Genomic DNA, 56,367 nt, shown 5'->3' on the forward strand with positions numbered 1-56,367 from the left:
GGCGTAATTAGTGAGTTGCTGCTCGTCATAGGTCAAGGCACCCGTGTTGTTGTCGAGGTTTGCCGTAGCTTCGCCATCGAACGCGACGTTCTCACGTAGCGGTATTGCGGCCGCATACCGAATCGTGATGACGCCATCGGTGGCGAGCACGCCAGGAATAGTCCACACAACCTTCGTGTAGACGGCCTCAACTAGAGGGCCAGCTCCGTCTGGGTCAACGACGACGGTGCTTGTGGTCGGAACGAGGCCAGCACAGTCCACGCCGCTCGGGAAACTTGCCGGAAGGATGCGACCGGAACCGTCATATTCTTCGGTGTCGACTGCGCTGTTGTCTGCTGCCGCGCATCCGAGGAATTCAAGGCCAGCGGGGAGGTAGTCGGTAACGGTGAAGTCAGAGCTTGAGTTGACGCCGTTGTTGGTGACGGTGAGCTCATAGACCGTCTGGTGATCGTGGACACCGCGAAGCAGCTCAGACTCGGGGCTCGATGTCTCTGCCTTGTCAAGAACGAAGGGAACGAGCGTGGTGCTCGATTCCGCGCTTCCACCCACGTCACGCGAGCTCTCGATGACCGCGCCAGTGAGCGCGTCGAACTTCACCAGAGTGCGCTCATTGGTGTTAGCGAACGCTTCAGCAACACCCGTGAATGTGTCGCCGACGTCGTAACGGGGCATGTCGTACGAGAAGGAGTAGGTCAATGAGACGACGGCGCCAGACGACAGGTCGGCAACGTTGTTCCAGATGAGCTTGGTGGAGCCTCCCGCGAGCGCAATCTTTTGCGGTTCGCCGTAGGCAGAGTTTGTTTCCAGCGTTGCCCCAGCGGGCAGAATGTCGGTGAAGGTCAGGTTGTAGGCGTTGGAACCCGATGTTTGCTGTGCCGTGAGCGTCACTGACACGTCACTGCCGTACAACGTAGTCGCACTCACCTGCCGGTTGAGGTCGACAGTGATGTCCGCGGGCGCGGCGGTAGCAGCCTGCGCCGGGACGGTGATGCCCGCAGCTAGGAGGGCAGCAATAAGTAGGGAGCGCAGCAAAAACTTCACGGGTAAGGCCTTAATTTTTCCGCGGTGGAAACAGAGAGAATCCACACTGTGTCGGGTTGATCGGTGCACACTGGCCAATGTCGGGGGCCAGATATAGAGATCTTTAGCAACGATAAGACGGCAAACGTCCCCCGAAAAGCCCACCTAGTGGGGTACACAGACTTGTCTACCGTCCCCCGAGCTGTCCTCACTAAGCGGGACCGGGACGAATGTGGCCAAAAATTGCCCAGTTAACGCAATTGTTTACCCCGCACCACTAGCCTGTTCGCATGACGGACAAGACTCCCGACAACGAGGTCCCCAGTGTTCCTGCAGTTCCTCGCGTCGCAAATACCCGGGCGATCGGCACAGTAGGGCAAGGTCTCATCGACGACTCGCCAATCCCCAAGAGCCGGGTTCGCGCCTGGGCACTGTGGGATTGGGGCTCCGCAGCGTTCAACGCTGTCGTCACAACCTTCGTCTTCAGCACCTACCTCGCAAGTGGATTGTTCATCGACCCGGAGGTTCTCGCCGCAGCCGGAGATGACACCAAGAACCCAGCCCTCGTGCTCGCGAAGGCAAACAACACGACCGTCATCTCGGGTGCGCTCACTATCGCCGGTGTGCTCGTCGCGATTCTCGCTCCCATACTCGGACAGCGCTCGGATGGCTCTGGTCGCCGCAAACTATGGCTAGCCATCAACACCGGCCTCGTCGTGCTCGCAATGGGAGCGATGTTCTTCGTCGCCCCCGTGCCCTCCTACATTTACCTCGGTGCCGCACTACTCGCCGCTGGGAACATCTTCTTCGAGTTTGCGAGCGTCAACTACAACGCAATGCTCGTGCAGGTCTCGACACCACAAACAGTTGGCCGCGTCTCGGGCTTTGGTTGGGGCATGGGCTACATCGGCGGGATCTTACTGCTGATCATCCTGCTCGTGTTGTTCATTCAAAACTTTGGAAGCGAGACCGGCAACGGACTGCTCAATGTGCCTTTTGGTGCGGATGGTGGAGCCCTCGATGTGCGCTACGCCGTGCTCGCCTCAGCCGCGTGGTTTGCCATCTTCGCGATCCCCGTACTGATCGCCGTGCCCGAGATCCCTGCGGGTGCACGCGAAAACCGAGTGAGTTTCTTCGCGAGCTACGCCAAGCTCTTTGGCACCATCAAGACTCTCGCCAAGAAGAGCCCCCAAGTGCTCATGTTCCTTCTCGCCAGCGCAGTCTTCCGTGATGGCCTTGCCGCCGTCTTCACCTTTGGCGCCATCATCGCAGCGCAAGTCTTCGGGTTCAGCCCAAGCGAAGTCATTTACTTCGCTGTCGCTGCCAACCTTGTCGCCGGAATTGGAACCTTCATTGGCGGATGGCTCGATGACAAACTCGGTGCCAAGAACGTGATCATTGGCTCACTTGCTGGACTCGTGATCGCCGGCCTTGCCGTGCTGTTTGTTGGAGACGCCAAGACCGGGTTCTGGATCGCCGGCCTCTTTCTTACTCTCTTCGTCGGGCCGGTGCAGGCAGCGAGCCGCAGCTTCCTCGCTCGCATCACCCCGGTGGGGCGCGAAGGTGAAATCTTCGGCCTCTATGCCACAACCGGTCGCGCCGTCAGCTTCTTGGCACCCGGCCTCTTCACCCTCTTTGTCACCATGACCGGCGACACACGCTTCGGAATCATCGGAATCGTGATCGTTCTCCTCGCCGGGCTCGGGCTCATGCTCCCCGTGAAGGCGAAGCAATCCGTCATCGACTAACTCGGGGCTGAGCGTTACGACAAAGTTTGCCGGTCGGGTCCGAAAATCGCTGGCGCACGACATCGCGTCGGGGATGCTTGGCTCATGACCGAAAATGCCACCACCCCCGCCGCCCGCGCAGAACTGTTGCGCTCCCTTCACGTGCCAGGGACTCCCCTCATCGTCTCCAACGTGTGGGACGCCATTACCGCCCGCATCGTCGCCGAAGCCCCAGGAGTGCGCGCCCTCGCGACTGCAAGTCATGCGGTGAGTTTCGCGCACGGTGTGCCAGACGGCGAAGGACTCACCATCGAACAAGCGCTGAATGCGGCATCCGTCATCTGCAACGCCGTCGAGATTCCCGTCTCCGTCGATTTTGAGAAAGGCTACGCCGCGGATGCCGCCGGCGTTCAAGCAAACGTCGAACGATTGATCGCCGCCGGAGCATCCGGGATCAACATCGAAGACAGCTCGGGCCCAGCCAAGGCTCCACTCTTCGACCTCCCCCATGCGACAGCTCGAGTTGCTGCCGCCCGAGCCGCCGGAAACGCAACGGGCGTACCGATCGCAATCAACGCCCGCGTAGACGTCTTGGCTGGAGGCGGCAAGTGGGAGGACATGGTCACCCGAGCAAACGCCTACCTGGCCGCCGGAGCTGACTGCATCTTCGTGCTCGGGCTCAGCGATGAAGAAAAACTTGAACGTGCACTGGCCGAGATCTCTGGCCCGATTTCCGTCATCGGAGGACCAGGCTATGTTTCGTTGAAACGCCTCGCCGAATTGGGAATCGCCCGCGTCAGCTTCGGTCCTCGCACCCTCGGCCTCACCCTGTCGCACGTGCAGGCGGCAGCAACTCAGTTGACGGCTCTCGGTGACTACCCTGACGAACTCGGCTTCTCGTACTAACAAATCGCACACGGACGACCCCAGTTGGTGGGGCGAAGCACGCTACTCGTGTTTTGCCTCGCCCGCCTCGGCGTCCTCAGGAGTAATGTCGGTTCATGGACACGCAACAACCCATCAGCTACTGGGTGAAGCACGTCGACCGGATCATCGACGAGCTATTTGCCCTCACCCTCGAAGAGCACGGCATCACTCGTCGGCAGTGGCAACTGCTCGTGGTGTTATCCAAGGGGCCTGCCGGAGTTGCCCTTCTCGACATCGAGATCGCTCCTTTTCTCAGCTCTCCTCGAGCGGCGGTTCCGCCGACCCAAGATGCACACACGAGCTCACTTGAGTCGCTGCAAGAACTTGTGGAAAGCGAATGGCTCACCACCGACGGCTCCCTCTACGAACTCACAGAACGGGGCCGCGGAGTTGTCGAACGGCTCGCCGCCGTGATTGCCAAAGAGCGCACAAAAGCGACCGAGGGGGTCACACCAGAGCAGTACGAAACAGCCGTTACGGTGCTCGAGACGATGGCAAAAAACCTGAGCACTCAACGCGACGGCGCTGCCCCGCCAGCCAGCTAGCGAGCCAGCGAAAGTAGTCAACAGAGACGTCCAACAGAGCGGGCTAGCGGATTAGGGCCCACCAGATCAGCAGCATCGTCACGAAGAACCCTGTGACGAAATTGAGGGCCAAGAAGTTTTTCCAGCCACGGTTTGCTGACTCGGCTGTGGCATCCGTGATGTTCCAGAATGGCGCGCACATTGCCGCATAGGGAAGCACGAGGATTGCCCCGAGCGGGCCGGGCCACGCAGCGAAGAGCAACAGGATGCCACCAGCAAGATAGGCGACAACCGCAAACCGGGTCGTAGCGCGCGCCCCAATCACCGTCGCGATCGACGAAATTTCGGCAGCGCGATCAGCGAGCACATCCTGCACAGCACCGAAAGCGTGTGAGGCGATTCCCCAGAGGAAGAACGCCCCCAGCACTGCCCACAGTTGGGGAGTGACGGCGGCACCGGTAAGCACGAGGGCGTAAATCGCTGGCGACACAAAATGAGTGCTCGACGTGAGCGAATCCAAGAAGGGCCTCTCCTTGAACCGCAGCCCCTTCGCCGAATACGCGACAACCGCGAACATGCTGATAAGCAACACCAACCACGACAGCGGGTTGCCGACAATGACGAGATAGGCGATAAACGGGAGCGTCGAGACGGCGGCAGCGATGAGCGTTGGCCGGTGCATCCGAGGGTCAAGCAATGCACCCTCTACGCCTCCCTTTCGCGGATTACGCAAGTCAGATTCGTAGTCGAACACATCGTTGATGCCATACATCGCCAGGTTGTAAGGCACGAGAAAGAAGATGGTGCCCAGCACGAAGGTGAGGTCGATCGCCCCGGTCGTGAGGTAGTAGGCAGCCGCGAACGGGAACGCCGTGTTGACCCAGCTGAGGGGACGTGATGAGAGGAACAGATCCTTAACCATTGTGGGCCTCCGGATTCGCGGGAGAGTCTACGGTTTTCGCGGGCGCTGTAGTTGTTGCACCGGAACCACGGCGCGACCCCAACAGCATCCACAGACACGGCAACCCCACGACGGCCGCGATTGTGTAGGCGAAATCTTCGAGCGGAGCAACACCGATGAATGCACCGCTGATGGCGTCAGGGCTATAGCCGACAAGGCCCACGGAGATCATGACGTTGTCGAAGATGGCGGTCATGATGAGCAGGATGCCCGCTGTGACCGCGATCGCGCGCCACCCCGGCGCACGTCGAGTGGCGACTGTGACGACGGCGAGCGCCGTGACGATCGCAAGAAATACTGCATTGAGCAGCCAATAAGTCACGCCGCACCCACTCTCGTGCGGGTGAGAGCGCCATAGACGTTCATAGTGAGATAGCAGAGCAGCGTGAGGAAGAAGATCTCCTCGAGAGGAACCTCCGGAGCCACCAGCAGTCCCGTCATGAAGTCGGTTTCACCACGGAAAAAGATGCCGAGGCTAACCCCCAGCAGGTCCCACACAAAGAAGAAGATCACGCCCACCACCAACACCACTGTTGCCCGACGTGCATCCCGCCAAAAGAACAGCGTGAAACGGCGATCAAGCACCACCATGCCGGTCAGCGAAATCAGCAGCGCAACAAGGTAGAGAACAATCACGGCTAATCCTGTGCGGAGAGGGGCTCAGGAAGTGGACCGGGTGAGGTGTCTCCCCGCAGTCGCTTGATAAGCACCTCGGCACTGATGAGACACATAGGCAGTCCGATGCCGGGGATGGTGGAGCCGCCAACGTAGTACAGGCCCGTGACCTTTTTGCTCACGTTGCCAGCGCGGAAGAATGCGCTCTGCTTGAGAGTGTGGGCGGGACCGAGTGCCGTACCTCGCCACGCATTGAGGTCGGCAGCAAAGTCGCCAGGACCTACAGTTCGGCGAACAGTGATGCGATCGGCGAAATCAGGGATGCCAGTCCAATCGCCGATTTGTGAAATCACTGTGTCGGCAAGCTTCTCAATGCGAGGGTCGCCATCGCCACCAATCTCGCCCCGACCGATCGACGGATCGGCGGGAATAGGCACAAGAACAAAGACATTCTCGAAGCCATCGGGGGCAACGTTGGGGTCAACACCGCTCGGCTTGCAAATGTAAAGCGAGGCCGGTTCCGGCACCTTCGGCTCAGTACCGAAAATCGCCTCAAACCCCTCTTGCCAGTCCTTCATGAACAACAGCGTGTGGTGTTCAAGCTCAGGCAGTTCGCCCTTCACTCCCAAGTACAACAGCAGGGCACTTGGCCCGGGCGTCTTCGATTGCCAGTACTCGGCCGGATAGGTCTGCTCGCTCGACTCCAGCAGAGTGGTTTCGGTGTGGTGGAGATCGGCGGCCGAGACGACAATATCGGCGGTTAGGGTGCGTGACGTTCCTGCAGCATCGACGTATTCGACACCGGTCGCGACTCCGTCAACCGTCGTAATGCGGGTGACCTTCGCATTGGTACGAATATCGACTCCGGCGGCGCGCGCAATGTCGGCGATGCTCTCGATGACGCGCGTGAATCCACCCATCGGGTAGAGAACTCCGTCAGCCAGATCGAGGTGACTCATGAGGTGATACATGCTGGGCGTCAGATACGGCGACGATCCCAAAAACACTGCTGGGTAGCCCAAGACTTTGCGCAGACGATCATCCTTCACCGTGCGCGCGACCAGTCGCGAAAGCGGTTCGATGAGCAGACGGATGAAGCGGGCCGCCTTTGCCAATACCTCTTTCGTTGCGCTCGTGCGCAGGTCAGCAAATGACGTATATAGGAAATATTGCTTAGCTAACTCATAGGTTTCTTCTGCGGACTTCAAGTACTTCTGCATGCGCACGCGCGATCCAGGCTCAATGCTCTCAAACAGCGCAAGGTTCTCGTCGAGGTCCGTTGAGATGTCGATGGGGTCTGCTTCACCCTCGAAATACACCCGGTAACCGGGGTCGAGGGTTACAAGTGACAGTTGCTCTTCTGCACTGGTTCCCATGAGTTTGTAGAAGTGGTCAAACACCTCAGGCATCAAGTACCACGAAGGGCCGGTGTCGAACCGGAAACCATCGTGTTCCCACGACCCCGCACGACCGCCAACAGCAGGCAAGCCCTCCAGAATCGTGACCGAGTGCCCCTCCTTGGCGAGAAGCGCAGCGCTCGAGAGCCCCGCAATACCGCCACCGATTACAACAACGTCACTCATACTCGAGGACTCACCCCCATCGCGGCAGCCGCAGCCAACCGCAGTTTCACAACATCAGGAACGCGCACACGGGTGCGCACTAACTCGCTGGCCGGAGTCGCCCGGATGCGTTTCGATAGCTGAGCGAAAAGGGAATGCGCGAGCGCAACAGCCTTCTTGCTGCTCGGCGGCAGTTCGGAACCGATCGCCGCATCCCGCAAATCGTTATCGAGGTCATCGAGAAGCCGAACTTTACCTTCTTCAGTGAAAGTCGCAACATCGATGCCAGGAAAGTAGCTTCTGCCGAGGGTCTCGAAATCGTCGGCAAGGTCACGCAAGAAGTTGACCTTCTGGAAGGCAGCGCCCAAAGCGCGTGCACCGTGTTCAAGCTTGGCCCGCTTGTCATCGGTGACATCGTGACCGTGCAAGAACGCACACAAGCACATGAGCCCAACGACCTCAGCTGAGCCGTAGACGTAACGCTCGAAACTTGCCTGGTCGTGCACTTTCTGACTCAGATCCATGCGCATCGACTCAAAGAATGGAGCGGTGAGCTCTGCACCAAACGACACTTCGCGTGCGGTGAGAGCAAAAGCATGCACGATGAGGTTTGAACTGAACCCCTGCTCCATCGCCAGTTCAGTTTCGCGCTCAAGTTCAGTGAGCTGACGCGAAGTAGAAATCAGGTCAAGGCCAGCTTCTTCTGCCCCGCCGTCAACGATCTCATCGGCAATGCGCACCAAGGCATAAATGTTCTCGACATGTTGGCGAACATCAACGCCCAAGAGCCGCGAAGCCGCAGAAAATGACGTGGAATAGCTGCGGATGACGATGCTCGCAGCATCTTCAGCGACGCGGTCATACAGTTTGAGTCTGGTGCTCACGCGCGCCGACTTTCCAGCGCCCTGCACACGACAGTTAGGCTGTATTCACTGCGGCACAGTGCGTGCGGCATTCCGAATCTATCCACCTAGGCAGACTATCGCGATCATGAGCCAATTCCCTGAGCAGGTCGTACTTCTCTCAAACACAGGTGAGCACATCGGTGTGGCAGATAAAGCTCTCGTGCACACGACAGATACCGCGTTGCACCTCGCGTTTTCGTGCCACGTCTACAACGCGACTGGTCAGGTTCTTGTGACGCGTCGCGCGCTGTCAAAGCTCACCTGGCCCGGAGTCTGGACCAATTCCTTTTGCGGACACCCCGCTCCCGGCGAAGACATAACTGACGCGATCATCCGACGCGCCCAGCACGAACTCGGAATCACCGTCAGTGATGTACAGCTCGTGCTGCCCGATTTTCGTTACCGCGCCGTTGACTCATCCGGCATCGTCGAGAACGAGATCTGCCCCGTCTACCGTGCAGTGACCACGGATGCCGCAGCCCCGAACCCCGAAGAGGTCGCCGAATTCGATTGGGTTGACCCCCAGTCGCTGCACACTGCTGTGGCAGCGACACCCTTCGCGTTCAGCCCTTGGCTTGGCTGGCAGTTGGAGCAGCTCGAGGTTCAGCGCTAGGCACCCGAGCCAAGAATCACCGTCGAGTCCTCGGCGGAAGCACTCCCCCGCGATTAATAGCCGCGCGTGGGGTTGAGCGTTCGCACTTCGTCGAGCATCGCGTTGATGACACGCAGGCTGTCTTCGGGCTCGATCAGTTCGGCGAAAAGCCACAGGCCATCGACCATGGCGATGATCGGGTAGTCGTAGCCGCCAGACGTCTCTTCTTGCAGCACGTAGGTTTCGACCGCGCCGTTCGACGTGCTCTCGTAACCAGCGGTCGCGATCTGATCCCGGAGTGCCGAACCATCGACGCTCGACACGTCGGCGACCATGATCGTAAAGAAGGCGTGGAAGTCATCGGTGTAGCCCCAGATGCACTGGTCGCGCTGCGAAACCGCGTCGAGGATGGGGTCGAAGCCTTGAGCGTGAAGAGCCCACGGCACTTCTTCTGGCCCTTGGTCGCCATCGGTGGGAAGAAGTTCGCCTCGCTCGCCCAGATACTCCAACGCGATGCTTTCGGGCAACATCTGCTCGCAGTTCGGAATCACCAACGGTCCCTCAACCGGTGCAGCAGTTGGCTCAACAGGGCTCAACGTTGGCTCGCTCGAAACCTCACTATTATCCGCGGGCACAGCGCAGCCGGCCATCGAGAGAGCAAGCAGAGCCGCGGATACTGCCACAAGAATGCCGCGAGCGGAATGTCGTGCTGAGAGTGCCGGTGCTCCCGCGAATGTGTCCATGCGAGCAACAGTAAGCGAAGATGAGGAATAAGAGAATATCCCTCACCAAACTGTAATAATCGGAACTAGCCCCCGACAGAACCCGCATCATTCGCCCGCACATCGGTGCGGTGGAAGTTCTGAAAACTGCGGCTTGCCGTCGGGCCACGCTGGCCCTGGTAGCGCGAACCGTACTGGCCAGAACCGTAAGGCGATTCAACGGGAGAGCTCGTCTTGATGAAGCACAACTGCCCGATTTTCATGCCCGGCCACAACTTGATCGGCAGCGTTGCCACATTGCTGAGCTCGAGGGTGACGTGACCCGAGAATCCGGGATCAACGAAACCCGCCGTGGAGTGGGTGAGCAAACCGAGTCGCCCAAGCGAGCTTTTGCCCTCAAGGCGAGCGGCGACGTCATCGGGCAGAGTCACGAGTTCAAAAGTGGAGCCAAGCACAAACTCGCCGGGGTGAAGAATGAACGGCTGGTCGGCATCCACTTCCATCAGGTGGGTGAGGTCTGGCTGGTCGACCGCCGGATCGATGAAGGGGTACTTATGGTTATCGAAGAGGCGGAAGAAGCGATCGAGCCGCACATCGACACTCGATGGTTGAACCATGTCAAGATCGAGAGGGTCGAGGCCAATACGGCCAGAGGCAAGTTCGGCCCGGATATCGCGATCACTGAGAAGCATGGCCTAAGACTAACGAAACCCGGCCCGATAATTGCTCAAACGAGCAAATGTTTACGGCCGAAAACTCGGGATCGCTCGCAAGCTGGCGCCGCGAAGGTCACTCGAGTCGTGCAGGTCGAGTGAGCGCGATGCGCGATGCCGCGACATCCGCCGCCGTCTTGTCAATCAGTTCTTGGAGAGTGTCGCAGCGAACCATGGCGCGAAGCCAGGCGTGCACAGTCAGCTCGATTTCGGATCCATAAAGGTCGGCTTCAAAATCGTGGATGAAGGCTTCGACTCGGCGATCAGTGACATCGTCGAAAGTGGGGTTGGCTCCAATACTGATGGTCGCACCGTGCCGCGTAGTTGTCGGCGGAAAACTGACCCAGCAGGAGTAGACACCATCCTCAGGAAGAGTTCCCAGACTGTTGACCTGCACATTGGCGGTGGGAAACCCCAGTTCGCGCCCCCGTTTGTCACCATGGACGACTGTGCCGCGAAAGGTTAGCGGCGGGGAATCTTCCATGGGGAACCCACAATCGGTGGTTGATCGCGCAAGCAGCGCTGACGCGGAAAACAAGAGGCCCTCAGAGTGCGCGGAACTGGCTGAGGTGAAAGACCAAAGGAGCGACTTCGGGGAACGCTTCAGAGTGGATGACTTCGAGCGTAACGATCTCGTGGTCTCCGCCATCGAAACTGTTGCGAATCTCACACTCGAGCCACAGTGCAGCTCCGTTCATGTGGATTGCTCCGCTCTCTGTTGCTTTCCAGTCCGTGCCCGTAAAACGGTCGCCGGTACGAGAAGCGAGGTTTCGAGCGGTCTGTTCTTGATCGGCACCAAGCACGCTGAGCCCAACTCTGGTGGCTCGCGCCAGCACCGGCCAGGTGGCAGAGGTGCGGGCGGGGCAGACGGCGACGAGCGGCGGTTCGAGCGAAACCGAGGTGAAGGAGTTGACGGCGATGCCGACGGGTTGGCCATCCACGACAGCGGCGAGGGCGATGACCCCTGTCGGGAAAAGGGAGAGTGCGCGGCGGAGCGCAACTTGGGGCGTGACTTCTTCCGCGGCGGTCTTTGTGGACATGAGCGGACTCCTTTGCTTGAGATGTTCACCCAACCGGCTAGTTAGTCAAGTTTGAACATAGGACTATATGTTATTCATTTTTGATCATATAAACAAGCGAGTTCCTTCCCGACAGCCGCAATCCGTGGCTTACGATTGGGGTCATGTCGACGACAACTCGCTTGGTCGTGCTCGGCGCTGTGCACCAGTTTCAGCCCGTTCACGGATACTTTCTGCGCCGTGAACTCATGACCTGGCACATCGACGAATGGGCCAACATCCAACCCGGCTCTATCTACAACGCACTGCGATCGCTCACAACTGACGGCTACCTTGCCGAGAACGGCACCGAAACCGCCGGCAATCGCCCCGAACGAACCACCTACCGGGTGACCGAAGAAGGTGAAGTCGAACTGTTGCGGATGCTGCGCGACACTCTGTGGACGGTAGAAGTCTTCGACACCAAACCCGTCATGGTGCTCACTTCCTTCATGTACGCCCTCCAGCGCGACGAAGTGCTTGACGGGCTCGAACACCGCGTGACCGAAATCGACGCCCGCATTGCCAGCAACGCGTACCACATTGGTGATGTTGCGACCTCGACGTCGACTCCCGCCTACGTGCGCGAAATCTTTGAACTCGCGACCGCGCGATTGCGCGGCGAACAGCAGTGGGCTCGAGACGTGATCGGTCGCATCCGTTCCGGCGACTACATTTTCGCCGGCGAAGATGGCGACCGTCCCACTCGAACCACTACCGACTAGCTCGTTACTTCAGCCACGGCCGTCGCGCGGTAGGCGGCGCCCGGGTGGTCATCGCGAAGCACCGAATCGTCGGTGCCCAAAAGTCGTTCCCGCAGAGTCGGCGCATCATATCCTTCGCCGGCGACTCCACGCTCCCGCAAAATCGGTAGCACCTGCTCAATGAAATCGATCGTCGATGTCGGCTGAATCATCGGAGTCAACAAGAACCCATCGAGGTCGGCGCCGTCAGCGAGAGCGATCATTTCGTCCGCAATCTGCTCCGCAGTACCAATGAAGGGTTTGCTGCGCACTCCGTTGCCGTGCCATTGCGCGAGAACATCGCCAACGGTCTGGTCTCCGAAGCGAGTAACTTGCGTCTGCGAAAGCTCAGTGTGGAGTTCTTTCATTGGCGTCGCCGGGTCGAACGACGAAAGGTCTAGGCCCGTAAACCAGGCATAGGAGGCCACGGCAACGTCCGGGCTTTCGGTATCCCGCACGGCGTCGTACTTTGCGCGCGCTTCATCGGCAGTCTCACCGATTGCGCAGGTGAACGCCGACATGACCTTGACCGAATCCGCAGCGCGACCGTTCTTCACTGCTTCTTCACGAATGGAGGCGACCTGCTCAGCTATCTTCTCGACCGACCCGCCTCCGAGGAACACCGCTTCGCCATGCTTGCCGCCAAACTCGCGGCCGCGCGGTGACGTGCCCGCCTGAAAGAGCACCGGAGTGCCCTGCGGCGAGTACGAAGAGTTTCCGTAGCCGTGCGACGTGAAGTACGGGCCATCGTGCTCAATGCGGTGCACCTTGGCGGGGTCGGCGAAGCGACCGTTCTTGTCGCGCTCGAGCGCATCGCGCTCCCAGGCTCCCTCCCACAGCTTGTAGACGACTTCCATGAAGTCATCGGCCATGTCGTAACGCTCGTCGTGCGCCACCATCGGAACACCAAACGCCTGCGACGCCGTCTCGGCGGTTCCCGTCGTCACGACGTTCCACCCGATGCGGCCACCCGAAAGGTGGTCGAGGCTCGCGATGCGGCGAGCAAAGGCGTAGGGCTGTTCAAGAAGAGTGGATCCCGTGAGCACGAGTCCGAGGTTCGTGGTCGTCGAGATCAGGGCAGCAGCCAGAATCGCAGGATCGAGTCGTGGCAGGTCGAGGCCCTCGACCGAACACACGTCTGGACGCTCACCGTTGACATCGGCCCAGCCCCAAGCATCCGCCAAGAACATGAAGTCGAAGCCAGCCTCTTCGCAGATGGTGGTGATTTCACGCCAGTAGTCAAGGCGGTCGAACATGTCGCGTTTGTTGTCGGGGTGACGCCAGGTGGACGTTCCCGAGTCGTTGGCCTGGGGGTTTTCGAATAGACCGAAGCGAAGCTTCTTCATGGTGAAACCTTTCGTGGTGGTGAAAAAGTCTGATTGTGGTGAAAAAGGTCAGAGTGGAGGCGGGAAAAGGTGGGTGGAGCCGAAAGCTAGCGGCCGACGGCGGCTCCGTCGCTCCACCAGAGCACTCGCTTGCGAACGAGCGCGAGGAGAGAAATCAGGATGACTCCCATGAGGCAGAGCAGCGCGATGCTGGCCCAGGTGACCGGCAGGTTGGCTTGCGCAGCAGCGATCGTGACGAGGGATCCGAGCCCCGCCTGTTGACCGGCGGCGACGAACTCTGCAACGGCTGCACCAACGATCGCGAGCGGAAGCGCAATGCGCAGTCCCGCGAACACGTAGGGCATTGAACCGGTGAAACGCAGGTCGCGGAAGATCTCCCAGCGGCTGGCATGCAGTGTCTTCATCACGTCGAGAGCGCGGTCATCCACATCTCGCAGCCCGGCAAGCGAATTAACGAGCATGGGGAAGAACACAACGAGCGCCGTAACGATGAATTTAGGGGTCATGCCGAAGCCGAACGCCACAACCAGAGCGGGAGCGATCGCCACGATCGGGGTCACCATGACAACGACCACGAGCGGCATGATTGCGCGCTCCATGATCTGAAACTCCGCCATGATGATCGCCAAAATGAACCCGGCGAGGATGCCTGAGCTTGCACCCACCAGAACCTCAAGGCCCGTCACGAGCATGTTGGCCCAGTAGGTGTCGGCGTCTTTAATCAGGCTGACCCAGACTTGGTCAATCGTCGGAATCACGTAAGGATTGGCGATCGCAGTGACCTGCCAGAGCGCTGCAGCAATAACAAAAGTGATCAGAGCAGGGGCCCAGTTGGCCCAGCTCAGATTTTGCTTGAGCTTTGCCGTGGCGAGCGGCGAGAAGCGGCGTCCGCTTGCACTGGACGCCGCTTGAACTGCGAGAGCTGACGTCTCTGTCGTTGACATGGTGTCCTCGTTTTTGCGTGACTTAGGCACTCTTTTGCCCCATCACTTCGCGGAGTGTTTGACGCACGTGACCTTCAAGATCGCGGAACTCGTCGGTCGCGTACACGTCGATCGTGCGGGGACGCGCCAGGGGAACATCGATGATTTCGGCAATGTGGCCTGGATGCGCCCCCATCACCACGATGCGGTCGGAGAGCATGATCGCCTCGGGCACGGAGTGGGTGACGAACATCACGGCCTTGCGGTTGGACTGCCAAAAGTCGAGCAACCCCAGCCGCTGCGAATCACGATTCATTTCATCGAGCGCCGAGAACGGTTCATCCATGAGCAGGACGCTCGGGTCAAATACGAACGCGCGAGCAATAGCAACGCGCTGCTGCATTCCGCCCGAGAGCTGGCCGGGATACTTGTCGAGCGCGGCGCCCAAGCCGAACGACTCCAAAATCTCGCGAGGGTCGCGCAGGTTGCGGTTCGCATTCGCTTTCGGATTCACCGTCATCGGCAGTCGCACATTGTCGAGCACAGTCCGCCAGGGGAGCAGCGCCGGCGACTGAGGAACAAGACCAATCATTTTGTTCTTCGTGGCCGCAGCGACTGTCATCCCGTCTACCATCACTGTGCCGCCGTCAACGGGCAAAAGACCCGCGACAGCTTTCAGCAGTGTGGACTTGCCACAGCCACTCGGGCCGATGACGGAAACGAATTCGCCCATCTTTATCGAGAGGCTCACGTTATTGAGCACGAGCGTTCGAGCCCCATCGGGCCCGAAGCTCTTAGAGACGTTCTCAATACGAACGCCGGCGTGTGGCTGTGCGGTTTCCACAGTTACTCCCTGAGTTGTGAAGCCGGATGCCGCACCGGGTGGGTTGGTGCGGCATCCGAGCGGGGTGGTCGGGTTAGTTGCCCGGCCAGATCAGTTCGCCGTCTGCATAGAGATCAGCGACGAGCGTTTCATCCATCATGTCGGTGATAGCGGGAAGATTGTCGACGTTGCCGAACTTCTTGACGAGTTCGTATTCGGCTTCCCAGTCATTAGCAGTCTGGGATCCAGGGAGACCGCTGTTGCTGTCCTTGACCCACTGAGATTCCACATTCCAGGTGCGTTCGAGTTGATCGCGGGGGAAGGCCGAACCTTGACCGTTGTCTTCGGCGAGCTGGGCGATCATGTCGATGCACTCGTCGGAGCTGTCGAGGCAGAACTGCAGGGCGTGCAGCGATGCGCGCATGAAGTCGGCGGCGACTTCGCGGTTCTCTGCGAGGAACTCAGAATTGACTTCCATAACGTTGTAGGTGCCTTCAACACCCACGTCCGACGGGAAGAACTCAGTGAACGGCAGGCCTTGAGCGCGAAGGTTCTCGGGCTGGTTCGAGGCGTAGCCGACGATCGCATCGACCTGTCCGCGAGTGACCACGGTGGGGTCGTAGTTGGTCATCTTGATCAGTTCGACCTTGCTGACATCGACGTCAGCGGCATCCAACATGGCGGATGCGATCGGAGTGAGGTTGATGAAGTACCCGAGCGAACCACCTTCGAGGTCCTTGAGGCTCGTGATTTTTTCGTTGGCGAAGATCGAAAACGGCGGGGTATTGCCGTAGGTCGCAACCGCGGTGAGGTTCTTGCTGTTTGCTGCGGCGAGCATGACATCGGATGCCGAACCGAGAGCGGTGAATTCGGCTTGTCCCGAGGAGACGAGCTGTTGTCCGTTCGCGCCGGAGGCGTTGATTTCTACGTCGAGGCACAGGTCCTTGAAGTAGCCGAGCTCTTCGGCGAGGAATACATCGAGCTGACCAGCGCTGGCCGAGTATCCGTATCCGGAGATGTAGGTGATGGTGCCCACCGCGGCATTGCGGTCGCAGGCTTCCTGAGATATCAGGAGATCGCCGGCGTCGGGCGTGGATTCTTCTGCAGGGGCTGTGCAGGCGGAGAGCGTGAGTGCTGTTACCAAGAGTCCTGCGATGCCGAAGCCTCGCAATTTCTTGGAATCAAGAGGTGTAGTCACTTGGATCCAGGTTCCTTCCTAGGCCGTATCCGTCATTGGATGGCTAGACAAAACGTACATGATCAAGATTGACTGTGCAAATTTTATCTAGCCAATTTTTGAGGCCGCGGAATGCAGGCGAGTTTCAACACGCGTGATGCGGAGGGGTAGACAGTTCGCGCGGCGACGGTCGCAACTAGTACGTGCGAGTGGGGTTCGCTGCGCGCACTTCGTTGAGTGCACCATCTGCGATGCTCGTCGTGAGTTCACTGCTTGATCCTGAGGAGTGAATCCACAGGTCGCCAACGAAGTAGTGAGTATCTACGTTGGTGCCCACGAGGTTTTCGCCGGAGAGTTCGAGTTTAGTGACACCGTCGACGGTGCTGCCAAGGAAGCCAGCAGCGAGGAGGGCGGTCGTGAGGTTCTCGGCATCAACTTCAGTGATGTCTGTGACGGTCAACCCGAAACCACCATCAGAGTTAGGAACGCCCCACACGCAGTGCTTGGCAATGGACGCATTCGACGAGGCCGCAGCGACCTCAGGCAATTCGTAGCCGTAGATCGGCACCGAGTCATCGTCGTTCAGCACTTCGGTGGAATCGGAGAAGATGCTCTTGGCTGTGCTCAGAGGCAACAAAGTTTCACAGCCAGGGATGATGAGGGGTTCCGGCGTGGGCAGCGGGGTCGAGCTAGGTGCACTCGTTGCTGGGGTCGGGCTTGGTGAGGTGGCGGTCGGCGCAGAAGGCGCACAGGCCGCTAGCGCGAGTGTGAGCAGAATTGCGGATGCCGCAGCGGTGGCCGCTTGCGTGCCTGAACGAGTCACTGCCGCGCCGACGCTCTTGCGTGTCTTCATGCCAGCAGGTTAGACCCACCGATATCTCTTGCACAGACTTGCGCTCGAATTGTGATGAATGTTTACCATCACGTTCAGATGCTTTCTGGCGCGACCTGCGTAGCGGTTGGGGCCCCAGCGGTCTCATGCTCGGGAGTTGGCTTGCCGGTGCGCATTCGATACGCGGCAACAATCCCGCCGATGGTGAGTACAACGAGGGCACCAATCGCAATAAAGAATCCGTCGTCAAACTGGGCACCGTAGGCGCCGACAGCGACGTAGGCGACTGTTCCTGGGATGATCCCGATGACCGTGCCCAGAGCGTAGTCCCGCACCCGCACCGCGGTGAGCCCAGCAGCGTAGTTGATAAGCGTGAACGGCAGGATAGGGATGAGGCGAAGCACGATTACCGACACCAAGCCACGGCGCTGCAACATTTCATCGAGGGCGTGCACCCGACCGCCCGTATATTGTTCGATCGCATCTCGACCCAGGATGCGCCCCAACCAGAAAGAGAGAGCCGCACCCAACAGGGCGCCGATCAAGACAATAAGTGCGCCGATCCAGAGCCCCCAAGCGACCCCGCCCGCGATGCTGAGGATGCCTTTTGGCACCGGAGTCAGGGTGAGAAGCGCATAGCCCGAAACGAAGAGGGCTATTCCGAAGATTCCTGCTTCACCGGTCCACTCGTGGATTTCATCCACCGATGGGAGTTGCACCGTCAACGCGACCGTGACGGCTGCCACGAGAAGAAAAATCAGCACGCCGCCGCGCCACAGCGTTGACGTGCGGGTCTTTGTCATTAGACCAATGCTACGGCGTGCGACACAGCTCAGTAATCAGGAAAGCTATGGCAACATAACCAGATGGTCTATGTCGCTGATGAATCCCGTTACGAACCAATGCCCTACCGCCGAGTTGGGCGCAGTGGACTGAAACTGCCCGCTGTTTCGCTGGGGTTGTGGCAGAACTTTGGGGATGACAAGCCGATCGCGACACAGCGCACCATCATCCGCCGGGCTTTCGATCTTGGGGTTACGCACTTCGACCTCGCCAATAACTACGGCCCTCCCGCCGGTTCTGCCGAGTCGAACTTCGGCCAGATTCTGCGCGAAGACTTCCGCCCGTACCGCGACGAGATGATTATCTCCAGCAAAGCCGGTTACGACATGTGGCCAGGCCCGTACGGCGTAATGGGGTCGCGCAAGTACTTGCTCGCGAGCCTCGACCAATCGCTCAATCGGCTTGGCCTCGACTACGTCGACATCTTCTACTCGCACCGTGCTGACCCCGAGACTCCGCTCGAAGAAACCATGGGCGCCCTGCACACGGCGGTGACCTCGGGGCGGGCACTGTATGCGGGCATCTCCAGCTATTCGCCGGAGCTCACGCGCAAAGCCGTTCGAATCATGAATGACCTCGGAACGCCTCTGGTCATCCACCAGCCCTCGTACTCCATGTTCAACCGTTGGGTCGAAGACGGACTTCTCGACACCGTGGACGAGCTCGGCTTGGGCGTTATCGCCTTCTCTCCTCTGGCCCAAGGGCTGCTCACGGATCGCTACCTCGGTGAAATTCCTGCAGACTCTCGCGCAGCCAAAGGTGGCTCGCTGAAGTCAGGAATGATCAACGACGAAACGCTCGGTCGCGTAAAAGCGCTCAACGACATCGCTGCCGGACGCGGACAGTCGCTCGCCCAGCTCGCCATCTCGTGGGCGCTGCGCAACGACCGGGTTACCTCGGCACTCATCGGCGCCTCAAGCGTCGCTCAGCTCGAGCAGAACTTGGCCGCCGTGCAGAACCTCGAGTTCGAGCCTGCCGAGTTGGCCGCGATCGACGAGCACGCCAAGGATGCCGGAATCAACCTGTGGGCAGCATCGAGCGCGGTTTCCTAGATTTTTCGGTGCACTCCCGAGCCGGCATCTGTGCCGTCCCCGGACTCCGGGGCGGCAGCAGACTCTGAGCCGCGCTTGCGCGCCGCAGTCTCGTCGAAAGCCTGGGGATCGCCGTTGCCTCCGCCATAGGTTTGCAGGAATGTCTGCGCGACATTCGCCGCAAACGCACCAAGGCGATGGAGGTACAGGGTGAACTTTGCCATGGCCTCACCCTACGGGCTCTAGCTGAGAAAAAATCCGCTCAACTCGAGGGGCCCTTTTGCCGCACAACAAGTGCCGCGCCGAGTTCACCCGAGATTTCGCGGGCGACAGCGTTCAGCAGCGGAAGTTGAACCTTGAGAGCCTTCAGGTCAGCCGCCATGCGGATTGCCGTGATCGATAGCGCACCCACGACGCCGGCCGGGCCGTGGATCGGCACAGCGATGCAGTTCACGAAGTCTTCGAATTCACCGTCGTCGACCGCCCAGCCTTGCGCGGCGACGGTGGAGAGTTCGGCATCCAGCTCAGAACGAGAGGTCACCGTCTTTTCGGTGAACTTTTCCCACACCACACCAGCGAGGACAGCATCCCGCTCGGCGGCAGGCATGTCGGCCAGGATCACTTTGCCGATACCGCTGCAGTAGGGGCGAACCGGGCTACCGATGCGCGAATACATCCGCACTCCGCTGGTGTCTTCGACCTTGTCGACATACACAATGCTGTGGTCAACCACGGCAGCCAAATGGATAGTGTTGCCGACAGTACGGTGCAGCTTCACCAGTCGATCGTGGGCAATTTCAGCAAGATCGAGACTGTCGGATGCCTGGTGAGCGAGCGCAATAAGGTGCAAGCCGAGCACATACTCGCCACTCTTTCGCTTGCGCAGGTAGCCGACCTCTTCGAGGGATTGCACCTCACGGAACATCGTGGAGCGATGCACCCCGAACTCTTCCGCGAGCTCACTGACGCTTGCCGGGCGAAGGGCAACCGAATCGATGATGCGTGCTGCACGGCGAACGCTTTGCGACATCCGGGGCCCTTCTGATTGCCGCGCAGGTCGGCCGAATCACCAATTGCGCGTGTTGCACTATTTGCAACAGTGTTGCACACAATGCGCATATGGTCGATAGTGGAGGCGTGGAGCCCAACAAACAGCCTGACGTCATCGCGATCGGCGAGACGATGGTTCTCATCACGCCCACCGTCGCCGAGCCCCTCGAAACCGCCGAGCTGTTTCGGCTCGAAACCGGCGGCGCCGAATCAAATGTGGCCGTGCACCTCTCCGCACTCGGCCATCATGCTGCGTGGGCAAGCCACCTCGGTTCCGATCCTTTTGGCCGCCGAGTAGAGCGCCAACTCCGCGAGCGCGGTGTCGACACGAGCCTCGTGAAATTCAGTACGGATGCTCCAACAGGTTTCTATTTCAAAGACCCCGGAAACGGTGTCATCTACCACCGCGCCGGTTCGGCCGCTTCGACCATGACGCCCGACGATCTCTCGGATGTTCCCTTCGAGCAGGCCGCCATCACCCACATTTCGGGAATCACCCCTTCACTCTCGACAAGCTGCTCGGCGCTGATCGACTCCGTTCTCGACCGTGCGCAGCGGAGCGACACCGTCGTCAGCTTCGACGTCAACTACCGTGCCGCCCTCTGGCCCATCGAGGAAGCTGCACCCACCCTTCTCGCTCTCGCCCGCCGCGCCGACATCGTGCTCGTCGGTCTCGACGAGGCAGAAGTGCTGTGGGGCACGACCACGCCGGAGGAAGTGCGGGCACTGCTCGACGCCCCCGGCATTCTCGTCATCAAGGATGGCGACGTCGGCGCAACAGAGTTCAGCGCCGAGGGCACCGTCTTCGTGCCCGCCCACAAGGTTGACGTCGTTGAGGCAGTCGGTGCCGGCGACGCATTCGCTGCTGGCTACCTCAGCGGTTACCTCACCAGGCTCACTCCGGAACAGCGCTTGGGCCTTGGTCACGACCGCGCTGCCCTCGTTCTGCAGTCCACAACCGATCTCCCGACTCTCTAAGTTTTCTCCCCCACACCGCTGAAAGGCTCACTCCCATGGCTCAGATCTCGAACGCATCGCTCGACCAGCTCTTCGAGGGTCAGCCGCTCATGGCAATCCTTCGCGGCTTCGGTGTCGAGCGCAGTGTTGCTCTCGCGCGCACTGCCTGGGAGCTCGGCATCGACTCGGTTGAGGTGCCGATCCAGTCCGCTGAGGATGTCGAAGCCCTGCGCGCCGTCGTCGCCGCAGCCAAAGACCTCGGCAAGTCCGTCGGCGCGGGAACCGTTGTCACTCTCGAGCACGTGCGTCAAGCAGCGGATGCCGGAGCAGCATTCACCGTCAGCCCGGGCTTCGACCTCGACGTAGTTCGCGCCTCGTTCGACGCGGGCATGCCGCCGCTTCCCGGCGTTGCGAGCGCGACCGAAGTGCAGACGGCACAGACCGCTGGCCTCACCTGGGTGAAGGCTTTTCCGGCATCCCTCTTGGGCACCGGCTGGTTCGGCGCCATGCGCGGACCGTTCCCCGCAATGCGTTTCGTCGCCACTGGCGGAATGGATGCGGGCAACGCCGGCGAATACCTCAGCGCGGGCGCCAAGGTTGTTGCGGTCGGTTCGGCCCTCGCCGACGCGACCCAGTTGCCGCGCCTCGCAGAGCTGCTCGCCGCGCGCAGTTAACGACTTGCGAAACTGCCTAGCGCCCCGCGATCTCCACGGGCTGCAGGGTCGCGCTCTTAGGCTCGCGGTTGTCGCCCGAGGAACGACCTGTGAGACGGCGGCCGACCCACGGGAGCACGTATTCACGCCAGTAGGCCGCGGTGCGGGGGCGAGCGTCATCCGCCGGCCCCTCATCAGCGCCAAAGTCGGGCACCGCAATCTCGAGCGCCGACAACACGTTGCTCGCAACCCGAGCGTGCCCGCGCGCGTTGAGGTGCAGTTTGTCGACCGACCAGTACTGCAGCTTGGTGAGTTCTTCGTCGGCCCAATTGTTCACAAACGTCACGTTGTCTTTCGAGGCCCGCGCCATGACTTGCTGCGCCAAACGCTCACCACGCGTTGCCATCACCGAACCAAACGGCAAATGTTTACTCGGGTTGCCACCACTCAGCAGCAGAACATGGATGCCGCTGGCCGTCGCCGTGTCCACTGCGGCCAGCAGCTGGTCGGTGATCGATTCCAGCGAAACCTTGGGGCGCATAATGTCGTTTCCGCCACCATTGAGGCTCATCAGCTGAGGTCGGAGGGCAACCGCAGCCTGCAACTGGCCTCCCGCGATGGGCGCGAGGAGGCGTCCACGGATGGCGAGGTTCGCATAGGTAACCGGCTCAGGCGATGCGAGCGCAAGCCCAAGGGCAACCTGATCTGCCCAACCTCGAATTCGACCATCCGGCAGTTCATCTCCGACACCCTCGGTAAAGCTGTCCCCGATGGCGACATAGCTGGAGAACTGGTGAGTCATGCGGTGTCTACCTTCCGAAGGGGGAATCGGGGCGGCGCCAGATCACAACGAGCGAAGTCGCGATTGGCCCGAGAATGAGGGCGAGAACAAACCAGACCCAGCGCCGACGGTGCTTCATTTCAGCGAGACCGGCCGTGACAATGGCGAGAGAAAACCAAGCCCAACTGCCGTCCAGAAGTGTTTGAGTTTCAATCATCCCGCCAGCCTACGCCTGAGCCGGAGGGCGGCAGGCACGTGGCAGCATCGCTCCAGCCACGCGCCAAGAATCAGCGCGTGGCCGGGAGCTTAACGAGCCTTCAGCGCCTCAACAACATCCGCGGGCTCGGCGCGCAACTTGTAGTCAGCGTTCACAAACGCGAACGTGATGGTGCCATCCTGCTTGATCACGTAGGTGGCGGGAAGCGGCAGCTGCCATCCGGTCGCACCGTTGGACTTCACGAGGTCGAAGCCGGCCTTTTCGTAGTAAACCTTGGTGCGGTCATCCACGGGGTGAAGGAGTCCGAAGCCGTTGATCGCTTCAAGCTCGCCGTCGGACAACACCGGAAATTCGAGGTTGTGCTTCTCTTCGGTGGAGAGTGATTCCTCGGGGGTTTGCGGCGAGATCGCGACCAGGGTTGCCCCGGCAGCGCGGAACTCGGGCAACATTTCCTGCAGCGCCTTCAGCTCGAGGTTGCAGTAGGGGCACCAAGATCCGCGGTAGAACGCGATAGCAACCGGGCCCTTTTCGAGCAGTTTGCTGAGGCGCACCGTAGTGCCTTCGGCATCCGGCAGTTCGAAGTCAGGGGCGGTGTCGCCGACCTTGAGCGCGTTGTTGACGATGCCAGCCTTCTCGACTTCGGTCACCGAATTGGTGAGGGTCGCGCTGTCTTCGGCAGACTTTGTTGCTGCGCTGCTATCGGCACGTTCTTTGAGCTGCTGGGTAAGAGTCATGTCACTCCTGAATCGTCGCGGGACGCGGGCAAACATCATGCCGTGCAGGGAGTTTCTCTGCCGCGTCGTCACTGGGGCGAACCACTGACCGAGCCACACTATTCCGGGCTGCTAAGCGTCTGGGGTGTGCCCGCTCGCGTTCGCCGACACCCCCGCGCTTGCCGACATCCCCGAGATGATCTCAAGCGCATGCCGCAGCAGCGTGCTCGAAGTGTTGGTCGTGTACGGAAAGTAGACAACTTCTACACCGACAGCAGCGAATTCGCGTTCGAGGCGTTCCCCCTTCTCGGTGCCGCGCCAATCATCACCCTTGAAGAACGTGGTGAAGCCGACTTTGCGCCACGTTTCCAACTTGTCAGGAACAGTCTCGGCCACCGCCTCATCCACAAAGCGGATGCTCTGAACAATTTCTAATCGCTCGGCAAACGGAATCGTGGGGCGAAGGTTCTTGGTCAATTCGAGCATCTCGTCCGAGACAACTCCGGCGATGAGGTAGTCGCACTGTTCTTTGGCTCGTCTGAGAATGTTGAGGTGCCCAACGTGGAAGAGATCGTAGGCGCCTGCGGCATATCCAATTCGTTGTGTCATGAGTTTTCACCGTGTCGGGGTCAGGGTGGGCGGTGCGATTTCGCCGTCGCCAGCGAAAGGTGCCTCGGTGGGAGGCGAAGGCGCAGCGGGCGCCGCCGTGGAAGATGAGTGCGAAAGCGGCGCTCGAACAAGCGCATTGCGCGGTGGCCTCGCGTGCTCAAACGGAAACCGGTATCCGCGTTCCAGCACGAGCGAAGTGAGAAAGAAAAGAGTGAAGATCACGCTGGATTCGATCAACCCGTTTTCGAGGGCGCTGCGCAACAGCAAAAGCACCAACAATGGGAAGGTGAGCACTCGCAAATCATGAGACAACAGGCTGTCTCTGACAGTGAGAAGCACCCACACGCTCACGGCGATCAGGCCAACAATGCCTGCCTGAGACAGGATCGAAATCCAACTGCTATCGAGAACCTGAACGTCCCACCAGCGTTGGTCCACTTCCACAGTTTTCACCGCCAACCCGGCGCCAATCCATTTATGCCAGGTGTCGATTGGGATGCTGAAAACCGCATCCCAAGCAATCGTTCGAGAACTCAGGGTTGCCAACTGTTCGACATCTTGACCGCGGATCGCAACCTCGGAGACGATATTGGTGAACGCGACAACGGCATAAGAAACGGGTGCAAGCAAGATGAGTGCGATCCCGGTGGAATGGGGCACGGGCCATGCCAAAAGAATTCCGACAACCATCGCAATCACCACGACGATAAGAGTGGTTCGGGAGCCCGTGGCCAACAGAATCGACGAAAAGGTCACGAGCAGCGTTGCCCGGCGTGTGGTCAACCCTGAGCGGGCAATAGTGACCGCAAGGCCCAAAAGTGGAGGGGCAGCAAGACCCGCGAGCTCGTTTGGCCTCATTGCGGGGATGCCGGTAGCGAGTCTGCCCTCAGCAAGAAAACCCGGAATACCTGTTACTGCCCCGATCAGAGTCAGGATGCCCATGGCAATTAGCAGTGCCGTGAGCACGTCCATCGGTGCCCCACAACTGGCCAGCGCAAAGACTGTAGCCCCGAGTAACAGGATGCGCACGGCCAGCACGAGCGACGGCATGACATCGCCGCTTGCCAGAGCCCCCAGACAGGAGAGTCCCACAACAATCACCAGCAGAATCGTTGATCGTACTCCCACGCGTGCACGGTTTGGCGAACGCCGGTAGATCAGGGCGGCGCAGCCGAGGGCGGTGAGAGCAAGGAGTGCTTTCGCCACAACAACAACGTCGAGCCCTCCATCGAAGAGTGCATCCGGACGCCAAGAGACCACACTCAAGACAACGAGAAACCACGTTCCGATGATGGAGCGTGAGATGACGCTGCTGCCCTGAGCTTCCCGGGAAGACATCAGTCCGCCGGCGGCTCTGTCGTTGTGGGTGCGATCGGTGCAGTCTTCGGCGGTTCAGCTTTCGTGGCCGCAGCCTTCGACGTTCGGCGCCGCGGCGTGATGAGTGCCTTCGCTGGTTTTGCCGCAAAATCTTCTGGGGTCCATGTCGCCATCAGATCAAGACGGTGAGTGTGCGGCACATCCACGAGCACCACACCTATGGGACGCACCCCGGTGATGCGCAATTGGCTCACCGCCTGGGTCAATTCGCCCTCGGTTGTGTGGTCATAGCGAGCGATGATGACGGCCACATCGGCGTAGGGCGCCACGAGCGAAATACCCACCGGACTTGCGGCTGGCGCAATCTGGGTAATGACAACATCGGCATCCGCAAAAAGTTGGGTCGCTACCGCACGAATCGTTGCTTCGGCGTGAACTTCTGTCGGCAAAGTGTTGCCGGCGGGAACAACAAAACTTCCCGCTGATTCGATGATGCGGATGACGTCGGTAACGGTTGCCGTTTCGCTCAGCAATTCAGCGAGCCCTGGCTCGCCCGCGAACTCGACGAGCGGGCTTGATTCGTCTGTCGTCGGCTCGGATTCCACAAGAAGGGTTTGACGCCCTGTCGCTGCTAGGGCGCCAGTGAGCGCCAGTCGCACGTGGGGAGCGTCTGCTTTTTTCCCGGAAGGAACGAGAAGCAGCATGCGCGGAGTTCCTCCACCATTCGCCTGAGTAATTCTGGCGATCGTTTCAGCCGCAGCTTCCGCGAAGCGCGTTTGTTCATGGCCCACATCGGTCTTTCGCCGATTGCGTGGAATCGCGCCGAGTACTGCGAGCCCTGTCGTGCGGCGCACATCGCCGACAGAGCGAATGCGACGATCGAAGCGTGCGAGGAGCAACGCAATGATCGCACCACCGGCCAGCCCCGAAAGGAGCCCGAGCCCCAGGATCACCGTCTTCTGTGGTGCGCTCGGCGAGAGCGGAGCGAGAGCAGGAATCAGTCGATCAAGTGAGACCGAGAACGTACCAAAATTTTCGACCTTCGCGACGAGCCGTGAAAGACTATCGGCGACAGCGTTGGCGATAGTCGCAGCATCCTCCGCAGAACTCGCGCGCGCCGTGATGTTGATGTTGACGGTGCTGTTCGGGTTGGTCGCTGTCACCATCCGCGAGAGTTCTTGCACGCTGATATCGAGTTCGAGGTCGTTGATGACCGGGCGCAATACGTCTGAACTGCGCACAAGATCCGTATAGGAATTGACGCGTGCCAGGGAGAACTGGGAACGCTCTGCGAGAGTCGCATTCTCGTCGTTGACAACAAGAAAGAGCGTTGCTGTAGAGGTGTAGGTCGGCGGGATACTGAACGCTATGAGCGCAGCGGAAACCACTCCAACCGCGACAGCAATAAATATAGCCAGCCATCGCTGCCGGAAAATTTCGAGATAACTCAAATCTTCCACGAGTTGAACCACCAGTCGGGAGGGGAAACAACTAGTCGGCGTCAGGGTAGAGAACCGACCAAGCACATCAGGGTTTTCCTTACCCTAGTAGGTATCGCACGATTCTGGGAGGATAGATTTAGGTTCCGCAGCACGGCGAGCGCCAAAGCGCCGCAATGCCCAGCGAACTGTGAGGAGTACCCGTGCCCACTGCGAAAGAGACCACCACGCGGTCTTCGCAGCGCCGTCGCGTCATTACTGCGACCATCCTCGTTGGGGTCACCACCGCGATCATCGCGGGTTCGCTTGCGGCAACACAGTTTGCTCCGCAGGGCGAGAGTCCCCTGCCGCCGATCCCGTTCGTTGCAGGAGTTGGCGCGCACCCAGATGCTGGGTCGAACGCAACAGACGCTGGAGCTGCCGCCATCGGCACCACTTCGTATAGCCCTCCGGCCGATGCACTCTATGTGTCTCCCACCGGCGACAACGACGGTGACGGCAGCCTAGAATCTCCGCTACGCACAATTAAGGCGGCGATCTCGCGAGCCGCCGCTGGCTCGACAATTGTTTTACGTGAAGGCCAGTACAACGAGACCGTCACTATCCCTGATGGCACACCACTCACCGTGCAGTCCTACCCCGAAGAAGCCGTCTGGTTAGACGGGAGCCAAGTGACCGAAGGCTGGATGCTGGATGGCGCACACTGGTCGACCCCGTGGAATGTCGTCTTCGACTCAAGCCCCACCTATACCCGCGGGGCCGAAGACAATACTGAACAGCACTGGAACTTTGTCACCGAGAAGCACCCACTCGCCGCCCATCCTGACCAAATGTGGTGGGATGACAAACCGCTCACGCAGGTCGGCACCCTCGACGAGCTATCGTCGACCTCCTTTTTTCATGACGAGGATGGCGGGATGCTTTTCGTTGGTGCTGATCCCACCGGTCACGTAGTGCATGCGAGCCAACTGCAGCGCGCCGTCAGCATTCGCGCTGAGGGAACCGTAATCCGAGGCATCGGCATCCGTCGCTATTCTCCTTCGGTCCCCGACTACGGAGCCGTGACGATCGAACGCCCCAACGTGACGCTCGAGAATGTTGTGGTCTCGGAGTCCGCAACCACTGGGATCTTTATCACCGCGGCACAGGTGACATTGAACGCTGTGACGTCAACCAGAAATGGGATGCTCGGGGTGGCAGCCAACTACGCCGACGGCCTTGTCGTGAATGGCCTCAACGCATCCGACAACAACACCGAGTGGTTCAACCGGGCGCCAGTAGCGGGAGGGATGAAGCTCACTCGCACACGCACGGTGGTTGTCAGCAATTCTGAATTCTCGAACAATAACGCGACCGGTCTCTGGTTCGATCAATCCTGCCGTGACATTGCAGTCACGGGGAGCAAACTCGTCGGCAACCGCGGTCACGGTGCGTTCCTTGAGCTGTCAGCGAGAGCTGTGATCGCCGACAACTACATCGCCGACAATGGCATTCTCGGCCTGAAGATCAACGACACGAGCAGTGTTGAAATCAGAAACAATCTGGTCGTCGGTAATACGAATGCAATCGCGGTGCTTCAAGACCACCGCGTGAAGAGTGACGAGAGCGTTCCCGGCCACGATGAACGCTATATGGATGATCCCGAGATGACGTGGCTGGGAACTGACGTCACAATCGTCGGGAACACTCTGCTTGGGGGCGGGGATCGCGCCCTGATCTGGATCGAAGACTACTCACGCACTCGAAGCGCCGACGACTTCGGCATCACGGTCGAAAATAATCTGTTTGCCCGCAACAATGACGGGGATCCTCAAACGATCATTGCGTGGCCAATGGCACCCGGTGATGTGACTCTGCTCAGTTCACTCGACGATGTCACGCGCAGCACGGGCCAAGAGAACAGCGGTGTCGAGTTTCGCGGAACCGAAGAAGTCGACCGTGACGACGGTACGCCCACATCGCAACCAGAGATCCCCTCCTGGGTCGCCACAACCTTTGCCGCGTTCCCTGCTGTAGCCGCTGCGTTGGATTAGCGGCGAACCAACGGCACCAAGATCAACCACCTGATGGCAAGCCCGCCCAGAATGGATGCCACAGCGAGCGCCGCGGGAACCCACTGCACTCCGACGCCAGCGGCAAGAACAATCCACACGAATCCAATCGCAACGATCGTGTCGATCGCGCGCACCGCGAACACTGCGGCTTGCCGCCCACCGACGGCGGCAAGAGCGCCGTAGGGAGTTACCGCAGCAATAGATGCCGTGTAGGCAATCCAACCAACCACGGCCAATAGATCGGGTGCTGTCCCGAAGAGCACTGCACCTATCCAGGGCAGCGCGGCAACCAAGACTGCTCCGACCAACACCGTGAATCCGACGAGAGCAAGAACAGAGCGATCGGCCCGGCGTAGTTTTTCTCCGAGCGGTTTCTTCTTATCGTTCGCGAATGAGATGAAGAGGTACGAGCTGAGCCCGCTCACGGCGAGAGTCGCCGGTGCTACGTAGACGCGGCCGGCCTCGAGAAGTCCTGTCGCTGCCAGACTGGCGAGCAGGGTGATGAGCGTGCGCACAGCAGTGAGCATGGCCGGGCGCAAAAACTGTTGCCCCGAGCGCCAGATGCCGTAGCGGAATACGGCGGCGATGCCCCCACGAGTGAAGCCAACGACGAAGCGTTCCTCGGTCGGCAGAAGGATGACACCACAGGCGATGGCGGCGAACTGGCCGATCGCAATAGCTCCGAGAAAGATGAACAGGCTGAGTGGCCCCGTCAGGGCGGCGACGCCAATCACGGCGAGAGCGACCGCGAACGATACGAAGTCGATCAGCATCACCCGCCAGAAGCCGAAGCCGGCCATGAGAAGTCGGCGCATGATTTCTTCGAGAGCGAAGAGCGCGACGGCCGCTCCAAATACCAGTGCGGTTCGAGCATCCAGAAGTCCAGAGGCCCACGCGACTGCTGACGAAGCCAGAGCCGCCAGTATCGCAATGCCGACCGCATACTGTTCGAGAGCGGAGCGGATGCTGCGTTCGCGACGCTCCACAACCACCAGAGAGTCGCCGACCATTCCACTCGCGACTCCGGCCACGAGCACCATCACGCCGTAGGCAATCGCAAACGCCCCGAGACCATCGAAGCCGAGAGTGCGCGCAACGATGACCTGGATCGTGAAACTTGACAGGGCTTGCATGCCCTGCGATCCGATTGCCCCCAGGGCGGTGCGTTTGCCAGTCACACTGCCAGACTACTGAGGGAGTCGAACGAGGAAGTTGTCGTAGCGGATAGTGACGGGTGCGTTGGGGGCTGAACTCGACAGGTAGCTTTCAAATCCGATCGAGCCTGCCGCCTGCAGCGCGGCAGTCGAATCGGTTGTACTCAGTTGCCAGCCTGCCGGTTCCGTTTCGCCGACTTTCCATAGCTTCGCAGTCATCGTTGTGGGGCTAGTTCCGCTCACGCTCGTCTTAAGAACTAGAGTGTCGCCGGCAACGTAGGTGAGGCCGGGTACCGTCATGTTGGCAAGGACAGATGAGGATCCAGACATTATCTGGAGCCCAACGACTCCGCCGGGTTGCAGCCGGGCCCGCGCCTGGTAGAAGGCCGAGCCAACCTGGCGTCCAATGATTCCCACCACGATGTGTCCGGATTCGGCGACCTTGTCTGCCGAGAGTTCGACCTGAGCTTCGGTGGCGGTTTGACTCACATCGGAAAGCATGGCGCGACGTGTCGATCCCGGGGTGGTGTGTCGAGCGAAGCCCGCCCCACTCGACACGCTGAAGCTGGAGTTCACGTTCGTCGACCAGGCACCACCGGTGTTGGCGGTTCCCCAGCCGGCAGCTACTGTGCGCCCAAAGTCATCCTGTGCGATCGGGCCTCCGGGGGCAGTGACTGTGATTTGTTGAGTCGTCGTTCCGGTTGCACCCTGATTGTCGGTGACCGTGAGTCTGACGGTGTAGTTGCCGGCGGTCGCGTAGCTGTGCGCTGCGGTGACCCCAGTGCCGGTTTGCCCGTCGCCGAAGTTCCACGCGTACGAACTGATCGTTCCGTCGGGGTCGCTCGATGTCGATCCGTTGAAGGTTGCGGTGAGATCGCTGGCCGCAGAGGTGAACGCAGCGTTGGGTGTCTGATTCGCTCCAAGCCAAATGTTGGTGATGGGCGCTGCTGCCGCGCTGAGATCGTTAGATGGTATCGAGTACGTATCTTGGATTGTGCGGAGTACGTCGTAGTGATCGATGGTTTGCGAGAACTGACCGGTCTTGATCTTTTCGCCGACAAAGATCGTCGGGATCTTGTTCGGTCCGCCACCTTCGTCTTCATCCCAGGTGAGGATCAGCACACTGTTGTTTGCTTTGGCCCAGTTGACGTAGCCACCGATGGCGGACTGCAGCCACATATCTGCTTCAGCGATCGTGCCATCGTGCATGTCGTGCTGAAGGTTTGGTACCACGTATGACACATCGGGCAGAGTCGAATAGTCGGTGGGGAACGCCGTAAATGGTTGGTTCACGGCGGCGGGAATCGACGGCCAGTTCACCCAAGGGTTATGTTTGCGCGCGTAGGCTCCACTCTCACAGCCGGTGAATCCGACACTCGGAAGGCTCTCCGAGTACCCTACGAAACTCTTGCCGTTGGCCGTCAACTGGTTGTACAGGTTCGCTGTCGTGAACGTGTTTGGGCAGTCGTTGGTGGTGACTCCGTTGAGTGAGCCACTAAACAGTGCAAGGTAGTTCGGCTGACTCGGGCGGATCACGGCGAACGACTCGGTCATCAACGCGCCTTCAGCCGCGAGTGCGTTGATATACGGCGCCGCTGCACTACCAATGACCTGGGTGTCGGACTTGTTTTCCATAATCACCACGACGGTTTTTGCGGTCGCCGGGATGCCCGCCACAATGTTGGGGGCGACTTGATGGGTGACAGCTGTGGTCGCGCCCTGATTGTCCGTGACAGTGAGTGTCGCCGTGTACGAGCCTGCAGTCGCGTAGCTGTGCGACGCTGTTGCTCCGGTACCGGTCTGGCCGTCACCGAAGTTCCAGGCATAACTGGCAATGGTGCCGTCGGGATCGCTGGAGCCGCTCGCGTTGAAGGATGCAGCAAGTCCAGCCAGATCGAGCGTGAACGCTGCCACTGGTGGCTGGTTCGCAGGGTTGGTAGTGACCGTTACCGGCTTCGTCACCGTTCCCGTCGTTCCCTGATTGTCCGTGACGGTGAGGACCACTTGATACGTGCCCGCTGTCGCGTAGGTATGGACCGGACTGGTTGCAGTGCTGCTCTGCCCATCGCCGAAGTTCCATGACCGCGAGGCGATAGTGCCATCCGGGTCAGTAGAGGCAGTCGAGTCGAAGCTTGCAGTCAGAGTGCTTACCGAACTGGTAAAGGATGCGGTCGGAGCCTGGTTGGCCGGAGTGCCACCACCGCCATCAGCGTGTCCAGCAATAGCGAGGAAGCTGTCGTAGCTGACATGCACCGGTGCATTGGTCGCGGAGCCGGAAACGTAGCTGTACTGTCCGACCGCGCCCGGGTTCTGCAGAGCTGCGACTGACGATGTGGCTTCGAGCGTCCAGTCCGTTGGCTCTGCGGTGCCTTGCTTCCAGACCTTGCCACGGATGGTGGTCGGCGAAGTTCCGAATGCTTGCGCCTTCACCAGGAGCACATCGCCCGCGGTGAAGGTCAGACCGGGGACATCCGTGTAGGCAATGCTTGTCGATCCACCGTTCAGGAGCTGGAACGCGAGGGTGCCATTCGAAAAGTACCGCACGCGTGCTTGATAGAAGCTGTTTCCGACCTCGCGAACGATCACTCCGGTATATGCTCCACCACCGGTGATTGCCTTGTCGATCGAGATGCTGGTGCTCACCGTGACATCGTCGGTCGAGACCGAGGGAAGCCACGCGTGCCTGGTTGTTCCTGAGGAACTGTGGTTCACGACGCCGACATCGGATGCGACGGAGAAGCTACTGTCGGTGTTGGTCGACCAGTCCCCGCCTACAGCCGCGGTGCCCCAACCAGAGGCTTGCGTGCGCGAGAACTCATCCCGAGCAAGCACGGTCACTGCTGGCGGTGCGAGCGCCGTCACTTGCTGCGACAGCGTGCCGGTCGCGCCCTGATTGTCGGTGACCGTGAGCACCACCGTGTAGTTGCCAGCGCCCGCATACACGTGGCTCGTGCTGACACCGTTCGCGGTCGCTCCGTCGCCGAAGTCCCAACTGTAGGAGCCGATGGTGCCGTCAGGATCTGACGAGCCGGCCCCATCGAAACTCACAACGTTGTCGGTGACACCGAAGGTGAATGCCGCGGTGGGGGCAACATTGGCCGCCAGAACCGTCACTGATTCGGATCTGGTTGCCGAGGCACCCTTGTTGTCAGTAACGGTCACCGTGACGGTGTAGGTTCCGGCCGTGGCGTAGGTGTGGTCGATAAGCGCCCCACTGCCTGTACCGCCGTCGCCGAAGTTCCACTCGTACGATGCGATTGTGCCGTCTGGATCTGACGAACCTGTGGCGTCGAAACTAGCGACAAGATCGGCTTCGGAGTGAGTGAACTGTGCCACTGGTGCTTGATTGGCGGTGCCAAGAAGGTAGTGCTGGCTTACTTCGCTCGCGGTCAATACGGTCTGGTAAACCGCAAACTCATCGAGGTCGCCGCTGAAGTAGTTCGACGATGCAACACCAACGGTGTTTCCTCGTCCGAGCCTCCAGTATCCCGAGAACGTCTGACTCGGTGTCGCAGCACTCGTGCCCGCAAGCGCGCCGTCGACATAGAGTCGCAATCCTGCTGATCCCTGCGTCGACACCGCCTGATGCCACTGGCCGTCGTTATACGAGCCGACAGTCGAAACGGTGCTACTTCCGGTGCCAAAGACGAGAGTTCCGTCGTTGCGCATCATCAGGTGATCGCCATAGCTGCTGGCGGTACCTGTAGCGGATGACCCGAACTCGACGAGCTTGCCACCGCTCGTGCTGCTGGTTCTGAACCAGACTTCACTCGAGAACGTTGACGGGTTGGGCAATGAAATCGCCGTCGCGGCGAGACCCTGGGTGAATTGAGTCGCACTGTTCGTGGTGCCGCCGAGAGCTCCAGGAACATTGCGGGTATAGGTTCCGCTCAGGTTTCCGTTGATGCCCTGCAATCCAGCGTCATTTACCGCTGACCCGGAGGCTTCAGCCAGACGCCAGTACAGTTGCGGACTTGCCTCGTAGACTGCCGCACCGTAGCTGTCGGTTGGTGCCGGAGGCCCGGAGAGTGAGCGGCCCGAGAGCAGGAAGTGGTTTTGCACCTGTGTTGCCGTGAGGGGCTTCGGGTACACGGCTACTTCGTCGATGGCACCGTTGAAGTAGTCAGAGCCACTCCAGCTGCGGTCGCCACCGATACGCCAGTAGCCCCAGTAGTTTTGGCCCCAGATGACGCTGGGTTCCACTCCGATGCGCACGCCGTCAACGAAGAATTCCATTCCGCTGGCGCTCATACTGCCGACTACCTGATGCCACTGGCCGTCGTTGTATGACTTAGCACTCTGCACAATCCGAGTGCTGCCGGTGTAAACACCGAAGTTCACTTTTCCGGATGAATCCATGTAGATATGGCGGTCGTAGTTGGTGGAATTGCCGGACTGACGATTGCCGAATCCGACAATCTTGCCGCCAGAGTTCGTCGTGGTCTTGAACCAGGCTTCAACCGAGAAGGTATTGTCGCGCCAGACGAGCGCCTGCGATCCCGTGTAACTGTTCGAGCTACCCGTGAAGTTGGCCGCCGTGTTGCTATCGCCAATGATTGCTCCGGATGCCCCGAAGCCGACGCCGCTGTTGGCTGTCGAGTTGTCGCGGCCAAGGCTGTCCACCGCAGTGTTGCCTCCCGATTCGCCGAGACGCCAGTAGCTCGTGGGTTGGTCGTTCATGACAGCGCTCGCATAGTCGCTGAGTTGACCCGTGGTTCCCGCGGTATACGAGACCGTTGTTCCCCAGCCATTGTTGCCGTAGGGGTCGATGGCGCGCAGTCGATACGTGTAGGTCTGGCCGGGGGTGAGACCGGTGTCGATGTACGTCATGGTTGGCCGGTCGTAGAAACGAGCATCCTGAGTTGTCACGTAGATCGGCGAAGCACTCTTGCCATCACGGATGAGGTGGTACGTCAGGTTCTCGTTGTCACGATCCCAGTCAGCGGTCCAGCTGAGCGCGATTGTTCCTGGCGCTGGTGATGTCATCTTCGGCACGAGGTCGTTGCCGGTTAGGCGTGGGCCATCAAGGTTGGGGGCAATCGACGGCACAGCGAAGCGGAGAAGTCCTTGCTGAGATTGGCCGTTCACTCTCGTGAACTCGCCGCCGTAGACCGTGTATTCAGCGTTTGAGCTGACATCCCACGGGCCCTGGTACTGACCAGTGAAGGTTCCTAGGTTGATGTCGGGGAAGAAGTTCAGAAGTGAGGGACTGGAGTTGCCTGCCCAGTTGGGGTAGCCGTAGGGGTCGTTAGAGATTGATCCGGTTGCATCTTTGCTAAACGCGATACCGCGGCTGAATGACCAGGGATCGGTCTGCGGGAAGCCTTCAATGTTGCCGCAGTAGTGCGAGTGGCCTGCCGCATAGATAGCGCCGTTGGGCGCCGGCGAAACGGAATAGGTGTCACCGTGGCAGTCGTTAATCCACACGATTGCTCCGTCGGACCAGTTGGCACGGAACATGCCCTCAAGGTTTCCGCCAGAACCATAGACATAGCCCGAACCATAGAAGCTGTCAGAGTCGGAAGCGAGCGAGAAGATCGCAGCGTCGAGCCCTGCATTGCGGACAGAGTTGTTCGCGGCGAACGGGGTGATGAGCGCTCCAACGCTGGCATCAACCATCGCCAGCCCGTAGCCGGGATTGCCGGAACCGTTGACAGTGGTGAAGTCTCCACCAATCACGACTTTCGTTTCGTCGGGCGAAATTACGATGCCGAATGCCCGGCCGCCAGCGAGTTCAGGAGCCCACGGCGTCACAGCACCATTCGAGGCTAAAGCTGCTGCACCACCGAGGCGGGTGCTTCCGCTAACCGAAGTGAATGGTCCCGAGAAGTAGACGGCAGTATTCGTTGCGACGACCGCGTACACACGATAGTTCGCTCGGGCATCAAAGGCAGTGTTGATCGCGCCCGTTGCGGTGTTGAACGCCACGATGCGGGCCTTGGATGTGCCGTTGACCGTCGTGAAGTCACCGACGGCGTACAGTCGGGTTCCGTCCGGCGATGCGGAGATTGCTCGAACCTGGGCGTCGAACGTTGGCGCCCACGGGAGCAGTGCTCCCGTGGTGAGGTTGTACGAGAGCATGTACGGGCGGTTGACCTCGTTGACTCCCGCCGCAGAACCGAACGGGCGCGCTTTTGTGAAGTTGCCGGCGACGTAGACGGTATTGCCGACGATGACCTGATCCCAGACCACACCATTGATCTGGGGCGTTGGCAGTGGATCCGACGAAACCGTCGATGGCAGAGGTGGGCTCGCTGCGGTGTCGGCTACAGCCACAATGGGCTGCATCACGGTAAGCAGGGCTGCGATTAATGTCATCGTTGCTGCGGCTGAAATCAGTCTCAGTGGGTTCGGTGGCATATGGCGAGTTGCGCGCATGGGGTGCCTTTTCGGGGTTTGTGGGTATTTCGGGTTCCACTTGGAGGCACACCATACTCCCTTTACCCCTCTTCGGGTGCCCCCCGAAAGGGGGTCACGTTTTCACGCCTGCCGACGGGCGCGCAGAAACTCCGTCGCTAACGGCGGAGCTTGCGGGCAACCTAGCGGGCGATCAATTCCGCGGCATCGCCCTGAAATACTAGCGGAGACACATCAACGGAGTAGTCAATCAAGATTGTGATGTTGTCGCGCTCTTCGGGTGGGACAGTGAAGACATAGACACCATCCACCGCAGAATTTGCGGAGACCGATTCCGGAAGTGGTACACCTCCTGGTTCGCGAAGCTCCTGCGCGGGGGTGCGGTCGGCGCCGAAATAGCAGCTCACAACCGCGGTGCGCAGTGTCGCGGCATCCGACGATGTATTCGTGATCGTGATAGTCACCCGCAGCGATGGCCCCGCAACTTCGCCGGGACCCCGCGCTGTTCCGTCGACCTCTTCGACCTTGCTGATCTGAGCGGCAAGACCAGTCGTGATCACTCCGGGTTTGTCGATAGCGATCGGAGCAACGTCAGGCACTACCGGGCCGTCAGTGGGCGCCGGCGACGACGAAGCGGCCGGCGATTCAACCCCGGCCCCCGAGGTTGGCGACGAAGTGGGCAATGTTCCCACTACAGACTTCGGTGCGAACTGAAGAAACAACACCACGCCAAGCCCCACCACAATGGCGACCACTATCGACGCCGCAAGAATTTTCGCAGAACGTGTGCCAAGCCACGCCGGAGCGGCCTCAGCTTCGTAGGGCTCGACCTCGCCACGGGGATGCTTCGACTGTGTCATGGCAGCTCCGTGACTTCGGGAATGTACGGGGTTGGAACATACACCCGCAGCACCATTGACATAACCCCCAGTTCTGGGGAGGAATGCCCATTGACGTGCGGCGTACACTTTCGAGTCCAGACAGTGGGGGGTCTGTTCGAAATTCTTGAGGCACTGCCAGGAGGATGGACAGTTGAAAAACCACATTTCCGCCAACGCCCGCCTTCCGAACGCCCGCCAGCCCACTGTGCGTATCTTGGGAACCCACGGAATCCCCGCCGCCTACGGTGGTTTCGAAACTGCCGCAGAGAACGTTGCCCTCTTTCTTCGTGACCGCGGGTGGCGCGCTATCGTCTACTGCCAAGTGCCGGGCACCGGTCCAACAACGTACGACAAATGGAATGGCATCGAGCGGGTGATGATCCCCCAGCATCGAGAAGGTTGGCTGGGAACCGCCAGTTTCGACCTCGCCTCCATCCGCCATGCATCACGGTTTCGGGATGTCTGCCTGACGTTCGGCTACAACACCGCCGTCTTCAACATCATCCAACGCATCAAACGCATCCCGAACGTCATCAACATGGATGGCATCGAGTGGTCGAGGTCCCGCTGGGGCAAAGGCCGCCAAGCCATTCTGTGGATCAACGAGCGGATCGCCTGCTGGGTGGGCAATCGACTCATTGCCGATCATCCGGTGATCGAAACCTATCTCGCTACCCGTGCGCGCCGCTCCAAGTTGGTCACGATCACGTATGGCGCTCATGCGGTTGAGCAGGCAGATACGCTCCCCGTGACGACTCGCGGCCTCACTCCGGGGAACTATCTCACGCTCATCTGTCGCCCGATTCCAGAGAATTCGATTCTCGAACTGGTGACCGCATTCTCCCGCGAAAAGCGGGGTCATCAACTCGCGGTCTTCGGAACCTACGACGACAGTGACCCCTACACCCGCGCCGTTCGAGAGGCAGCGAGTGACGAGGTGCTGTTCGTCGGCCCCATCTACGAACCGGATGAGGTAGCGGCTCTACGATTCCACTCCCTCGGATACCTGCATGGGCATACCGTTGGCGGCACCAATCCTTCCCTCGTCGAAGCAATGGCGGCAGGTAATGCGGTCATTGCCCACGACAATCCCTACAACCGCTGGGTGGCGGGTGATGGAGCGTTCTACTTCACCGGGGTGGATGACGCTGCCGATCACATGTCGACTCTGCTCGGTTCACCCGACCAGCGTCGCGCTCTCGCGGCGGCAAGCCGCAGCCGACATCTGACGGAGTTCACCTGGGAGCACGTCGCCGGGCAGTACGAAGATTTGTTGGCACTCTACGTCGACGTGCACGAACCCCAGCAAGCTCAGGAGGAGTCCGCATGATTCGTGTTGGCGTGGTCGGTTTAGGAAAAATGGGGCTCTCCCATCTCTCAATGATTCGAGCCCATCCCGAAGTCTCTGTTGATGCCGTTGTCGATTCGGCTGGCTACATTCTTGGCGTGCTCTCGAAGTACACGGGACTGAATACGTTCACTGACTTCGACAAAATGCTCGACAGCGTTCAGTTGGATGCGGTGCTCATAGCGACTCCCACCCGTTTTCACGCCGCGATGGTTCGCACCGCGCTCGAACACGGACTTCACGTCTTTTGCGAGAAGCCACTCACCCTCACTTCGGCCGAGTCTTCAGAGTTGGCCGAGCTGGCGGCATCCCGTGGTCTCGTCACTCAGGTGGGATATCACAATCGATTCGTCGCAACCTTTCGTGAGGCGAAGCGCCTGATCGACGCTGGAGCCATCGGCCGCATTACCCATGTTCAAGCCGAATCGTATGGCCCTGTCGTATTGAAGGCGAAGGGATCAACGTGGCGGAGCAAGCGCACAGAGGGAGGTGGGTGCCTGTATGACTACGCCGCGCATCCACTCGACCTCGCCACGTGGTTTGTCGGCGACGCAACCGGAGTGGGCGGCACAATTTTGGGCAGCATCTTCTCGGAGAATACTGAAGACGAGGTATACAGCACGATTTACTTTGCGGACGGCGTGAGCGGCCAACTGTCCGTCAACTGGTCCGACGAGTCGTACCGCAAGATGACAACCCGCATGAGCATCTCCGGCACCCAGGGCAAGATCATTGCCGACCGCCAAGAGATTCAGGTGTACTTGCGCAGCACCGCCCCCGAAACAGCGGGCTACCAACAGGGCTGGAACATCAAGTCCACGACCGAACTCACCGACGAAGTGTGGTTCTACTTGCGCGGCGAAGAATACAGCGCCCAACTCGATCACTTTGTGCAGCGAACTCACGACCCCGACCTCCCCTCAACGAACGATTTCACGAGTGCTGCGGTCACTGACCGAATCATCGAACTACTCACTCAGGATGCCGCAGCCGGTCCAGCTGCAACCTCCGTGCCGAGTGCGTCACCGTCTGTGGCGTCGGTCCCGACCCGACGTCGCAGCTTCCTGGGGAGACGATCATGACCACAACAACAGACCGGGCCTCGGCATTCGCATCGCCACCGGCGAAACTCGACCGCGTGCTTTTTGGTGACAATCAGTTCTTTGGCATCAACCATCGGTCAGAAGAAAAAGCACGTGAGCAGGCGATGCGGTTCCACAGCATTGACGCAATCATGGATGTTGTCGACAATGCCTACGACAGCGGCATCCGCACCCTCATGTGCACCACTCACGACCGCATCTCCGAAGTTGTCGACCGCGTTCGATCGCAGCCCGAAAAATATGACGGCTTTTCGTTCTTCCCCTGCATGCCCTACGCCCACAAGTACGCCGACGCCGTCACCGAGAACGGCATCCTCGGAGCCCTCGGCAAATTCTTGCCAGACGAAGGATTGCTGAATGCCATGATGCGCGGCGGGCGCTCGCTCGCGAAGAAAGACATTGAGGGCATCATCACACTGTTGGTCGATGCTGAGATGGCCGGCTTCGCTGGTGCCAATACTCCCGTGATCTGGCTGCAGAATGTGGTCGTCGATCTACTCCTCGGCCTTGGCTTCACCGATGCTTTTGCGATCTTCGCCAACCATGTGCGCTCACGCTACGGAGCCGAACCCGGGTTCATCACGATGAACCTGCCCATGCTCCTCGACCACCTCGATAGCGCCGGGATCGACAACCCGTTGGTGTGCTCGAACATCAACAAGATCGGCTTCCGCATGTCTGGCGGAACCGAGGCCTATCAGGATGCGTTGGCCAAGCGCCCATTCAGAGCGGTCGCGATGTCAGTATTTGCGTCTGGCGCGATTGCCCCCCGCGAAGCCCTCGAGTGGGTTTTTGCCCAGCCCGGGATTGAATCGATCGTTTTTGGAGCCTCCAGCCGCGGACACATCGAGAGCACTATGGCGCTCGTTCACGAGTTCGAGCAACGCCCCAGCTAGGAAGCGTCAATTGTGCGCAGTTCGCGCCACCAGCGCGCGAGTACCGCGATGAGAATCACAGCGTTGGCGGCGAACAGCAGCCCGTACACGACAACAAAACCGCTCAGCCACCCGAACACCACAAACGACAGGCAGAGCACCGCATAGTCCGTCGGAATCGCAACGATGGTCTGCAACCAGCCTCCGCCGCCACTCGGCTTCGCATACGCCTCCCCGCGCTCGGACGACGCAATCCGGCGTAATTGGTCAGTGAGAATCATCGCGAAAAAGAACACCGACGACACCACAATGAAACCGAGGGGGATCAGCAGCACGGCATCCGGCAGCTCGTCACCGAAGCGATAAAACGAAATGAGGATGACGCCGTGAAAAATCACAATCTTGAACGCATCAACAACGTGATCAAGCCATTCACCAGATTTGGTTCCGCCCCCACGCAGCCTGGCAAGCTGTCCATCGGCCGAGTCGAGGGCGTACCCGAGCAGCAGAAGGACGGCAACGAGAATACCGAGCCACCACGCCGGCTGAACGGTGGAAACAAGAACCAGCGCCACAAGCGTCGACGTCGCACTCGCCATGGTGACCTGATTGGGGGTTCTGCCCATCAGGAATGCTCCGGCAGCGAGCAAACGGCCAAGGCGGCGATTTATCCAGCGCGAGTACGGCGGCGCTCCCCGCCCTGATTTTTGGGCGGACGCAAGCTGCCGGACAATGGCACGGTATCCCAGTGGTGCTGCTGGGCTTTCCCCTGTAGCGGTCATGTTTCACCATAGCGCGACGCCCCTCGACTGGTCGAGAGTTATGCCCCGGTGGGCATGACACCCGCGGGGCTAGCATGGGGGCATGCGCGTTCTCTTCGACGGCTTCTGGTGGGCGCGAGGCCCTGCCTCGAATCGCCAGGTTCTGCGCGAATTCATCTGGGCCTGGGAACGCGAATTTCCTGAAGACGAGATCACCGTCGCCGTTCGCCGGGCATCCATTCAGGTCGCCACCTCAGAGCTGCCTAGTCGGGTCGCCGTAGTCGGCACGCGAGTGAAACCACAGGGCGTGAGCGCGATTCTTGAATTGCCATTTGTCGCGAAACGGCTGCACGCCGATGTGACCATCACGCACAACTTCACGCCAGCGTTTGGGCCTACAGCGGTGTTCATCCACGACTACATGTTTCTGACCTCGCCGGAGTGGTTCACTCTCACCGAGCGCCTCTACTTCAGCCTGATGCCGCTGACGGCGCACCGGGCCACGTGGCTCTTCACGTCATCACGAAACGAAGCCGAGCGCATTGGTCGACTGAGCCGTGGCCGCACTGTCGTTCCGGTGGGTCTTGCTGTGGGGCGAGGCTTAGCGGATGCTGTTCCCCGCAAGCCTCAAGGCCTCGACGGATTCACCGGAGATTTTTTGCTCTGCGTAGGCAGACTCAACGCTCGCAAGAATCTCGCCAACACCATCCAAGCGGCGCTTTCGTCAGGGCGGGCAACTCCAGATTCGCCTCTCGTGATCGTTGGCGAGCCTCAAGGGCGCACTGCTGAGCTTCCTGGCGATATTACTGAGGCCGTCGAACGTGGGGCGGTTCGATTTCTTGGTTTCATCGACGATGACGAACTCGCGTGGCTGTATGGCAACACGGCGCTGCTCCTGTTTGTGACCCGAGACGAAGGGTTCGGCCTTCCCTCCCTCGAAGCGCGCCACTTTGGCGCACCGGTAGTGGTGAGCGATATCCCTGTGTTCCGCGAAATTTTGGGAGCGAATGCTAGCTATGTGGATCCGGATAATGTTCCCGCTATTGCTGAGGCGATCCGCTCTGCCCCCGCTCGAGCTGCAGTCACGGCGCCAGGCGATCTCGGTTACTCGTGGGAGGCCTCCGTTCACTCACTGCGCGCAACAATTCTGGCCGGCACCACCGGTAACTGACTCCGGAGGTTAGCCCGCCGCTGATGGCGCAGCTCGCTTCGCAATGCTGGCGAACTTGGCGCCCGATACCAGCGAGCAGGATCGCAGGGCACCGCGGCCTCCCGAGATGGCCGCCGGTTCCATTACGACCCTTCTGCTCAACGTGGCAGCGTTCGCGTGCACGAAAGTCCCACCTCTCGTGGCACACATCAGCGACGGGTGTTTACCCTCACATACCTCCCGACGGCAACTGTGAGGGCGCTTGGGGCGCAGAGGAGGTGCACTGGTGGTAGTTGTCTGGGCCGTTCATCGCGGTCGCGCGAACGTCCCCTGGCGCGCGCATCATTAGTACGCACCGACAGGATGGATGAGTACCTTGAACGTGCGCCACATTATGACGAGGTCACCGACGACCGACCAGTTCTCGACGTAGTAGAGGTCGAGGCGCATGCTGTCTTCCCAATTCAGATCCGACCGTCCATTGATTTGCCACATGCCGGTAAGCCCAGGCTTGATGTACATGCGCCGGTTTACCTTCCCTTTATACGCACGCACTTCGTTGGGCAGCGGCGGACGTGGCCCGACGAGGCTCATGTCGCCTTTCAGCACGTTCCAGATTTGTGGCAGTTCATCAAGCGAATACTTTCGGATGAATCGACCTATTTTGGTGACTCGCGGATCGTTCTTCATTTTGAAGAGCACCCCCGAACCCTCGTTCTTCTGAGTGAGTTCAGCCAACTTTTCGGAGGCATCCGTGACCATCGAACGAAACTTGAACATTCGGAACGTTTCAAGGTTGCGCCCCACCCGCACTTGGCTGAAGAGAGCGCCCCCTGGACTGTCCAAACGGATCAGCACAGTTAAGAGGAGAAAGAGCGGCGAAAGAAAGGCAAGCGCGAGGGCAGAGACAACGATGTCGAGGCCACGCTTGACGACGTGCTTTCCCCCTTCGAACTGGGGAATTTCAACGTGGATAAGAGGAAGGCCTTCAACGGGCCGAAAGTGGATGCGCGGCCCTGCCACATTCGCTAGCCGCGAAGCCAGTATCAGCTCGGCGGCCGTGCCCTCGAGTTGCCACGCAAGGTTGCGGATGAAGTCATTTCCGCAGCCATGATCACCAGCAACGATCACAGCGTCAGCGCCAAGCTCGGCAGCGGTCGCAGCGACCCGTTCTGGACCGAATTCATACCTCGTGGAGGAATCAGATTTCGGCGAGTGTTGAGAATCCGGTTCCGTCAACACTCCGACAACGGCGAATGCCGCACTCAGGTTGCCTTTGATTCGCGATACGACGTAGTCGACTTCGCTGCTCGTACCGACAATGACGGCCCGTGAAAGTGCGCGGCCGAGTCGTCGTTGCCGAGTGAGCCAGCGTCGCCACGACCACCGACTGGCGAGAAGTACGATGACTCCGATCGCCATCGCCAGCACTGCGCCTTTGCCGGGGAAGCCGGCTTCGACGATCAGAAGCGTGATGGATAGCAGCCCAAACATGGTCATGCTGGCGGTGATGAGGCTCTTGTACTCGTTGGCGCCGGCACCGATTACTCGCCGATCTCGAGTGTGGAAAATCTGGAGCAACGCGAGCCAAATCATCGCGACACCAGCTAGGCCAAGCCACATGAGGGGGTTCACGCTGACGAGAAAGACGGGGATGCTGGTCAATTCTGCTCTGGTCGAGAGCGCGGCGATCATCGTGAAACAAATGATTACGGCATCCGTAATGAGTAGTTTCGTCTCATACGTGCGAGCCCAGGCCAAGCCTGACTCTGGATGCCGCGTGGTTGCTGATAGCGGATGAAAGTCGGTTGAATCCACCAACCGCAGGTGGCCGCGCTCTCGCTCGGGAGCGGGCTGGGCGGGTAATTTTCTGAGTTCACTCATTTCTCAGCTCTCGGGGAGAAATGAGTGCTCAGGCAGCGGGTAAGGCTCGGGTGCTGGTTGGGGGCGGGTGATTTTGGGGATGGGTAAAACGGCTCTTGCATCGGGATCACGACATTTCGGGTGTCGGTTTTTTGCGCACTAGAACTTGCGCCCGACGGGGGACGGGCGCTGGGGGAGGCGCGCTGGTTGGCACGCGCTGCGGGGCGGGTAGGTGGTGCCTGCTCTTGCGGGTACTGACCCCCAATAAGGGGGTAGTGAGTGAAACTACTCCCGTTGCCCCGATGGGGCATACCCCCCTTTAGGGGGTCATCCGGCGTGTCGAATGGATGTCGATGACATATGTGGGCATTCGAATGCAAACGTCCTCTGCCACGATGGGCATGCCCGACCTCAAGAATGAGCGGGTGAGTAACTGCCAATTCTTCACAGTTCTGGGTCGAGCATTGGTCCCGCGACGGAGATCTTTAGCGTCGATATTTCGCGCAAGTCCGCGGATATTGAGTGCTTCGCGGTCAACTGCACGGTCATTACGCCTACTACTGCCGCACCGCCGCTTGCACCGGATACCCGACACTCGGCGCATGCTCCTTAGCGCGGGCCAGCCGAGCCAGCAGCAACCCCAGGATGAGTTCGCCCCCATGCTTCACGGATCACGAATCCGACTGGACCTCGTCCAAGTGGTCTACGAATTCACCAGCGGTAACGTAACCGCACGACGGCGCCCTTCCGTCCACACGGGCACCGGGACGGTCGTGGTCACGGTCGTGGTGTAGTTTTCGAAGAGAACTCAGCTATCACCCCACGAAAGGTTTCCGGTCCACTATGAGTGATGTCAACATCCGACCGTTCCGGATTGTTGCGTGGTGGGCAAAGTTGGCGTTCTACTGCACCTATCTCATTAGCGGGAGACTTCTGTTCTTCGTTCTCGATTCCGCGGGGGCACCACCTGCTGCTTCCCTCGTGTGTGGGGTGGCATTCAGCTCGTTGGCATTTGTCGTGGGGGTGCGAACTTTTCGCGGCGCAGCCGAGCCACTTGCGGCGCCTCGCCCCTGGTGGCGAGCGACCGCCCGCCCTCCAGCCGGGTTCATTCTCGGCATGCTGACGACAATCCTCGCCCTGAACGAAGTATGGCTTCTCGTCGTCGAGACCCCTCACGGACCGTTCGCGCTAGCAGCGAGCATCATTTCCCTACTTCAAACGCTTCTCGTGACTGGCTACTTCTTCAACTCATCAGTGCGACTGCTCGCCCTGCCGCTCGAGCCCAAGCCTGCGCCCTCGGGTCTTGTGCAGCCGTCACTCACCCTCCGCGACCGACGCTCTCCACCCAGATAGAGGTACAAGCGCCCACTAAAACTCATTTTCTCTAGCAGGTTGCCTCCCCCAACCGATAGCGTCGATTTATCCTGTGCTGCGCAGGAATCACGAGGGGGCTGAAGGGTACGTGAAGGATCTGCAGCCGCGTGAGCAGTGGTTCAAAGACCAGCGACTCTCAGTGGAGTTGGTTTGCTCAAGCACCCCGCTTCCGGAATCACTACTGCCAGTAAGCCTGCTCACAGAAGAGGTGTTGAGCGTTGGCTACCGAGTCGGATTGCTTTCGGTTTCTGATGCGGTGCGGATAACGCTCCAACGGTTCGAAGAAGGAATGACACTGACACCGCGGGAGGAGCGCATCGCGTTCAGCTTCCGTGAGGAAGAACGCGAGATCGGAGTGGAGCTACTTAGCGTGAGTTTGCGCGCCTTCCCCGAGGCAGCACGAGTCTGTCGCTTCCTCACCGTGAGTCTCTATCGCGAGGCGTGGGATGAGCTGGATGACCCACAGGAGTCACTTCAGTCCTTCTTAATTACCTGGCAAGCCGGTAATGCGGAGTTTGGGGAGTATTGCAGCCCAGAACCCCGAGTCAGCGACCTCGTCCATTTCGACCGCACACAGCGCCGCGCGCTGGCGAGCCTCGATCGCGCGCTCGACTTTGAGAAGTCTGAGTTGTTGCAGCCACACAAGGAGACGTCGTAATGGGTGCAACGCTCCCGATCGTTCTGGATGAGAACGGTGATCTTTCGATGTTCCTCACCATCGAAGCTGCCTGTCTTGCCGTTGAAGCGGTCGACGTTGTTAACGAAGAGTACGAGGGGTTCGATGCACTCGGCCGCAGGCTGATCATCTCGGTTCACGGAGAACGCGTCTCTATCGATGTGAACGTCAACGGTGAGCCGGAACCCGCCGAGTTTGCACAACGACTGCGCAACTACTTAACCAACGACGGGGTGAGGCAAAGCGGGATAGAAATTTCGGCCGATGCAACACTGCCAGAACTCGTGCACGCCCTAATGAGGTACCAGTATGGCGTCGGCGGTCCGGCGGGCTACGGCACACTGGGCCTGCGCGGGTTGCGGACTCGCGTCGGGTGGGAGATTCATCGTGGGCTGAACGTTTTTCGCATTTCAGCAACGTGGATTCCATGGAACCGCCATCGGGGTCGCGGTCGAATCGAGTTGGTCCGTGGACCGGAGGAGCTGAAGTGACCGCAAACATTTCCGCACTCGTTGCCGAGAAGGTGGCCGAGCGGATCGCAGCCCACTTTCCGGCGATTCAGGTCGTCGTGCATCCGCAATTCCTCAACACATTTACGGCGACAGTTGACTTCACTCCACCCACGCCCGGGGCTGTCGACATCTCTGTGACCGTGGTTTCTGACGGCGGCTACGTTCTTGAGGCCGGCCCCGATCTCGTCTTCGAGAGCAACACCGAACCCGGCGACATCGACGCCCAGGTAGCCGAGATTGCGGAGCAGATTGAAGCCTTCGGGCAGTGCGGAGTGGTGAAACTCCAGACGCGCCCCTTTCTCGGTTTCCTCTCCCCCACGCTGCTTGGAGCGCCCGGCGCCGACCCCGAGCTCGACAAGTGGATGGCGCGCCGCACCTCCCGCGTGATCCGCACGTGGAAAGCGTGGGTGTGATGCCTCTCGAACAAAGAATGACGCTCGTGCCGGGATCAAGCGCACGGCGCCTGCATCACCTCGCCGGTCAATTCATTGGCCTGTGCGTCATGCTCGAGATCGTGGGGATCACTCTGGTTATCGTCGGCACGCAAGGCATTCCCGTCGCGTATCCGGCCGGGGTCACGCTCTCGCTAGCGAGCGGGCTCGCCCTCGGGTGGATTCGGTTCTTCGGCTACAACCGAGTCGAGACTCGCGAGCAGCGTGAAGCTGCTGCGGGCTACAACACGATCAGCAGCCGACGGTACGAACTCCCACTCGTGCACGATGTCACCGGCGTGATCCTGCGGCTTCCCCGCAACTACGACGCGACAGCCACACCCGCCCAGTAGCTGCCATCGGGGAACGAAAACTCGGCGACCGATGACTCGTGCATCTGCGCCGAGTAGCCCGGTGCCATCGGCACCCGGTAGGCGCCGTTCTCGACGATGCAGGGGTCAACGAAGTGTTCGTGCAGGTGGTCGACGAACTCGGTTACCCGGTTCTCGAGAGTGCCCGACACAGCGACGTAGTCGAATATCGAGAGGTGCTGCACGAGCTCGCAGAGGCCAACGCCACCAGCGTGCGGGCAGACCGGAACGCCAAACTTCTTGGCCATCAGGTACACGGCAATGATCTCGTTCGGGCCGGCGAGGCGGGCCGAGTCGAGCTGGCAGAAGTCGATGGCTTCGGCCTGGAACATCTGCTTGAAGAGCACACGGTTCATACCGTGCTCTCCCGTCGCAACACCAATGGGCGCAACGGCCTTGCGGATAGCAGCGTGACCGAGCACGTCATCCGGACTCGTCGGCTCCTCAACCCACAACGGGTCGAACTGCGCGAGCGCCTTTACCCAATCAATAGCCTCATTGACGTCCCAGACTTGGTTCGCATCGATCATGAGCTTCGCGTCGGCACCGATGACTTCGCGGGCAATACCGCAGCGCCGGATGTCATCGTCGAGATTCGCACCGACCTTCAGCTTGATGTGGCGGTAGCCGGCATCCACAGCCTCCTGGCAGAGTCGGCGAAGCTTCTCGTCGGAGTAGCCCAACCAGCCAGCACTCGTTGTGTAGCAGGGGTAGCCCGACTCGGTGAGTTCGGCAATGCGCTGCTCCTTGGTGGGAGCAAGTTCGCTCAGCATCGCGATCGCTTCGTCTTTGGTGAGAGCGTCGGTGAGGTACTGGAAGTCTGCGGTGTCGACAAGCTGCTTAGGAGTCATGTCGGCGAGCAACCGCCACAAGGGCTTACCCGCGCGGCGAGCAGCAAGATCCCACACGGCATTCATCACGGCGGCCATCGCCAAGTGCTCGACACCCTTCTCTGGCCCAAGCCAGCGCAATTGCGAATCAGACTTCAGTTCGCGGTAGATGCCACCAAGGTCGCCGACGATCTCGTCAACATCCCGACCAACGAGCGGTGCAGCTCGCTGTTCAGCAGTGAGCGCACAGATGTCATTGCCTCGGCCAATGGTGAAGGTGAAGCCGTAGCCCGCGACGCCCTTTTCGTCAGTGCGGAGTACAACATAGGCGGCCGAGTAGTCGCCATCCTTGTTCATCGCGTCAGAGCCGGCGGCGGTGAGCGACGTCGGAAAACGCACGTCGTAGACGTCAACGCTGGTGATAGTAGTCATGCTGAAGAGTTCTCCTTGCTCAGAACAGAAATACAGAAATGGGGCGCTGGTAGTGCGCGGGCTCTGCTCGTCTAACTAGTCACTGTGGAAGACCTCGGGCAGCTCTTTCCACCACTCACCGTCGGCACGATCATCCAGTGGTCGTTGCAGTGGTTCTTGAAGTGCCCACCACCGCTTGGTTTCGGGATCTGCGGCGATAGCGGCCTGATCAGCTTCGTAGTCGTCACCCGTGTACTCGAAGTACGAGAACAGCAGGTCGCCGTGACGATAGATCGAATAGTTGTGGATGTTGCTGGCCGCTAACCGTTCGAGAATCGTTGGCCACACGGCGGCATGGTATCGCTCGTACTCTTCGCGGTTCTCGGGTGGGAGGCCGATGACCTGGGCTACTCGTTTCATGGTTATCCCTTCACCGCACCAACCGTTTGTCCTCGCATCAAGAAGCGCTGGGCCGTGAGGAACACGATCAGCAGGGGGATCATGGAGATGAACGTGGCGAGCGCGAGCTGGGGCATGTAGAGCTTCACGTCGAGGCCTGCTGCCACTGTTGCGTTGAACAGTGGGCTGGCACCGATGAGCTCTTGGATGCCGATCGAGATGGTCTTGTTCTCCTGGTTAGAGGTCAACAGTGCCAAGGGGAGGAAGAAGTTGGTCCAGTTAGCCACGAAGGAGAAGAACGCGACGAGCGCGATGACTTGCTTCGAAATGGGCAGTGCCACGTAGAAGAAGGTCGAGATCTCGCTGAGGCCATCGATCCGGGCTGCTTCTACCAGCTCTTGCGGCATTGTCGTCATGAAGTGGATATAGACGAGGTACGTGCCGAAGGGGAAGAAGCCCATGATTACTGCCACTGGCCACAATTGGCCGACGGCGCCGATGGCATTCACTTCGAGGAACAGCGGGATGACGAGAACGGTGTTGGGCATCACCATGGCGAGCAGGGTAGCGAAGAGCAGCACCTTGCGGCCGCGGAACCGCAGTCGAGATAGTGCATACCCTGCTGGCAGCGCTGCAACGAGGGCGAGCACTCCGCCAACGATGGCGATCACGAGCGAGTTTCCTACCCAGCGGGTGAAGAGGCCACCATCACCGGGGCCGAAGCCATTGATCTGGCTCCAACTGAACACGACGTTGTCCCACGAGATTCCGCCGAGGCCAAGGAAACCATCGGTTCCCGCGAGCACACCTTCTTGGCTGCGGAAGGCCATCGCGATGAAGCCGATGATGGGCAGGATGAAGGCGGCAGCAACGATCACCATGACGGTGATGCGGGCAATCCGGCCAACCGTCCAGTGTTTGGCGCCGACGACGCCGGGAGCGCTGTTGCTCATCGCTTCTTCTCCTTTTCGTCGCCGAAGAGTCCACTCTTCATCACGATGACGACTCCAATGCTGAGGGTAATTACGAGCAGAATGATGGAGAGCGCTGCTGCGGCGGGGAAGTTTCGGTTCGTGAACGCGAAGGCGTAACCCAGCTGGGTTGGTGCCCACTCGCCCGCAATCGCGCCAGAGGAAATCTGTCGCAGCAGGTACGGCTCGAGGAAGAGCTGGAAACCGTAGGCGAGGTTCATTAGGGCTGCATAGCCGATCCAGGGGCGGATGAGCGGAAGCTTGATATGCCACGCCAAATCCCACGCGCGTGCGCCGTCGATCTTGGCTGCCTCAAAGATTTCGTCTGGAATACCGTTGAGGCCGCCATTGACGACAATGATCCACGTTCCGACGCCTTGGAAGAACAGCATTCCGGTGAGAATCATCGGCATGTTGCCGTCGGTGACGATCTCTTTGAGCGACCCGAACCCGACTTCTTGCCAGAGTGGCGCGAGCGGTGACTGGGTGGGGTGAAGGAGGTAGACCCAGAGCACGAAGTTCGCGATTCCGCTCAACGCTCCCGGGATGAAGTAGAAGAAACGCATTGTGTCGCCAAAGCGTCCGGGGCTGGCATGTACCAGCAGCGCCAGGCCGACGATTCCGACCATCATGAGCGGCAACCACACGATCATGACGGAGAAGATGTTGATGAACGTTCCGGAGAACCGATAATCGGTAATTACCGTGATGAACGAGTCAAAGCCGCCGAATCCGCTGGTGGGGTCGACGAGTGTTGGAGCTTTTTGCAGGGCGATCCAGAAGGCGTAACCGATGGGGATTGCTGCGGCAACGAGAAGCAGGGCGAGGTAGGGGGCAAGCAAAATCCAGGCGCCGCGGGCTTCTGCATGGCGTGTGCGGTGACGCCGAGGGGTGGTGGATGCACGGGGGCCGATAGCCGGTGGCTCCGTACCTTTCGTGGCTAGCGTTGAGCTGCTCATGTATTCCTCGCCTATGAGTTGTGGAGTGGAACAGAGTGTGGGGGCCTCAAGGATCTGAAACCCCCACACATGCTGTGCCTAGCTGGTTGCTGCTATTCGGCGGTGACCGTGTAGCCGACTGAGTTGGCGCGGTTCACGAGCTCTTCTCCGAAGGTACCGAGCGCATCACTCATCGAACCGTTAGCGATCAGCGTGGGGCTAACTGTCTCGGTCCACGCTGCACCCGTGTCGTAGAGCATGTAGGAGTACGGCGCTACTGCTGCTGCCGCATCCTTGAATGCTTGCTGCACGGAGGCAACATCGGCGAAGTAGCCGTCAGCTTCGAGCTTGGCGAGCCAAGCATCCTGAATCGGGCCGTAACCGGGGAGACCGGTTGACAACTCAACCTGCCACGCCGGGTCGGTTGCGACGAAGGTTGCGAAGGTCAGCGTGTTTTCGAGCTGCTTTCCGGTGATGTGTGAGGAGACGCCCCAGAGGCCGCCACCTTCGTTACCGGCGGTCGGGCTTGATTCGCCTTCCCACGTCAACGGTGCACTTGCACTCATCTGGCCTGCAGGGATCTTCCAGGTATCGCGGAAGAGGTAGTTGCCCCACCAGACGGCACCGGGGCTCATCACGAGGTTGACACCAGCTGCTGCGGCGTCACCATCGAAGATGCCCTGAGTTGTGAGTGCGCCACCGTCGTACATCTGCGTGAGCAGTTCGTTAGCGCGAACACAGTTCGGGTCGTCGAGGTTGATGTGAACTTCCGACTCGGAAAGGCGGTCGTTCGTGGGGCAGTCTGCTGCCTGAAGGTAGCGGTTGACGGCATAAGCGTCGCCCAAGAATCCGCTGATCTTGTCAGGGTGCGCTGCTGCAATTTCCACAGCGAGGTCGCCGTACTCTTCCCACGTGGTGGGAAGCGTGTAGCCGTTCTCGTCGAAGAATGCCTTGTTGTACCAGAACACGTCAGGGGCAGCGTCATTGCGGAGGCAACGAATCTGACCATCGATGTCGCAGAACGAGAGCACTGCGGGGTCGTAGCCGTCGATAACATCGGGGAGCAGATCGGTGAGGTCTGCGGCGTAGTTGCTCGCTGCACCAGTCGCCCACGCGATGTCGTCATTGGAGGGGAAGAAGATGGCGTCAGGCCATCCTGATCCGGCAGAGTCGAAGTTGGCGAATGCCTGCTTCACGGTCTGCCCACCGACGGTGCCATCGATCTGGACAACGTCGATTTCGATCTCAGGGTGTGCTTCCTGGAAAGCTTCTGCTGCGGGAACACGGGGCGGGTCAACCCACACCGTGATTTTTCCACCCGAGTCAGTTTGTTCGGGGGCGGTTGCGCCTCCGTCAGCTGAACAGCCGGATAGAACGAGTGCAGCGGCGGAAATTATGGCCACTCCTGCACTGGCGGAAAGAAACCTCTTCGTCTTCATTGACACTCCTAGGTGAGTTACTACTGCTTCGTAGTGGAGAGACGCGAGGCGCTGGAACGGCTCGGTTTCTCCGGTGCTCAAACGTTATACCAACCCAGTAAGTTGTGCAAACGTTTGATCAAAGGTTTTTCAACTGTTATCTACGGGTTTGTGCGCGGCACCTCAATAGCCAATGCGCGGGGGATCGATGCGGTAGAACTCCGCGGCGGTGCGGCCAAGCAGTTGTTCGCGGTCTGCGGCATCCACGCTGTCGAAGAGCGGTTGGAGGCCCTGCCAGACCCGCGTATACCCGCCGGCGAGCACCGAAATCGGCCAGTCGCCGCCATACATCAGTCGCTTCGGCCCGAAGACCTCGATGGCCCGTTCGAAATAGGGGCGAACGTATTCGGTGGTCCACTGCTGTGGATCGCCAGCCGCCGAATAGAGCCCGCTGATCTTCGCGTAAACATTCGGGTTCTCGGCAGCAATCTCAATCGCCGACCACCACGGTTCACGCTCGTCGAGCCCGATCGGCGGTTTCGCCAAATGATCGATCACCATGCGAAGTTCGGGATGCCGCCTCGAGAGTTCTGGAATCAGCGCGAGGTGCTCCGGAAGAACTGCGACCACGTCGAAGGTGAGCCCAGCGCGCTCCAGCACAGTGAGCCCCTCGTCGACGTTAGGTCGCAGCAACCACTCCGGGTCTTCCTGGGTATGAATGAGCGTGCGAACCCCGACCATGCGCGTATCGCCCTGCCACGATTCAAGCGTTCGTGCCGCTTGCTCGGGGCGATCAATCGGGGCGTAGCCGACAATTGCCGCTACCTCGTGGTGCGCCGCTGCTGACTCAACCATGAGCCGTGTGTCATCGAAGTTGTCGGCAGACTGAACCTGAACGGTGTAGTCAATACCGGCATCCCGCAGCTCAGGAATCAGTTGGTCGAGCGTCATCACCTGGTTTATTGGGGCCAACGAATCGTCGAGCCAGTCATAGTGCGCCCTGTTGGGGTTCCAGACATGCTGGTGAGAGTCAATGATTGGAAAAACCACTGTGTTGTCCCTTCGCCGGTTGCCAGTTTAGAGAATGCCGTGTCGTTCCCACACTGTGCGCAGAGAATCTCCGGCAAGCAGTTCTGCCAGAACCGTCGATTCATTGGATGCTCGGGTGCGAGCTCGCGTGAGCACTTCTTCTTCGTGCGCCTGGGGGATTACGACGGCACCGTCATCATCGGCCATCACGAGATCGCCGGGCGCAATTAGCACTCCGCCCAACTCGACGACAACATCGGAGGCGATGACGCGCATGCGAGCCCGGAAGTCGATGGGGCGGCGCGAGCGCGAGAACGACGGAAAGCCGAGTTCGGCGATCTTGTCAGTGTCGCGCAGGTTGCCATCGGTGATCACGCCGGAGGCTTTCGCGCCAAGCGCTGCCGCACTGAAGAGTTCTCCCCAGAAGCCAGAATCGTTGCTGTTGTCGGTGGCGATCACAATCATCTGGCCAGCGCCAATACCGTCGATGAAGTCGATTGACTCCTTGTAGGGGTCGTCGAGATCTGACTCGAGTGCCGGAGCGAACCGCACCGTGCGGGCGCGACCGAAAGCTCGCGACCCCGGCGTTATCGGCGCGAGGCGCTGGTCGAGCACTTGGTTGCGCAAGCCCGATTCGTCGCACGAGTCACTCAGAATCGCGGTCGTGAGACGCTCGTCGCCGGGCAACGGCGTGAAACCTGCTTTGCCGGTTGCTGCCACAGCTGCTGCGGCTGCGGCTCCGGATGCTTCGGGCGTGGGGTTAGCGGATGACATGGCCACCTCCAGGGCTGAATGGGAACTGGGCTTCAATTTCGGGAGTGAGCTGGATGCCAAGGCCGGCAGCCTTCGGAGCGACGATTCCGCCGTCCTTGAAGTCGACCTCTTCCACTCGCATCGCGTCACGCAGTGGATTGGGCAGGGTGCAGTACTCGAAGAGTTCAACGTAGGGGTTGGCGAGCACGGTGTGCAGGTTCGCGGCGAAGGTGACACCACTGCCCCACACGTGGGGAACCGTCTTCACGCCGGCGGCATGAGCAAGTTCGGCGACCTGCGCAAAAGCCTTCGGGCCACCGACGAAAGTGACATCGGGCTGAGCAACATCGAGCGCATTCGCGTCGAGCAGTTGGGCGAAGTCGCGAACGGTTCCGTTGGATTCGACACCGGAAATCGGCACGTTCACGGCGGCACGCACGGCGGCGTAGCCAGCCACGTCATCCGCTTGGCAGGGTTCTTCGTACCAGCGAGCACCAAGTTTGGCAGCCTTATGGCCAACGCGAACTGCTTCCTCGACGGGCCACGGGTCAGAGGCACAGGCCTGCACGGCGTCAATGACGAACTGCACGCCCTCGGGTAGCAGCGCGGTCACATGGTCGAGCAGCTTGATGGTGGTGTCTGGGTCGGTCATGGCGCGGAACTTCACGGTGCCAAAGCCGGCTTCGATCTGGGCGGCAGCCCAGTCGGAGACTTCGCCGAAGGTCGTGCCGAGTCCGCCGCTGGCGTACGACTCGATCCAGTCGCGTTTGAGGCCACCGAGCACTTCGTAGCCTGGCACGCTGAGGCGCTTAGCTACGGCATCCACCGCGGCTGTTTCGATTGCTCCGGCAACGCCGTTGAGCATTCCGCCACGCGCCCAGAAAGCGGTGTAGGCGCGGAGGTGGTCGGCGACTTCGAGGGGGTGAGCGAATTCGTGGTCGAGAACGTAGGGGCGGAAGGCATCCACGATTCCGGGCACGGCGGCGGCTGCCATGATGCCGGCTCCCGCTTCCCCGACTCCGGTGGTTCCATCAGAGAGGGTTACTTCGACGAGAGCGGCATCCCAGGACCAAATGGTGCCTCCGACCCACGTGAGTTCTTCTCCGGGCTGGTACCGGTGCGAAAGCAACACTGCGCGCACGGCGGTAATGGTGAGAGCTGTATCAGTGAGTCCCATGGGAAGGGCGCCTCATTTCTAGTAGCGAGCGATAATGGTTACGGTATCTGATCAATCGTTTGATCACAAGCATGTGGGACCGCATCCGCGCAATTGCACTTCAGACTGCGGGCGCTGTTGAGGTGGGCATGGCGCTATTAGCCCGGTGATCTAGAGCGCAGCAACCAGCCCGGCAGCTTCGAGGTCGCCCCAGAGCCCCTCGGGCATCGTGGACGCATAGCGTTCGATGTTCGACCGCACCTGTCCGCCCCCGCGCGCTCCGACCACAACGGAAACGACCGCCGGATGCCGCAGTACGTACGCGATAGCGGCCTCGGGAAGTGTGACGCCGTGGGCTTCACACGCATCCGCAACCCGATTGGCCCGCTCAAGAATCTCGGGCGGAACCGGCCCGTAATCAAAGGTTGCATCGGGGCTCGGTCGATTGCGGCCGAGCAATCCCGAGTTGTAGACGCCGGCAACGACAACGCCGACGTTGCGTTCGAGAGCGAGGGGCATGAGGTCTGCGAGCGCCGAATCGTCGACAAGGGTGAAGCGTCCTGCACACATTACGAGATCAACATCCGCGCGGCGGATCAACTCGGCGAGCGGAGCCGACGCGTTCATTCCTGCACCAACCGCCTTCACCACGCCCTGCTCGCGTAGCTCAATGAGTGCGCCGATTCCCTCGGTCGAGGCCTGCTCAAAGTGGTCGTCGGGGTCGTGCATGTAGAGCACATCGAAGTGGTCGAGCCCGGTGCGGGCGAGAGAT

General features: G+C 60.0%; 56 protein-coding genes (2 of these 56 only partly in view). 18 read left to right on the plus strand and 38 right to left on the minus strand.

Translation table 11 applies throughout. The features are described from left to right. Positions 1 to 1,041, minus strand: the start of a protein-coding gene (locus AC1ENN_RS13640; RefSeq protein WP_480406275.1) for an SdrD B-like domain-containing protein. The gene continues 6,249 nt to the left of window position 1, outside the view; 1,041 of the gene's 7,290 nt are visible here — the first part of the coding sequence; it begins with the start codon at positions 1,039 to 1,041; its stop codon lies off the left edge, out of view. A gap of 269 nt (positions 1,042 to 1,310) precedes the next feature. Between AC1ENN_RS13640 and AC1ENN_RS13645 the strand changes: the two genes are divergently transcribed. From AC1ENN_RS13645 to AC1ENN_RS13655, 3 genes are all read left to right on the plus strand, one after another. Continuing rightward, complete coding sequence (locus tag AC1ENN_RS13645; protein WP_480406276.1) at positions 1,311 to 2,768, plus strand: MFS transporter; 1,458 nt, start codon at positions 1,311 to 1,313, stop codon at positions 2,766 to 2,768. 84 nt (positions 2,769 to 2,852) lie between these two features. Continuing rightward, the gene (locus AC1ENN_RS13650; protein WP_480406277.1) at positions 2,853 to 3,653 is read left to right on the plus strand and encodes an isocitrate lyase/PEP mutase family protein; all 801 of its coding nucleotides are present in this window, start codon (positions 2,853 to 2,855) and stop codon (positions 3,651 to 3,653) included. A gap of 95 nt (positions 3,654 to 3,748) precedes the next feature. After that, complete coding sequence (locus AC1ENN_RS13655; RefSeq protein ID WP_480406278.1) at positions 3,749 to 4,219, plus strand: MarR family winged helix-turn-helix transcriptional regulator; 471 nt, start codon at positions 3,749 to 3,751, stop codon at positions 4,217 to 4,219. 43 nt (positions 4,220 to 4,262) lie between these two features. Here the strand turns inward: AC1ENN_RS13655 and AC1ENN_RS13660 are convergent, their stop codons facing one another. From AC1ENN_RS13660 to AC1ENN_RS13680, 5 genes are read right to left on the minus strand one after another with little or no spacing between them, the layout of a single operon-like run. Next, positions 4,263 to 5,120: a prenyltransferase gene (locus tag AC1ENN_RS13660; RefSeq protein ID WP_449647750.1), complete on the minus strand. Its 858-nt coding sequence runs from the start codon at positions 5,118 to 5,120 to the stop codon at positions 4,263 to 4,265. Continuing rightward, the gene (locus AC1ENN_RS13665) at positions 5,113 to 5,481 is read right to left on the minus strand and encodes a lycopene cyclase domain-containing protein (RefSeq protein WP_449647751.1); all 369 of its coding nucleotides are present in this window, start codon (positions 5,479 to 5,481) and stop codon (positions 5,113 to 5,115) included. The genes AC1ENN_RS13660 and AC1ENN_RS13665 overlap by 8 nt, the downstream gene beginning before the upstream one ends. After that, positions 5,478 to 5,795, minus strand: a complete 318-nt coding sequence (locus AC1ENN_RS13670) for a lycopene cyclase domain-containing protein (RefSeq protein ID WP_449647752.1) — start codon at positions 5,793 to 5,795, stop codon at positions 5,478 to 5,480. Before AC1ENN_RS13670 ends, AC1ENN_RS13665 begins: the two co-directional genes overlap by 4 nt. Before the next feature lie 2 nt (positions 5,796 to 5,797). After that, complete coding sequence (gene crtI, locus AC1ENN_RS13675) at positions 5,798 to 7,357, minus strand: phytoene desaturase family protein (RefSeq protein WP_449647753.1); 1,560 nt, start codon at positions 7,355 to 7,357, stop codon at positions 5,798 to 5,800. Next, the gene (locus tag AC1ENN_RS13680) at positions 7,354 to 8,220 is read right to left on the minus strand and encodes a phytoene/squalene synthase family protein (protein ID WP_480406279.1); all 867 of its coding nucleotides are present in this window, start codon (positions 8,218 to 8,220) and stop codon (positions 7,354 to 7,356) included. Before AC1ENN_RS13680 ends, crtI begins: the two co-directional genes overlap by 4 nt. Positions 8,221 to 8,326: 106 nt before the next feature. Here AC1ENN_RS13680 and idi point away from each other — a divergent pair, with 106 nt between their 5' ends. Then, positions 8,327 to 8,854 carry an isopentenyl-diphosphate Delta-isomerase gene (idi, locus tag AC1ENN_RS13685; RefSeq protein WP_480406280.1) on the plus strand — a complete coding sequence of 176 codons (528 nt, stop codon included), beginning with the start codon at positions 8,327 to 8,329 and terminating at the stop codon, positions 8,852 to 8,854. Positions 8,855 to 8,907: 53 nt separating this feature from the next. Here the strand turns inward: idi and AC1ENN_RS13690 are convergent, their stop codons facing one another. The 4 genes from AC1ENN_RS13690 to AC1ENN_RS13705 form a co-directional block, all read right to left on the minus strand. Continuing rightward, positions 8,908 to 9,576, minus strand: a complete 669-nt coding sequence (locus AC1ENN_RS13690; RefSeq protein ID WP_480406281.1) for a hypothetical protein — start codon at positions 9,574 to 9,576, stop codon at positions 8,908 to 8,910. A gap of 65 nt (positions 9,577 to 9,641) precedes the next feature. Then, positions 9,642 to 10,247: a dCTP deaminase gene (gene dcd, locus AC1ENN_RS13695; protein ID WP_449647756.1), complete on the minus strand. Its 606-nt coding sequence runs from the start codon at positions 10,245 to 10,247 to the stop codon at positions 9,642 to 9,644. 97 nt (positions 10,248 to 10,344) lie between these two features. Then, a complete protein-coding gene (locus tag AC1ENN_RS13700) occupies positions 10,345 to 10,752 on the minus strand; it encodes a riboflavin kinase (RefSeq protein WP_480406282.1) in 408 nt (135 codons plus the stop codon). Positions 10,753 to 10,813: 61 nt separating this feature from the next. Further along, positions 10,814 to 11,308: a flavin reductase family protein gene (locus AC1ENN_RS13705; protein WP_449647758.1), complete on the minus strand. Its 495-nt coding sequence runs from the start codon at positions 11,306 to 11,308 to the stop codon at positions 10,814 to 10,816. A 143-nt stretch (positions 11,309 to 11,451) separates the two neighbouring features. On the opposite strand from AC1ENN_RS13705, the gene AC1ENN_RS13710 reads away from it, so the two are divergent. Further along, complete coding sequence (locus tag AC1ENN_RS13710) at positions 11,452 to 12,051, plus strand: PadR family transcriptional regulator (protein ID WP_449647759.1); 600 nt, start codon at positions 11,452 to 11,454, stop codon at positions 12,049 to 12,051. Here AC1ENN_RS13710 and AC1ENN_RS13715 read toward each other — a convergent pair. The 6 genes from AC1ENN_RS13715 to AC1ENN_RS13740 form a co-directional block, all read right to left on the minus strand. Continuing rightward, positions 12,048 to 13,415 carry an NtaA/DmoA family FMN-dependent monooxygenase gene (locus tag AC1ENN_RS13715; protein WP_480406283.1) on the minus strand — a complete coding sequence of 456 codons (1,368 nt, stop codon included), beginning with the start codon at positions 13,413 to 13,415 and terminating at the stop codon, positions 12,048 to 12,050. The two genes, AC1ENN_RS13710 and AC1ENN_RS13715, sit on opposite strands and share 4 nt — an antisense overlap. Before the next feature lie 86 nt (positions 13,416 to 13,501). Beyond that, entirely contained in the window at positions 13,502 to 14,359 is an 858-nt protein-coding gene (locus AC1ENN_RS13720; protein ID WP_480391451.1) for an ABC transporter permease, read from the minus strand. 22 nt (positions 14,360 to 14,381) lie between these two features. After that, entirely contained in the window at positions 14,382 to 15,182 is an 801-nt protein-coding gene (locus AC1ENN_RS13725) for an ABC transporter ATP-binding protein (RefSeq protein WP_480406284.1), read from the minus strand. Between the two features lie 73 nt (positions 15,183 to 15,255). Further along, positions 15,256 to 16,359 carry an ABC transporter substrate-binding protein gene (locus tag AC1ENN_RS13730; protein ID WP_449647763.1) on the minus strand — a complete coding sequence of 368 codons (1,104 nt, stop codon included), beginning with the start codon at positions 16,357 to 16,359 and terminating at the stop codon, positions 15,256 to 15,258. A gap of 175 nt (positions 16,360 to 16,534) precedes the next feature. Next, positions 16,535 to 17,191, minus strand: a complete 657-nt coding sequence (locus AC1ENN_RS13735) for a hypothetical protein (protein ID WP_480391453.1) — start codon at positions 17,189 to 17,191, stop codon at positions 16,535 to 16,537. Positions 17,192 to 17,265: 74 nt separating this feature from the next. Continuing rightward, positions 17,266 to 17,973, minus strand: a complete 708-nt coding sequence (locus AC1ENN_RS13740) for a TVP38/TMEM64 family protein (RefSeq protein WP_480391454.1) — start codon at positions 17,971 to 17,973, stop codon at positions 17,266 to 17,268. A 63-nt stretch (positions 17,974 to 18,036) separates the two neighbouring features. Here AC1ENN_RS13740 and mgrA point away from each other — a divergent pair, with 63 nt between their 5' ends. Then, positions 18,037 to 19,065, plus strand: a complete 1,029-nt coding sequence (mgrA, locus tag AC1ENN_RS13745) for an L-glyceraldehyde 3-phosphate reductase (RefSeq protein WP_480391455.1) — start codon at positions 18,037 to 18,039, stop codon at positions 19,063 to 19,065. On the opposite strand, the gene AC1ENN_RS13750 is transcribed toward mgrA, so the two are convergent. Continuing rightward, entirely contained in the window at positions 19,062 to 19,268 is a 207-nt protein-coding gene (locus AC1ENN_RS13750; protein WP_480391456.1) for a hypothetical protein, read from the minus strand. The two genes, mgrA and AC1ENN_RS13750, sit on opposite strands and share 4 nt — an antisense overlap. A gap of 38 nt (positions 19,269 to 19,306) precedes the next feature. Next, positions 19,307 to 20,074 (minus strand): IclR family transcriptional regulator, encoded by a 768-nt coding sequence (locus tag AC1ENN_RS13755; RefSeq protein ID WP_480391457.1) that lies wholly within the window; start codon positions 20,072 to 20,074, stop codon positions 19,307 to 19,309. A gap of 107 nt (positions 20,075 to 20,181) precedes the next feature. Here AC1ENN_RS13755 and AC1ENN_RS13760 point away from each other — a divergent pair, with 107 nt between their 5' ends. Together AC1ENN_RS13760 and AC1ENN_RS13765 are read left to right on the plus strand one after the other, a co-directional pair. Beyond that, a complete protein-coding gene (locus tag AC1ENN_RS13760; RefSeq protein WP_480406285.1) occupies positions 20,182 to 21,072 on the plus strand; it encodes a sugar kinase in 891 nt (296 codons plus the stop codon). Positions 21,073 to 21,107: 35 nt separating this feature from the next. Continuing rightward, positions 21,108 to 21,725 carry a bifunctional 4-hydroxy-2-oxoglutarate aldolase/2-dehydro-3-deoxy-phosphogluconate aldolase gene (locus AC1ENN_RS13765; RefSeq protein ID WP_480406286.1) on the plus strand — a complete coding sequence of 206 codons (618 nt, stop codon included), beginning with the start codon at positions 21,108 to 21,110 and terminating at the stop codon, positions 21,723 to 21,725. A 16-nt stretch (positions 21,726 to 21,741) separates the two neighbouring features. Here the strand turns inward: AC1ENN_RS13765 and AC1ENN_RS13770 are convergent, their stop codons facing one another. From AC1ENN_RS13770 to AC1ENN_RS13795, 6 genes are all read right to left on the minus strand, one after another. Further along, positions 21,742 to 22,506, minus strand: a complete 765-nt coding sequence (locus AC1ENN_RS13770) for an SGNH/GDSL hydrolase family protein (RefSeq protein WP_480391460.1) — start codon at positions 22,504 to 22,506, stop codon at positions 21,742 to 21,744. Positions 22,507 to 22,513: 7 nt separating this feature from the next. Then, positions 22,514 to 22,702, minus strand: a complete 189-nt coding sequence (locus AC1ENN_RS13775; RefSeq protein ID WP_480391461.1) for a hypothetical protein — start codon at positions 22,700 to 22,702, stop codon at positions 22,514 to 22,516. Positions 22,703 to 22,791: 89 nt separating this feature from the next. Then, positions 22,792 to 23,436: a peroxiredoxin-like family protein gene (locus AC1ENN_RS13780; protein WP_480391462.1), complete on the minus strand. Its 645-nt coding sequence runs from the start codon at positions 23,434 to 23,436 to the stop codon at positions 22,792 to 22,794. A gap of 111 nt (positions 23,437 to 23,547) precedes the next feature. After that, on the minus strand, positions 23,548 to 24,024 hold the full coding sequence (locus tag AC1ENN_RS13785; RefSeq protein ID WP_480391463.1) for an FAD synthase family protein: 477 nt from the start codon (positions 24,022 to 24,024) through the stop codon (positions 23,548 to 23,550). 6 nt (positions 24,025 to 24,030) lie between these two features. Beyond that, the gene (locus AC1ENN_RS13790; protein WP_480391464.1) at positions 24,031 to 25,362 is read right to left on the minus strand and encodes an O-antigen ligase family protein; all 1,332 of its coding nucleotides are present in this window, start codon (positions 25,360 to 25,362) and stop codon (positions 24,031 to 24,033) included. Continuing rightward, entirely contained in the window at positions 25,362 to 26,801 is a 1,440-nt protein-coding gene (locus AC1ENN_RS13795; protein WP_480406287.1) for a Wzz/FepE/Etk N-terminal domain-containing protein, read from the minus strand. Before AC1ENN_RS13795 ends, AC1ENN_RS13790 begins: the two co-directional genes overlap by 1 nt. A 182-nt stretch (positions 26,802 to 26,983) precedes the next feature. Here AC1ENN_RS13795 and AC1ENN_RS13800 point away from each other — a divergent pair, with 182 nt between their 5' ends. Beyond that, positions 26,984 to 28,813, plus strand: a complete 1,830-nt coding sequence (locus AC1ENN_RS13800) for a right-handed parallel beta-helix repeat-containing protein (protein WP_480391466.1) — start codon at positions 26,984 to 26,986, stop codon at positions 28,811 to 28,813. Here the strand turns inward: AC1ENN_RS13800 and AC1ENN_RS13805 are convergent. The 3 genes from AC1ENN_RS13805 to AC1ENN_RS13815 form a co-directional block, all read right to left on the minus strand. Further along, positions 28,810 to 30,012: an MATE family efflux transporter gene (locus tag AC1ENN_RS13805; protein ID WP_480406288.1), complete on the minus strand. Its 1,203-nt coding sequence runs from the start codon at positions 30,010 to 30,012 to the stop codon at positions 28,810 to 28,812. The genes AC1ENN_RS13800 and AC1ENN_RS13805 overlap by 4 nt on opposite strands. Before the next feature lie 9 nt (positions 30,013 to 30,021). Then, complete coding sequence (locus AC1ENN_RS13810; RefSeq protein WP_480406289.1) at positions 30,022 to 36,306, minus strand: PKD domain-containing protein; 6,285 nt, start codon at positions 36,304 to 36,306, stop codon at positions 30,022 to 30,024. A gap of 221 nt (positions 36,307 to 36,527) precedes the next feature. After that, positions 36,528 to 37,205 (minus strand): hypothetical protein, encoded by a 678-nt coding sequence (locus tag AC1ENN_RS13815; RefSeq protein ID WP_480406290.1) that lies wholly within the window; start codon positions 37,203 to 37,205, stop codon positions 36,528 to 36,530. Between the two features lie 172 nt (positions 37,206 to 37,377). Here AC1ENN_RS13815 and AC1ENN_RS13820 point away from each other — a divergent pair, with 172 nt between their 5' ends. Genes AC1ENN_RS13820 through AC1ENN_RS13830 form a run of 3 tightly spaced genes read left to right on the plus strand, consistent with a single transcriptional unit; the run spans position 37,378 to position 40,573 of the window. Further along, positions 37,378 to 38,556: a DUF1972 domain-containing protein gene (locus tag AC1ENN_RS13820; RefSeq protein WP_480406291.1), complete on the plus strand. Its 1,179-nt coding sequence runs from the start codon at positions 37,378 to 37,380 to the stop codon at positions 38,554 to 38,556. Further along, positions 38,553 to 39,656 carry a Gfo/Idh/MocA family protein gene (locus tag AC1ENN_RS13825; protein WP_480391470.1) on the plus strand — a complete coding sequence of 368 codons (1,104 nt, stop codon included), beginning with the start codon at positions 38,553 to 38,555 and terminating at the stop codon, positions 39,654 to 39,656. Before AC1ENN_RS13820 ends, AC1ENN_RS13825 begins: the two co-directional genes overlap by 4 nt. Beyond that, the gene (locus AC1ENN_RS13830) at positions 39,653 to 40,573 is read left to right on the plus strand and encodes a hypothetical protein (RefSeq protein WP_449647783.1); all 921 of its coding nucleotides are present in this window, start codon (positions 39,653 to 39,655) and stop codon (positions 40,571 to 40,573) included. The genes AC1ENN_RS13825 and AC1ENN_RS13830 overlap by 4 nt, the downstream gene beginning before the upstream one ends. Here the strand turns inward: AC1ENN_RS13830 and AC1ENN_RS13835 are convergent. Beyond that, a complete protein-coding gene (locus AC1ENN_RS13835; protein ID WP_449647784.1) occupies positions 40,570 to 41,334 on the minus strand; it encodes a CDP-alcohol phosphatidyltransferase family protein in 765 nt (254 codons plus the stop codon). The genes AC1ENN_RS13830 and AC1ENN_RS13835 overlap by 4 nt on opposite strands. Positions 41,335 to 41,416: 82 nt before the next feature. Between AC1ENN_RS13835 and AC1ENN_RS13840 the strand changes: the two genes are divergently transcribed. Next, positions 41,417 to 42,484, plus strand: coding sequence for a glycosyltransferase family 4 protein (locus AC1ENN_RS13840; protein WP_480406292.1), 1,068 nt, complete (start codon positions 41,417 to 41,419; stop codon positions 42,482 to 42,484). A gap of 324 nt (positions 42,485 to 42,808) precedes the next feature. Here the strand turns inward: AC1ENN_RS13840 and AC1ENN_RS13845 are convergent, their stop codons facing one another. Beyond that, positions 42,809 to 44,347, minus strand: coding sequence for a sugar transferase (locus AC1ENN_RS13845; protein ID WP_480406293.1), 1,539 nt, complete (start codon positions 44,345 to 44,347; stop codon positions 42,809 to 42,811). Positions 44,348 to 45,169: 822 nt separating this feature from the next. On the opposite strand from AC1ENN_RS13845, the gene AC1ENN_RS13850 reads away from it, so the two are divergent. The 5 genes from AC1ENN_RS13850 (at position 45,170) to AC1ENN_RS13870 (ending at position 47,672) form a co-directional block, all read left to right on the plus strand. Further along, positions 45,170 to 45,679: a hypothetical protein gene (locus AC1ENN_RS13850; protein ID WP_449647787.1), complete on the plus strand. Its 510-nt coding sequence runs from the start codon at positions 45,170 to 45,172 to the stop codon at positions 45,677 to 45,679. A gap of 109 nt (positions 45,680 to 45,788) precedes the next feature. Further along, a complete protein-coding gene (locus tag AC1ENN_RS13855) occupies positions 45,789 to 46,358 on the plus strand; it encodes a hypothetical protein (RefSeq protein WP_480406294.1) in 570 nt (189 codons plus the stop codon). Next, positions 46,358 to 46,867 (plus strand): hypothetical protein, encoded by a 510-nt coding sequence (locus AC1ENN_RS13860; protein WP_480406295.1) that lies wholly within the window; start codon positions 46,358 to 46,360, stop codon positions 46,865 to 46,867. Before AC1ENN_RS13855 ends, AC1ENN_RS13860 begins: the two co-directional genes overlap by 1 nt. Further along, complete coding sequence (locus AC1ENN_RS13865; RefSeq protein WP_480406296.1) at positions 46,864 to 47,301, plus strand: hypothetical protein; 438 nt, start codon at positions 46,864 to 46,866, stop codon at positions 47,299 to 47,301. The genes AC1ENN_RS13860 and AC1ENN_RS13865 overlap by 4 nt, the downstream gene beginning before the upstream one ends. Continuing rightward, on the plus strand, positions 47,301 to 47,672 hold the full coding sequence (locus tag AC1ENN_RS13870; protein ID WP_480406297.1) for a hypothetical protein: 372 nt from the start codon (positions 47,301 to 47,303) through the stop codon (positions 47,670 to 47,672). The genes AC1ENN_RS13865 and AC1ENN_RS13870 overlap by 1 nt, the downstream gene beginning before the upstream one ends. Here the strand turns inward: AC1ENN_RS13870 and AC1ENN_RS13875 are convergent. The 9 genes from AC1ENN_RS13875 to AC1ENN_RS13915 form a co-directional block, all read right to left on the minus strand. Beyond that, positions 47,642 to 48,952 (minus strand): L-fuconate dehydratase, encoded by a 1,311-nt coding sequence (locus tag AC1ENN_RS13875; RefSeq protein WP_449647792.1) that lies wholly within the window; start codon positions 48,950 to 48,952, stop codon positions 47,642 to 47,644. The genes AC1ENN_RS13870 and AC1ENN_RS13875 overlap by 31 nt on opposite strands. Positions 48,953 to 49,027: 75 nt before the next feature. Further along, positions 49,028 to 49,351, minus strand: coding sequence for an L-rhamnose mutarotase (locus tag AC1ENN_RS13880; RefSeq protein ID WP_449647793.1), 324 nt, complete (start codon positions 49,349 to 49,351; stop codon positions 49,028 to 49,030). A gap of 2 nt (positions 49,352 to 49,353) precedes the next feature. Beyond that, complete coding sequence (locus tag AC1ENN_RS13885; RefSeq protein ID WP_449647794.1) at positions 49,354 to 50,283, minus strand: carbohydrate ABC transporter permease; 930 nt, start codon at positions 50,281 to 50,283, stop codon at positions 49,354 to 49,356. Continuing rightward, entirely contained in the window at positions 50,280 to 51,260 is a 981-nt protein-coding gene (locus AC1ENN_RS13890) for a carbohydrate ABC transporter permease (protein ID WP_480406298.1), read from the minus strand. The genes AC1ENN_RS13885 and AC1ENN_RS13890 overlap by 4 nt, the downstream gene beginning before the upstream one ends. A 92-nt stretch (positions 51,261 to 51,352) precedes the next feature. Then, complete coding sequence (locus tag AC1ENN_RS13895; RefSeq protein WP_449647796.1) at positions 51,353 to 52,678, minus strand: ABC transporter substrate-binding protein; 1,326 nt, start codon at positions 52,676 to 52,678, stop codon at positions 51,353 to 51,355. Positions 52,679 to 52,840: 162 nt separating this feature from the next. Further along, positions 52,841 to 53,707, minus strand: a complete 867-nt coding sequence (locus AC1ENN_RS13900; RefSeq protein ID WP_449647797.1) for an amidohydrolase family protein — start codon at positions 53,705 to 53,707, stop codon at positions 52,841 to 52,843. Positions 53,708 to 53,734: 27 nt separating this feature from the next. After that, positions 53,735 to 54,460 (minus strand): RraA family protein, encoded by a 726-nt coding sequence (locus AC1ENN_RS13905; protein ID WP_449647798.1) that lies wholly within the window; start codon positions 54,458 to 54,460, stop codon positions 53,735 to 53,737. Next, a complete protein-coding gene (locus AC1ENN_RS13910) occupies positions 54,447 to 55,616 on the minus strand; it encodes a mandelate racemase/muconate lactonizing enzyme family protein (protein WP_480406299.1) in 1,170 nt (389 codons plus the stop codon). Before AC1ENN_RS13910 ends, AC1ENN_RS13905 begins: the two co-directional genes overlap by 14 nt. Before the next feature lie 150 nt (positions 55,617 to 55,766). Then, positions 55,767 to 56,367: the 3' portion of an aldo/keto reductase gene (locus tag AC1ENN_RS13915; protein WP_480406300.1), read on the minus strand. Its footprint extends 371 nt past the window's final position; 601 of the gene's 972 nt are visible here — the last part of the coding sequence; its start codon lies beyond the right edge, outside the window — the gene reads right to left on this strand; the stop codon is at positions 55,767 to 55,769.

It is taken from the genome of Rhodoglobus sp. G.S.23 (genome assembly GCF_056675935.1).

Bases quoted from the DNA above. Each gene is read 5' to 3' on its own strand.
- AC1ENN_RS13645 (WP_480406276.1), top strand. From the start codon at position 1,311: ATGACGGACAAGACTCCCGACAACGAGGTCCCCAGTGTTCCTGCAGTT.
- AC1ENN_RS13650 (WP_480406277.1), top strand. From the start codon at position 2,853: ATGACCGAAAATGCCACCACCCCCGCCGCCCGCGCAGAACTGTTGCGC.
- AC1ENN_RS13655 (WP_480406278.1), top strand. From the start codon at position 3,749: ATGGACACGCAACAACCCATCAGCTACTGGGTGAAGCACGTCGACCGG.
- AC1ENN_RS13660 (WP_449647750.1), bottom strand. From the start codon at position 5,120: ATGGTTAAGGATCTGTTCCTCTCATCACGTCCCCTCAGCTGGGTCAAC.
- crtI (WP_449647753.1), bottom strand. From the start codon at position 7,357: ATGAGTGACGTTGTTGTAATCGGTGGCGGTATTGCGGGGCTCTCGAGC.
- idi (WP_480406280.1), top strand. From the start codon at position 8,327: ATGAGCCAATTCCCTGAGCAGGTCGTACTTCTCTCAAACACAGGTGAG.
- AC1ENN_RS13690 (WP_480406281.1), bottom strand. From the start codon at position 9,576: ATGGACACATTCGCGGGAGCACCGGCACTCTCAGCACGACATTCCGCT.
- dcd (WP_449647756.1), bottom strand. From the start codon at position 10,247: ATGCTTCTCAGTGATCGCGATATCCGGGCCGAACTTGCCTCTGGCCGT.
- AC1ENN_RS13700 (WP_480406282.1), bottom strand. From the start codon at position 10,752: ATGGAAGATTCCCCGCCGCTAACCTTTCGCGGCACAGTCGTCCATGGT.
- AC1ENN_RS13705 (WP_449647758.1), bottom strand. From the start codon at position 11,308: ATGTCCACAAAGACCGCCGCGGAAGAAGTCACGCCCCAAGTTGCGCTC.
- AC1ENN_RS13710 (WP_449647759.1), top strand. From the start codon at position 11,452: ATGTCGACGACAACTCGCTTGGTCGTGCTCGGCGCTGTGCACCAGTTT.
- AC1ENN_RS13715 (WP_480406283.1), bottom strand. From the start codon at position 13,415: ATGAAGAAGCTTCGCTTCGGTCTATTCGAAAACCCCCAGGCCAACGAC.
- AC1ENN_RS13720 (WP_480391451.1), bottom strand. From the start codon at position 14,359: ATGTCAACGACAGAGACGTCAGCTCTCGCAGTTCAAGCGGCGTCCAGT.
- AC1ENN_RS13735 (WP_480391453.1), bottom strand. From the start codon at position 17,191: ATGAAGACACGCAAGAGCGTCGGCGCGGCAGTGACTCGTTCAGGCACG.
- AC1ENN_RS13740 (WP_480391454.1), bottom strand. From the start codon at position 17,973: ATGACAAAGACCCGCACGTCAACGCTGTGGCGCGGCGGCGTGCTGATT.
- mgrA (WP_480391455.1), top strand. From the start codon at position 18,037: ATGGTCTATGTCGCTGATGAATCCCGTTACGAACCAATGCCCTACCGC.
- AC1ENN_RS13750 (WP_480391456.1), bottom strand. From the start codon at position 19,268: ATGGCAAAGTTCACCCTGTACCTCCATCGCCTTGGTGCGTTTGCGGCG.
- AC1ENN_RS13755 (WP_480391457.1), bottom strand. From the start codon at position 20,074: ATGTCGCAAAGCGTTCGCCGTGCAGCACGCATCATCGATTCGGTTGCC.
- AC1ENN_RS13765 (WP_480406286.1), top strand. From the start codon at position 21,108: ATGGCTCAGATCTCGAACGCATCGCTCGACCAGCTCTTCGAGGGTCAG.
- AC1ENN_RS13770 (WP_480391460.1), bottom strand. From the start codon at position 22,506: ATGACTCACCAGTTCTCCAGCTATGTCGCCATCGGGGACAGCTTTACC.
- AC1ENN_RS13775 (WP_480391461.1), bottom strand. From the start codon at position 22,702: ATGATTGAAACTCAAACACTTCTGGACGGCAGTTGGGCTTGGTTTTCT.
- AC1ENN_RS13780 (WP_480391462.1), bottom strand. From the start codon at position 23,436: ATGACTCTTACCCAGCAGCTCAAAGAACGTGCCGATAGCAGCGCAGCA.
- AC1ENN_RS13785 (WP_480391463.1), bottom strand. From the start codon at position 24,024: ATGACACAACGAATTGGATATGCCGCAGGCGCCTACGATCTCTTCCAC.
- AC1ENN_RS13790 (WP_480391464.1), bottom strand. From the start codon at position 25,362: ATGTCTTCCCGGGAAGCTCAGGGCAGCAGCGTCATCTCACGCTCCATC.
- AC1ENN_RS13810 (WP_480406289.1), bottom strand. From the start codon at position 36,306: ATGACATTAATCGCAGCCCTGCTTACCGTGATGCAGCCCATTGTGGCT.
- AC1ENN_RS13815 (WP_480406290.1), bottom strand. From the start codon at position 37,205: ATGACACAGTCGAAGCATCCCCGTGGCGAGGTCGAGCCCTACGAAGCT.
- AC1ENN_RS13825 (WP_480391470.1), top strand. From the start codon at position 38,553: ATGATTCGTGTTGGCGTGGTCGGTTTAGGAAAAATGGGGCTCTCCCAT.
- AC1ENN_RS13830 (WP_449647783.1), top strand. From the start codon at position 39,653: ATGACCACAACAACAGACCGGGCCTCGGCATTCGCATCGCCACCGGCG.
- AC1ENN_RS13835 (WP_449647784.1), bottom strand. From the start codon at position 41,334: ATGACCGCTACAGGGGAAAGCCCAGCAGCACCACTGGGATACCGTGCC.
- AC1ENN_RS13840 (WP_480406292.1), top strand. From the start codon at position 41,417: ATGCGCGTTCTCTTCGACGGCTTCTGGTGGGCGCGAGGCCCTGCCTCG.
- AC1ENN_RS13845 (WP_480406293.1), bottom strand. From the start codon at position 44,347: ATGAGTGAACTCAGAAAATTACCCGCCCAGCCCGCTCCCGAGCGAGAG.
- AC1ENN_RS13850 (WP_449647787.1), top strand. From the start codon at position 45,170: ATGAGTGATGTCAACATCCGACCGTTCCGGATTGTTGCGTGGTGGGCA.
- AC1ENN_RS13860 (WP_480406295.1), top strand. From the start codon at position 46,358: ATGGGTGCAACGCTCCCGATCGTTCTGGATGAGAACGGTGATCTTTCG.
- AC1ENN_RS13870 (WP_480406297.1), top strand. From the start codon at position 47,301: ATGCCTCTCGAACAAAGAATGACGCTCGTGCCGGGATCAAGCGCACGG.
- AC1ENN_RS13875 (WP_449647792.1), bottom strand. From the start codon at position 48,952: ATGACTACTATCACCAGCGTTGACGTCTACGACGTGCGTTTTCCGACG.
- AC1ENN_RS13880 (WP_449647793.1), bottom strand. From the start codon at position 49,351: ATGAAACGAGTAGCCCAGGTCATCGGCCTCCCACCCGAGAACCGCGAA.
- AC1ENN_RS13885 (WP_449647794.1), bottom strand. From the start codon at position 50,283: ATGAGCAACAGCGCTCCCGGCGTCGTCGGCGCCAAACACTGGACGGTT.
- AC1ENN_RS13890 (WP_480406298.1), bottom strand. From the start codon at position 51,260: ATGAGCAGCTCAACGCTAGCCACGAAAGGTACGGAGCCACCGGCTATC.
- AC1ENN_RS13895 (WP_449647796.1), bottom strand. From the start codon at position 52,678: ATGAAGACGAAGAGGTTTCTTTCCGCCAGTGCAGGAGTGGCCATAATT.
- AC1ENN_RS13905 (WP_449647798.1), bottom strand. From the start codon at position 54,460: ATGTCATCCGCTAACCCCACGCCCGAAGCATCCGGAGCCGCAGCCGCA.
- AC1ENN_RS13910 (WP_480406299.1), bottom strand. From the start codon at position 55,616: ATGGGACTCACTGATACAGCTCTCACCATTACCGCCGTGCGCGCAGTG.